This window comes from Anoxybacillus sp. FSL W8-0382 (assembly GCF_038003845.1).
Lineage (GTDB): Bacteria > Bacillota > Bacilli > Bacillales > Anoxybacillaceae > Anoxybacillus > Anoxybacillus flavithermus_G.
This window is the reverse complement of the sequence record NZ_JBBOPX010000001.1, coordinates 1141264-1198367: the sequence shown is the minus strand read 5'-3', so window position 1 is coordinate 1198367 and position 57104 is coordinate 1141264. Positions and strand designations below refer to the sequence as shown.

The window sequence follows — 57104 nt, the reverse complement described above, 5'->3', positions numbered from 1 at the left end:
TCGCTTCGCAACTTCTGCAATTTTACTCGCCAACGCTAAGTCGTATGGGGGATATTGAAATACAGAATACGGGTTGACCGTTACCTCATGATAGTAAATATTTGGATATATTTTGTTTAGTCGAAATGGAATGCTTGACGAAATAAAATGAATGTCATGCCCGCGTTCAGCAAGCATTTTTCCTAATTCTGTCGCAACCACTCCAGATCCGCCAACTGACGGATAGCAAACGATTCCTATTTTTAGTTTCATCTTTCTTCCCCTAACAAATCATGTGCAAGTATCACTGGTTTTTTTGATATAAATCCTTCTGCGAACGAAACACCGACTTCTTTTCCGAACAATCGCTCGCGGCTTTCAACGGTTTCAATATATCCGTTCGTCAACGGTGTGTCAACTGAGTCGCTCGTTCGTTCAAACTGGCTTTCATACGCGCGTAAACTCGCCAACTTTTTGTCGATTGTATCACTAATATCGACGACAAAATGAGGGCGATGAAAACCGTTGATCATATAAAAATAAACGGCATGTACGCGATGAGGAGGGAGTTCTCCATAACGGCGAATGGCGGCTGAAAATACCGCTTCTTCCACCAATCTCGCGCATTGCCCATGATCCGGATGGCGATCTTCCCAGTACGGTGCAAATACAATTTTCGGTCGATATGTCCGAATGACTGTCACGATCGGATCAATATGCTCTTTTTGTACGATAAGTCCACGATCAGGAAGTTTGAGCTGTATGCGTGTGCGAACACCGAGAATGTCAGCTGCCCGCTTCGCTTCTTGTTGTCGAGTATGTACCGTTCCGTTTGATGATAATTCTGCTAACGTCAAATCGCATATGCCGATGTCATACCCTTGTTGCGCGTATTTCGCAATCGTTCCGCCCATGCCAATTTCGACATCATCTGGATGAGCCCCAAATGCTAATATATGCATCATTCTTTTCCTCGCTTCACAATATTTCGCCATGCAAAATCGCCACGTTCTAAACCGTGTATAAGCACTTCTGCTGTTCCCATGTTTGTTGCCAATGGAATGGCATATACGTCACAAAGACGAATAAGGGCACTAACATCTGGCTCGTGTGGTTGAGCGGTTAATGGATCGCGGAAAAAAATGACCATATCCATATCGTTATTTGCAATCATCGCACCAATTTGTTGATCGCCTCCAAGTGGTCCAGATTGAAAACGGTGCACAGAAAGACCGGTCGCCTCTTGAATGCGCAACCCTGTCGTCCCTGTTGCATATAATTCGTGTTCAGCTAAAATATGTTGATAAGCTGTAACAAAGTGAACCATATCTTCCTTCTTTTTATCGTGTGCAATTAATGCAATTTTCAAGTTTATCGCCCCCTTATTCAATTAAATGTTCTAATCCGTATACGAGCGTTTCTAACTTCATCACCGTTTCAACAGAAAAGCGAACACCGGACATAAATGATGCACGGTTAAACGAATCGTGCCGAATCGTCAATGTTTGCCCATCGCCACCAAAAATGACTTCTTGATGCGCGACAAGCCCCGGCAGTCGAACGCTATGAATGCGCATGCCGTCATATAATGCTCCACGTGCCCCTTCCATCGTTTCTTTTTCAGCTTCATGCCCTTGGGTAAAAGAAGGGCGCACTTGTTGAATGAGCTGAGCTGTTTTTAACGCTGTACCAGACGGCGCATCAAGCTTTTGATCGTGATGAAGCTCAATGATTTCTACATGCGGAAAATATTTAGCCGCCATTTGCGCAAATTTCATCATTAAAATGGCACCAATCGCAAAGTTCGGTGCAATAATCGCACCAATTTTTCTCTCTTCCGCTATTTGTGTTAAACGCGCCAAATCGTCTTCTGTAAATCCTGTCGTACCAACGACCGGTCGAACACCGTATTGCAACGCAATCTCTGTATGATGTTTTCCAACTTCTGGCGTTGTTAAATCGATCAATACGTCCGCTTGGACTGTTTGCAAGCAACGCTCCAAATCTGTAAAAATTGGAGCTTCAATGGCTGGAAAACCATCGAGTTCCGCCAACGTTTTTCCTTCGTTCATCCGGTCTACAACCGCTACAAGCTCAAAATGTTTTGTTTGATGAACGAGAGAAACAGCTTCTCGTCCCATTCTCCCACGTGGTCCTGCAATGACAATTCGAATCATCGTTCCTCTTCCTTTCTCGTCCAACGATCACGATCTCGTGTTTGAAATTTATGCATGACTGCATCATGCGCTTCTTGTAAATCGATATGTAACGAATTCGCCATACATATAAGTACAAATAATAAATCGCCTAATTCTTCTTGAATCGTTTTTTCTTGTTCCGTTTTCTTTTTCGGTTTTTCACCATAATAATGATTTACTTCACGAGCAAGCTCACCTAATTCTTCTGTTAAACGGGCCAGCATGGCAAGCGGACTGAAATATCCTTCCTTAAACTGCCCGATGTATTCGTCGACTTCTTGTTGCAGTTGCCGCATCGTTTTTTCCATTGTTCTCACCTCTTACATTCATGTTAGCTAAAAGCGGGGCGTTTGACAAATGTTTTTGACGGGTATGATGACGTTCCTCTATAATAAAAAACGCAGTCATACTCAAGAGGTGAAGACGATGAAACTTAAAAATGTCGCATTTATTTTACTAGGATCGGCAATTTTTGCGTTTGGACTTGTCCATTTTAATATGGAAAATAAACTCGCAGAAGGCGGCTTTACAGGGATTACACTTCTTTTATACTTTTTGTTCGGTATCGATCCTTCCATTTCAAACTTAGTACTGAACATTCCGCTCTTTTTTATCGGCTGGAAGTTGCTCGGGCGGACGACGTTTGTTTATACGATTGTCGGAACGGTTAGTTTATCTATATTTCTTTGGATTTTTCAACGGTACGGGTTTCACATTCCGCTCAATAACGATCTTACGTTAGCTGCTTTGTTTGCCGGCGTTTTCATCGGGGTCGGCCTCGGTATTATTTTCCGTTACGGCGGAACGACGGGCGGTGTCGATATTATTGCGCGGCTTGTCTATAAATATAAAGGCATTAGTATGGGAAAAACGATGTTTCTTTTTGACTCATGCGTTATTGTTCTTTCGTTGTTGACGTATTTACCGTACCGTGAAGGGATGTATACACTCGTCGCCGTATTCGTCGGGGCACGCGTCATCGACTTTTTACAAGAAGGGGCATATGCAGCAAAAGGGGCAACCATTATTTCTGAAAAAAGCGATTTAATTTCCGAGAAAATTATGACGGAAATGGAACGTGGCGTTACGATTTTAAAAGGAATAGGGTCATATACGAAACGCGAACGAGATGTTTTATATTGCGTCGTTGCCAAAAACGAATTGTCACGTTTAAAATCAATCATCACGTCTGTTGATCCACATGCGTTTGTTGCGATTAGCGATGTACACGATGTGCATGGAGAAGGATTTACGTTAGATGAAAATAAACAACCGTTACATGAGTAAAAGCGTCCGACGATGGACGCTTTTATTGTTTATCCCTCACCATTTTCCCCTCTTTTTCCCCACGATATTTTCGCCATCCAACGTACGTTAACGTCATAATAATCATGCCACCAATGGACGTCATAACCCACCATAGCGACGGAAGCGTCGTCTCTTTTTTTCCGTCAGCAAACAACACTTGTAAATCTTCTTCCATTTGTCGCAACTCTTTCATCCGCTCTGTTGCATGCAATTGGCGAAAAGCAGGGGCTTCTAAAAGCGAAATATGGGCAGATACACGTTGCACTTGTTCACGATCAGCGTTAATTTTTACGCTCGGTTCAATAAGTTCATACCGTTGTAAAAATTGATGAAACGCCTGTTGAAACGATTGTTCGTCTTCTTGCTCCATCGCTTGTTTCATCTTGTCAAATGCAGACATGACAGCGTATTTCATTTCTTTCCAGAGCGGCTGATGTTTCGAATGAACGGCATCAACAGCGAGCCGAAATTGCGTCAATTGGTTAATTCGTTGTTCCGTTGGCACACTCGATGCTGTGACCGCTCTCAATGCTTCTTCGTGCGTAGCCGTTAATACATATATGACATCCATCGAATGAATATCTTCACGAAATAACGCGAATTGTTTTTCGAAATATTCCAATAGCTGTTTCGCTTCTTGCAAGCGATCATTTTTTGTTAACTGAAGCGCTTCGTCAGAAATTTGATCGAGTTTGTCCCACTCAAGTCCGTTTGCATATACTGTATACGGAAATAAACAAATCATGATAAACATCGCGATGAGTCGAATGCGCATCTCCTTGTCCCTCCTTACGATCTTACTATTGAATATATGATCGCAAAAAGAGACATAGACCTCGATTTATCGCCGACGTGAAAAAATGTACGCCACCGCAATCGAAGCAATGCTTAACCAAAATGTAAAATAGCCGATTTGTGGCGTATATTGCGCCAACATTCGATATTGTGGCATCATCCCAAACACATAATCAATAACATCGTTATGTAGCGTCCAAATGGCTGCCACAACAACATGAATGAAGGACATCCGATAATAAGAAGCATACAACAACGCTTGCACGGCCATCGCTCCGTGCGATACAACGAGCATCCATCCCGCCCAACCGAGTTCTCCTGTCACAATAAATACAAGCATGTTCATGACAACAGCCCAAATGCCGTATTTCACAAGCGTGACAACCGCCAACGCTTCCATTAGCGGCCAATGTGTATGACGAAGCCATGCAATTAAAACAAAAACAAAGAACAAACTCGCTGTTGGGCTGTCAGGCACAAACGGAAGAAAAATCGTTGGCGTTTCGGATAATTGCGGCCCATACCATATGTAACCATAAATTGTCCCAATGACATTGACGATCAATAATAGTATAAGAAAAGAGCGATGCATCAACCAATCACGTATGTGTAACATATATTGACCTCCCATATGTACAAAAAAGCTGACTGATGTTCAGTCAGCTTTTACAAATTATTCTGCTTTTAAACCTGCAACGAACTCTGCAAGTTTTTTCAACTCTTCATCTGTTCCTTTAAAAATGCCAGCAGGCATGCCACCTTTACCATTTTTCGCAATGTCGGCAATTTCTTCAGGAGATAACCCTGTACCAACAAGCGATGGTGCAGCTGGACCGCCTTGCAAGTTTTCACCGTGACATGTTAAACATGTGTTTGCTTCTAAAATTTTATATCCTTCTGCATTTTTGTCGATCTCTACTTCTGCGCGAATTTTTCCTTGCTCAGCCGCTGCTTCCCAGTCGTGCGTGACGACAGATTCCCATGTTAAGAAAATAATTGCAGCAAGCGTAAGCAACATCATACCGACAGCAACCGGACGCTTCGATGGGCGACGCTCCGGACCACGATCTAAAAACGGTGCAAGCAATAACGCTCCGAATGCAAGTCCAGGAATAATAATTGCCCCAACAACCGTATACGGACCAGATGCGTATGAGTACTTCAATAGCTGGTATAAGAATAAAAAGTACCAGTCTGGAAGCGGAATATAGCTTGTATCTGTCGGATCCGCAATCCGCTCAAGCGGCGACGGATGCGCAACAGTTAAACATAAAAAACCGATCAAAAAGACAGCACCGACCATCCATTCTTTTAATAAGAAGTTTGGCCAAAACGCCTCTGTTTTCCCCGGATATTCGGAATAGTCTTTCGGAATGTTCGGCTTGCGCGTAGCAGGCACGCGCGAGTCGCCGACAAATTTCATCCCTTTTCCGCGATGCATAGCATTCCCTCCCTTATACTAAATTTTACAGCGGACCAGAAATACCTTGTTTTCGAATCATTAAGAAATGGGCAGCCATTAATCCCAATAATGCTGCTGGCAAGAAAAATACGTGAATAGCAAAGAAGCGTGTTAACGTTTGAGCACCAACGATTTCATGATGACCTGCCAATAACGTTTTAATCGCCGGACCGATGACTGGCGTCGCTTCAGCAATTTGCAATCCTACTTTTGTCGCAAAGAGCGCTTTCATATCCCAAGGCAATAAATAGCCTGTAAAACCAAGACCCATCATTACCATAAAAATAAGCACACCAACGATCCAGTTTAATTCACGTGGCTTTTTATAAGCGCCTTGGAAAAATACGCGCAACGTATGTAAAAACATCATCACAATAACAAGGCTTGCCCCCCAGTGATGCATGCCGCGTACAATTTGTCCAAACGCTACTTCGTTTTGTAAGTAATAAACAGATTCCCAAGCGTTTTTAATGTCTGGTACGTAATACATCGTTAAAAACATACCAGATAAAATTTGGATGACTGTAACGAAAAACGTCAATCCACCAAAGCAGTAAACAAATGCTGAAAAGTGATGCGCAGGGTTTACGTGCTCAGGCACTTCATGATCTGCGATATCGCGCCACAAAGGCGTAATATCTAGCCGCTCGTCAACCCAATCGTAAATCTTGTTAAGCATGTATTACGCCTCCCCTCGTGGTTTCGCTTTACCTAAATACAACGTGCCATCTTTTACTTCATACTCATAACGGTCTAATGGAGCCGGTGGCGGCGTATTTGGTACGTTCGTTCCGTCCTTTTCGTATAACCCATAGTGACAAGGACAGAAGAAACGGTTTGGATTGTTTTTGTCGCCGTTCCAGTTCACCGTACAGCCAAGATGTTTACAGATTGGTGATAGCGCAACAATATCCCCATTTTCATCTTTAAACACCCAAGCTGATCTTGGCTCTTCCGACTCGTACCACGCATCTTTTACTTTTACTTTAAAGTCAAAGCGCTGTGGCTCTGTCGTAATGTCCTTCACTTGGGCTACAGCAACCATATCTTGCCCAGCTTCTTCTTTTAAAATCGGATCTAAGGCGAAGCGCACCATCGGTGATAAAATGCCCGCTGCCATAAATCCGCCTACACCTGTTAACGTGTAGTTTAAAAATTGCCGTCTTGACACGCGATGCTTTTTCTCGCTCATCGTTTTCCCCCCTCTATACGAAGTTAAGTCCATCCGGACGAATTGTTATAACACATATATAAAACTAGGACAACCTAATGATATATCATGTTTCCATCAAGGTCAATATAATGATAGTGTAAACGCTATCTAATTTTTTAACGTCCATTTTGCCACTAACGCATCCATCACTTGCTCGACTTGTTGGCGCACGACTTTTTGCTTATATGTGTCATCTGCATGTTCAAGTGGAAGCGCTGGCACATAAACAAACGTTTCATCTGCGATATCCGCATGGGAAGTGATGAAACATACGTGTTGAAATCCTGCTTGTTTCAACATGTTTGTCCATTCTTGCACACGCGCTTGTATTTGCTCTTGTACGAAGTATGTTAACGGCGGAAATAGCATCACCCTCCCTTTAAATTGCCGTTCCACTTCATTTGCAATAAGCGATACATGCTCGCTCATTTCAGCAAACGCTTTCATATTTGTGCTCCCTATCGGTATGCACGGAATAAGTGCAGTGTCCACGTACTCCTTTGTTTGTTCATACATATCTACATCTTTTGCTGTCCATTTCATTCAAATCACTCCTTATGTTTCCATCTTACACGAAACTTATATGTATTTTTTTGAACATTTTGTGACAAATATATACATCGTAAAAAGCGTTGCGAAACCACGGGGTTAACGCAACGCTTTTAATTGTTCGGTCAGCTCGCGAAATTTTTGTTCATCTTGCTGATCTAGCGCCTCATCAATTAACCGCATAATTTTTTGGCGTTGAAAATGTTGAATCGATTGATGAACGATTGTTTCAACGAGTTGTTCATCTTGCTTGTTCGTTCTTTTTGGCATATATGGATTTTCTTCGAGTACCGCCACATATTGTGGCGAATGGAAAGCACCGCGAAAATTCAGCTGAATGTAAATATCTTCATCACGATTTAAACGAATGTCGTGAAACGATTTTTCTGCATCTGTCGTAACGACGTTTTGCTTATAAAATCGAAATGGCACATCGTCGACACAATGTGTTGACATCATCATGCCGCGCGGACAATATTCTGCATGTTCAACAAAGTGCACTTTTTCCATAAGCGTATCATGACTAAGTAAGTAGTTTAAAATCCACACACATTCACGACGTTTTAATTGATAATTGTTTAAAAACCAACGAACAAACTCTTTCTTCTCCCGAACGGAAACCATTCCCTTCCCCCCTTGCATCCGAATGACAGCTTCATTCAAACTGCAACATCATATGGGCAACCTCTTCGTTTGTCGGATCGATACGCAATAGTTGTTCAAATATATCTTTTGCTTTCTCTCTTCTTCCCTCCTCAAATAAAAAATAGCCAAAATCATATAAAAAGTTTGGATCATCTTTAAAAAAAGTATATGCCTCTTCATAATGATTTAATGCCTGATCATACATTTCAAGCTTTTGCTTCGCCTTCGCAAGCTCCCACTCAAATTGTGGATCGTATTCGCCTTGTTCGATCGCTTGTTGAATGACATGTACAACGTCTTCGTACCGCTCCTCATGAAATAGTAAACTCGTCTGTATAAACAACGCTTCTAAATAACCTGGATCAATGTCAAGTGCTTTTTCAATGTACGTTAGCGCTTCCTCTCGTTTTCCGAGCTTTAATGCAATCTTTCCTGCATAGACGAGCAATTGTTTATTCCATTCATCAATCGTTAATCCTTCTTTTGCTATTTCGTAACTTTGTTGTATATCTCCTTCTTGTTCATACGATTTTGCTAAAAATAAATAAAGAGGTACATACTCACGATCGAGCGCCTTTAACTCGCTTAATTTTGCAATAGCTGTTTTATATGCTTCTGCTTGATACGCAGTAAATCCGTATTGAAATAACGTATGGGCATCGAAGCGTTCACTTAGCGCTTGTTCATAATAAGATAGCGCTTGTTCAAATTCACCAAGCAAGCTGTACGCTTCCGCTATGCGCTGGGCGATGACAGTACCTGCAATCGTTTTCGTTTTCGTGATGATTTGTTCATAATATAGCAAACTTTTTTCATATTGACCGTTCGTAAAATATAACTCCGCTAACGCAAATTGAACAAGCGGTTCGTTCGGCATTTTTTCATACGCTTTTAATAGTTTTTGTTCACTTACTTCTTCTAATCCTTGCATTTGATAAAGGTCGGCCATTAACAAACATGCGCGCACATAATATGGGTCATCTTCTTCTATATCCATCAACAATTCAAGCGCTTCTTCTTCTTTATCCATCTCTGTATATATTTCTGCTAAAAAGAGTTGTAGTTCACGTTCGTCTGGATAACGTGTAAGCAACATATGAATGAGCGATTCCGCTTCTTCTAACAATCCCCACGAAAATAGTTGGTCAGCTAACGTATATCGCTCTTCATCGCTTCCGTTTTGTTTTATTTGTTCCGCAAGCGCTAATGCGCGCTCCACATCTCCTTGTTCAACGAGTTGCACGATTTGATCTAATTTTCCCATCAATCTCACCCTCATCATTCGTATCGTCACGCTTTATCATACCATCGAACAAATAAGCATGCAAAAAAAGAAGCTGATCCGTCATGGAATCAGCTTTGTAACATGCGAAGATGATCAAAAAACGTCGGATATGATACTGCAATTGCTTCGGGATGCTGAAGGGTGACGCTTCCTTTTGTGATGCACGCTGCGATCGCTAACATCATGCCGATGCGATGATCACCGTAGCTATCGACAACCGTATTTTCTGCATAAAGCGGTGTTTTTCCATGAATAATCATTCCGTCTTCTGTCGCTTCGATATCGGCGCCAAGCTTCCGCAATTCGGACACAACTGTTGCGATGCGGTCCGTCTCTTTGACTTTCAATTCGCTTGCGTCTGTAATGATTGTTGTCCCTTCGGCTTGCGTCGCTAAAAGAGCAATAATCGGAATTTCATCAATTAATCGTGGGATGATATCGCCACCGATATGCGTTGCTTTCAGCGTCGAAGTGCGCACTGTTATGTCAGCTACTGGTTCGCTGTCTTCGTTGCGAACATGTTCGATAGAAATATCCGCCCCCATTTCAATCAACACATCAATAATACCTGTACGCGTCGGATTGATTCCGACATGTTTTAACGTAATTTCGCTGTTCGGGACGATCGCACCAGCGACTAAAAAGAAAGCAGCAGAAGAAATATCGCCCGGCACTTCTATATCAATCGCCTGAAGCGTTTGTCTCCCTGTAACAGAAACACTTAATCCATCAACGCGCACGTCTGCACCGAATGCCCGCAACATACGCTCGGTATGATCGCGCGATTGATGTGGTTCAATAACCGTTGTTGTCCCTTCCGCATGCAAACCAGCAAGCAAAATGGCTGATTTGACTTGCGCACTTGCAACAGGGGAATGATATGTGATTGGCTGGAGTTGTCCGCCTCGAATCGCTAACGGCGTGTAGCGTCCTTCCTCTCTCCCGTCAATGTGCGCCCCCATTTGTTTAAGCGGTTTTGTCACGCGATCCATTGGCCGTTTTGCGATCGAATCATCCCCGATTAAACAAGCATGAAACGGGCAAGCGGCTAAAATACCTAACAATAAACGGGTAGTCGTCCCCGAATTCCCGACGTTTAATATATGTGTCGGTTCTTTTAAACCTTCAATCCCTTTGCCTTCTACAATCACTTCATTGCCGTTTTGCGTAATAGTCACACCCATTTTGCGAAAACAATCAATTGTACTTAAACAGTCTTCACCTGTTAAAAAATTTGTTATTCGCGTCGTTCCGTTCGCTAATGCACCAAACATCACTGCGCGATGAGAAATCGATTTATCTCCCGGAACAGCAATTTCTCCTCGTAATGCGTGGATATTTGTTTTTAACTCCATTATTCCACCCTCTTTTACACAACGTACGTTTCATAATTCGTATTCGCTTCAATGCAACGTTTCGCTCGTTGACGGTCATCTTCTGTTTGAAAACTTAAACGAAGCACACCGTAAATATCTTCACGCGTTTCGATAATGCGAATATTTGTAATGCTAATGCGCTCTTTTGCTAAATAACCTGTAATTTCTGAAATAACCCCCGGGTAGTCTGGCACATCGACGTATAAATCGTAAAAGGAAGGGATCGCTCCTTTCGTTCGAACAGGCAACCCGTCACGAAACTGTTTTGCTTCATGAAAATAGTGATAAATGCGCTCACTATCCCCATCAGCAACATACGTACGAATTTTTTTCATTTCCTCGATCCAACGATCAAACAGTTGCAACAATTCCTCTTTATTATGTATAAAAATATCGCGCCACATTTCTGGATTGCTTGAAGCGATGCGCGTAATATCACGAAAGCCACCCGCGGCTAATCGGCTTACAAGTTCATCTTCTCGCTCATATTGTTGTGCCTGATGAACGAGGCTTGCAGCAATGATATGCGGAAAGTGGCTAATAACACCGGCGATGCGGTCGTGCTCCCTCGGCGTTAATGTAACAAAATGCGCTTTCGTTCCTTTAAGCCATTGTTTTAGTCGTATGACATCTTCTTCTTTCACATGTTCTGTTGGTGTTAAAATGTAAAAAGCATTTTCAAATAAATGGGCACGCGCAGCCGCCACACCGCTTTTATGCGAGCCAGCCATCGGATGTCCGCCGATAAACGCCACTCCTTTTTCTAATAACGGCAACGCTTGCTCGACAATGCGTTCTTTTGTACTTCCAACATCGGTTATAATGACGTGCGATCGTAACGGAAGATGAGCTAATTCTCGAAGCAATTGCTCTGTTTGAACGACAGGTACAGCAAGCACGATGACATCTGCTTCACGCGCAGCGTGAGCAAACGAAGGGACCGCTTCATCAATGACGCCAAGCGAACGAGCTAAACGTAGCGATTCGTTCGATACGTCATATCCAATCACTGTCGCGTCCTCATGCGCTCGCTTGATCGCAAGCGCAATCGAACCACCAATTAAGCCGAGACCGGCAATTAAAATGTTTCCTCGCAAAGATGCTCACTTCTTTCTTTCAACATGTTTGTTAACGCACGAATAACCGTTTCATTTTGTTCCGTCGATCCGACTGTAATGCGCACAGCTGTCGGAAAGCCGAGGGCGCATCCTGAACGAACGATGATCCCGCGCTGAAGCAAATACGTAAATACTTCGTCACCACTAAAGCCGAAATCAATTAAAATAAAATTCCCTTCCGACTTGTAATAGCGCAAACTATGCTCCTCACAAAATGAGTAAAATTGCTCTAAACCTTGTTTATTTTTTTGTGCACATTGTTGAATAAATGTTTGGTCTTTTAATGCAGCGAACGCAGCGGCTTGAGCAAGACGAGACGTATTGAACGGTTCACGCGCTGGTTCAATCGCTTGCAGAAGATGTTCATGTGCAATGCCATATCCGATACGAAGTGCGGCTAACCCGTACGCTTTAGAAAACGTGCGTAAAATCATCATATTTTCATATTGTTGAAGCAAAGAAACCGTATTCGGATAATCTTCCGCTTGCACGTACTCATAATACGCCTCATCGACAACAACGAGCACATGTTGTGGCACTTTGTTTAAAAAAGCGCGTAAAGATGCGTCATTCACATACGTCCCTGTCGGGTTGTTTGGACTGCAAATCCAAACGACGCGCGTATTATCATCGATCGCTTCAAGCATCGCTTCTAAATCATGATGTCCGTCTTGAAGCGGAATTTCTCGCACTTCCGCGCCTTCGATGATCGCATTATGACGATATTGTGGAAACGTCGGCGTAGCCATTACCGTGTTCGTTCCTTTTTGTAAAAATGCCCGACAAATGATTTGAACGACTTCATCGGAACCATTTCCGAAAATAAGTTGTTTTTCACTAATACCAATGTGCGCTGCGAGCGCCTCGCGCAACGTTCGGCTATATCCGTCGGGATATAACGCTAAATGGTCAAGCTCAGCAATAATCGCTTGTTGAACAAGCGGTGAACAACCGTACGGATTTTCATTTGACGCTAGCTTAATGACCGTTTCTAACCCGTATTCACGTTTCACTTCTTCAATCGGCTTGCCCGGTTGATACGGTTTTAGTTGTTTCAGTTGTTGTTTCACTTTCATTTTTCCTCACCCTTTTCAATGGTTCAATGAGCGAAGCGACATATTGGGAAAAAGCGATGAGCGCATGTTCGCGTGCATGCACGTCGTTTAATTCGTCTTGAAGCTGTTCAATTTTTTGCACAATAGCGCTACCGATAACGACACCATCACATATATGTTGAAGTCGCTCTACTTGTTCAGCCGTAGAAATACCAAATCCAACGACGATAGGAACACGGCTATATGATTTTACTTGTTGCAAAAATTCGTGCAATTCCGCTGGCAATGAATCCCGAATGCCCGTTACACCTAACGATGACACGCAATACAAAAACGATTGGGCTTGCGATGCAATCATCGCGATGCGCTCATGAGACGTTGGAGCGACAAGTGAAATATAAGGAATGTCATATGTGTCGCCTAATGTTCTCATATGCTCGCTTTCTTCAAACGGTAAATCTGGAATAAGCACGCCGCTCGCACCATTTTGTTGCGCTAAAGCAAAAAAGCGTTCTTCTCCTAATTGTAACACAGGATTGTAATACGTAAAGACAATAATCGGAATTTTTACACCTTTTTTTCTCATTCGCCCGATGAGTTCAAGCGCTCTTGTTAAGGTCATTCCATTTTTTAGAGCTCGACTCGCTGCCCGTTGAATAATCGGCCCATCTGCAAGCGGATCGGAGTACGGTACACCGAGTTCTAATATCGTTGCACCTGCCTGTTCAAGAGCAATAGCTAAATCGATCGTCACGTCTTCAGATGGATCGCCCGCCACGATAAATGGAATAAAATGTTTCATTTCCGTTCATCCCCTTCCAAATAGTTCATCACCGTTTGTACATCTTTATCGCCTCTTCCCGATAAACAAACGAGAATCGTTTCATGTTTTGAACGAAGGGGGGCGATTTGAAACGCTTTGGCGAGCGCATGCGCAGATTCGATTGCTGGAATGATTCCCTCTGTTTCTGCAGTCATTTGAAGTGCTGCAATCGCTTCCTCGTCCGTTACACTTTCATAACGAACGCGACCAATTTGTGCCAAATATGCATGCTCTGGTCCAACGCCTGGATAATCCAATCCCGCTGAAATGGAATACGGTTCAGTAATTTGCCCATGTTCGTCTTGCAATACGTATGTGAGGGAACCATGAATGACACCTTTTGTTCCTTTTGTTATCGTTGCGGCATGCTCCGTCGTATGCACACCTTTTCCGGCTGCCTCAACGCCAATACATTCAACATCATCCTCTAAAAATGGATGGAACATTCCGATCGCATTACTTCCACCGCCAACACAAGCAATGATTGTGTTCGGCAGTTTTCCTTCTGCTTTTAACATTTGTTCGCGCGCTTCTTCGCCGATAATACGTTGAAATTCACGCACCATCATTGGATATGGGTGCGGGCCAACGACGGAACCAATCATGTAAAAATGATCGTCACAATGCTCGACCCAATAACGAATCGCTTCATTTGTCGCATCTTTTAATGTACGATTGCCGCTTGTTACTGGAATGACTTGTGCACCAAGCAGTCTCATACGAAATACGTTTAATGATTGCCGTTTCACATCTTCTTCGCCCATAAATACTTTGCATTCCATCCCAAAACGAGCGGCGACGGTCGCTGCGGCTACGCCGTGCTGTCCTGCACCTGTTTCAGCGATAATTTTTCGTTTTCCCATTCGTTTTGCTAACAACGCTTGCCCGATCGCGTTGTTTATTTTATGGGCACCTGTATGGTTTAAGTCTTCACGTTTAAAGTACATTTTCGCCCCGCCTAATCGTTCTGTCAAGTTTTTTGCAAATGTTAAGGCGGTCGGACGACCTGAATATTCATACAAATGATGCATATATTCCGCATGGAACGAAGGATCGGTCAATGCTTCATGCAATTGGCGCTCTATATCAGCTAACGGACGCATTAATGTTTCTGGAACAAACTTTCCACCAAACATGCCAAAGCGACCACGTTCATTTGGCAATGTCAACATATTTTCACCTTCTGTTCAATTTGTTTTATTTTTTGTTCATTTTTTTGCTCGTTTTCTTCAATTCCGCTACTAATGTCTATACCAAACGGTTTATAGACTAACAATTGCTCAACATTGTTCGGCGTAATGCCTCCAGCAATGAAGCATGGAACACCTTGGCGAGTCGCTTCTTCCATGTAATACGGAACAACGCTCCAATCAAACGAGATGCCTGTTCCGCCCCACGCTCCTTTCCGACCGCTATCAATAACAAAGCCGTCCGCGATTCCTTTCCAAGCGCGCATATATGTCCACGCCTCTGGGGCATGATGAATCGCTTTCCAAACGGGGATGTGAAACGATTCTTTTAATTGTTTCACCGTCTGAACCGTCTCCATGCCGTGACATTGAATAACCGATAAAGGAACGTGTTCCAGAACAGAAGCGACAGAGCAAATCGTTGGGTGGACAAAGACGCCAACGATTTGTTTTGCACCAAGTTCAACGAAAGATAACCATTGTTTCACATCTTTCGGTTCGACCTTCCGTTTACTTTCAGCAAAAACGAACCCGATATAATCCGCCTTGCTGTGTGCAACAAGCTGTACGTCATGAAATGAGCGATTACCGCAATATTTTAAAACGGTCATACATACCGCTCCCCAAATAATTCATAAACGGCCACACCAACATCTCGTTTGCGCATAAGCGCTTCACCGACGAGCATCGCGTGAGCACCTGCTTGGCGAACAGTTTGTACGTCATCATATGTGTGAATGCCACTTTCGCTAACAATGATGCAATTCGGCAAAAGCGGAACAATTTGTTTTGTGACATGAAGCGATGTGTGAAACGTCGTTAAATCACGATTGTTAATACCAATCACTTTCGGTGTGAAACGTTTTAAAATCGCTTCAACTGTTTTTGGAGCGTGCACTTCTACTAAACATTGCAATCCCATTTCGTGCGCTTCTTCATATAGTTCATGCAAAAAACTCGGATCAAGCGCTTCACCAATGAGTAAAATCGCATCTGCCCCAATACGCACACTTTCGATAAGTTGTTTGCGATCAATAATAAAGTCTTTACGTAAAATTGGGATTTGCACGTGTCGTTTCACTTGCGTCACATACGAACGATGGCCAGCGAAATATCGTTCATCTGTTAAAACAGATACGGCATCCGCACCTGCCTGTTCGTATGAGCGGGCAATATCAACAACATTCACATGTTGTCGAATGATTCCTTTCGATGGTGATGCTTTTTTCACCTCTGCAATCAGTCCTAAAACACGATGCGGTTTTGCTAAAGCATCGTAAAACGAACGGCGTGGAAGTTGTTCGTACATTTCAGGCAATTGTAACGATGCCACTTCTTCTCTCTTTGTTTGCAAAATTGCCTCAAGCATACATCACACCTCGCAATCGTTGCAAATACGCATATGCACGCCCTGTTTCAATCGCCTGTTTCGCCATATTTACTCCATCGATTATATCGGTTGCCGCACCAGCAACGTATAAAGCAACGCCGGCATTTAGTAAAACGATATTTGTCGCACTTTCATTTGCACGTTGAGCAAATACACGTTCAATAAGGTTGGCGCTCTCGCTCACGCTACGAACGCATATGTCAGATAAACAGCCGCGCGGTAATCCTACGTCTTCTGGTGTGATGATGTGTTGAGTCATATGACCGTCTTTTAGTTCAATCAATTGCGTTTCTGCGGCGATGCTACATTCATCTAACCCATCACTGCTTGTGACAAACACCGTATGTTCTGTTCCGATTTGTTGTAGTGCTTCCGCCATGTTTCGTGCATCTTTTTCATTAGGTACGCCAATAATTTGCCTTTTTGGGAGAGCTGGGTTGACAAGCGGACCGAGCAAATTAAATACTGTGCGCATTTTTAAGCTTTGGCGAACAGGTGCAACATGTTTCATCGCCTCGTGATAAAAGGGAGCGAATAAAAAAACGAGCCGATGTGTACGCAATGCTTGCTTTGCTTCTTCTTCTGTCTTTGGCATCGGAATAAGGAAATGCTCGATCACATTGGCACTTCCGCTTGTCGATGAGACGGCACGATTGCCATGCTTCGCAACAGGGATATCGAGCGATGCGACAAGCAAGGCCACCGCTGTCGAAATATTGAACGTCCCTTTTCCGTCTCCACCTGTTCCACACGTATCAATGACCGGTTCGTCGAACGAAACCGTTCGCATTCGTTCACGCATCGCCCGAATAAAACCAACAAGCTCATCGACCGTTTCACCGCGAAAACGCAACAAAACTAAAAAAGCAGCTACTTGTTTTTCGTCCACTTCCCCGCTCATCATCGCATGCATCGCCTCATACGCTTCTTGTTCCGTTAACGTTTGTTGGGCGGCACATTTATGCAAAAATCGTTCAAACATGTTGTTCCCCTCCTTTAAATACGCGTTCTGCAAGCTGAATGGCATGAATTAAGGCGCTCGCCTTATTTCTCGTTTCTTTCCACTCCAGTGCAGGCGATGAATCGGCAACAACTCCAGCACCAGCCTGCACATATGCCACTTTATTTTTTAATACTGCTGTGCGAATTGCTATGCACGAATCAATGTTGCCATCGAAGCCGATATATGCAATCGTTCCCGCATATACGTTGCGGGCGGTCGGCTCTAACTCTTGAATAATTTGCATCGCCCGAATTTTTGGTGCTCCGCTCACCGTCCCGGCAGGAAAAGCCGCAAGGAGCGCGTCAAGCGGGTGAACGTCATCGCGAAGCGTTCCCGTTACTTTTGAAATTAAATGCATAACGTGCGAAAACTTCCCGATTTGCATCAATTGTGGGGTGCGCACCGTTCCATATTTGGCAACGCGACCGATGTCGTTGCGAGCTAAGTCGACAAGCATGTAATGTTCCGCTCGCTCTTTTGGGTCATGAAGTAACTCGTTCATAAGCGCCGCATCTTCGTGCTCATTTTTACCGCGACGCCGCGTCCCTGCAATTGGATCAATTTCAAGCTCTCTGTTTCGTACTTGGATCAGTTTTTCTGGGGAACTGCCAACAATAAGTTCTTCACTAAGTTTTAAATAAAATAAATATGGCGATGGATTTAATAGACGCAACAAGCGATATAGCTCGATTCCATCAATGGGCGTTTCGATCGCAAATCGTTGCGACAAAACGGCTTGAAAAATGTCTCCACTTGCAATGTACGTTTGAATGTTTTGAACCGCTTTATAAAACATTTGTTTGTCCATATTTGAATACACACGCTCAAACGAAACCGGTATATTCGGATCAACCATCATGTGCGCTTGCTCATCATAACCGTGAACGATTTTGCGTGCCAACTCATCTATTTTTCGACAAGCAGCCTCGTATTTTTCGGCTTGTTTTGCTTCATCATCCATTTCTGTTAAACGAACGTAATGAATGAGTAATAGCTCTTTTTTTACATGATCGAAGGCGAAAAGTGATTCACAAACGACAAAATGGACCATTTTCATTTGCAAATCGTTATACGCATGATATGGGACTTTCTCAATGGAAGAAATAAAATCGTAGCTAATATAACCGACAGCTCCTCCACGAAATGGGACGTCTAATGATAACAGTTGAACGTTTAAATGATGTTGCATCATTGCAAATGCTTCTTGTATTGTTGCTGTACACGCGAGCACTTGTTGATGTTCTTTCACAAAAAATTGTTTGCCGTCATCGCTTTCAATCGATACAAACGGGCGAATGCCGATGAATGAATAGCGCGACCAAGGGGACATATCGTCTTTGCTTTCAAGCAAAAACGCTGCCTCATCACGTAACGCCATCAATAGTTGAATCGGTTGAAGCGTATCTGCAAAAAAACGGCGTACAATCGGAATCGTTCGAAACTGGGAAGCTGTTTGTAAAAATGTAGCTATATCCATGATCGTTCTCCTTTCTTGGAGAATGAACATGAGGGGAAACGAAGAGGGAAACAAAAAGCCTAAAGACGGGCAGTCTTTAGGCGTACGTATCCTAATGATCCTCTGCTCCGCTCTCACTCATTCTCTACTCAACTCTTACTCTACTCAACTAGCTTATAAATCATCGTATTATATGTCTGACTTTTTTGTCAACTGTAGATCTGGCCGAAGCTGGACGGCATCACGTAAATATATGTGGTGAATATCTTGCTGTGAGCGCTTCGTATGTACAGTCATCATGACGCGAATACATTTCGGCAATGCATGAGGAACGTTAATTTCTCGCATACACATAACAGGAACATACGTCCAACCATCGAAATGACGCAATGCCTTAGCTGGAAACGTGGCGTTTAAATCATCTGTCATCGAAATAAGAATGGATACAACATCTTCTGCATGTACATCGTTTTGACGAATCATTTCTGTCAGCAATCGCTTCGTCTCGTCTATAATTTCTCGTTCATCGTTATCATTTACCGTCGTTGCCCCGCGAATCGCTCGAATCACACTTTCCTCTCCCTTCTTCGGCAAACGCGTATAACCATCGCAATAGTTGTTCATCGCTTATTTGTTCAACACATACGGTTCCGATCTCTTTCATTAGCACCATACGCACCGTTTGATCTTTCGCTTTTTTATCTTTTTTCATTTTGTCGAGCAAACGTTCAGGCGATACGTGTGACGGAAGGGATGTCGGAAAACCGTAACGATGGAATAACGTCCGAAATGACGAATAAAAAAGCGGTTGATTGTAAAAACGCTCGCTCACAAAAATAGCAAATAACATGCCGAGGGCAACCGCATCTCCATGCGTCATTACCCCATAGCCGAGTTCACTTTCTAAAGCATGACCGAGCGTATGACCAAAGTTTAAATAAGCGCGAACCCCTTGCTCTTTTTCATCTTTGGCGACAATAGCTGCTTTAATTTCAATCCCTCTTTGAATCGCATATTGCAAACGATCGCCACGTAAATCATCTAGCTGTTGCACGTTCGCTTGTAACCAGCCGAAAAAAGCGCGATCATAAATTAAGGAGTGTTTCATAATTTCTGCGAAACCTGACCTCATTTCTCGTTCAGGAAGCGTATGAAGTAAGGAAATATCGTAAAAAACGAGTTCAGGCTGGTAAAAAGCTCCGATCATATTTTTTCCAAGCGGATGATTGATAGCCGTTTTTCCTCCAACAGCACTATCGTGCGCAAGTAGCGTTGTCGGTACTTGAATGAAACGAATGCCGCGCATATATGTCGCTGCAACAAAACCGGCTAAATCTCCGACGACCCCTCCCCCGAGCGCAACAATTAACGAATGACGATCGAGATGATTTGTTAACGCTGCCGTATGGCATGCATAAAATTGTTCAAATGACTTCGCTTCTTCTCCACTCGGAATAATATGCGTGTATACACGGTCATATGTTTGACGAAGAACATGCTGCACATCAGCTAAATAAAGCGAAGCAACCGTTTCATCTGTAATAATGAGTACTGCTGTCACATTTGGACAGACGCGGTCAATCATGCGATCAAGCATAGGTAATAGTTCATTTCCAATAACGACTTCATATCGTTTCGACGGCGTAGCGATGTGAATGCGTTTCATCATTAAAACTCCTTTGCGTACCGGCGCATCGCTTCGACATTTTCGATGATCAAATCGATGCGATCTTGTCCAAATTGTTCGACAATAGCATTCGCAATTTCCCATGCTACAACGGCTTCGGCCACGACGCTTGCTGCTGGAACTGCACAACTATCAGAGCGTTCGATGCTTGCCGCAAACGGTTCTTTTGTTTCTATATCGACACTCATAAGCGGCTTATATAACGTTGGAATCGGCTTCATCACTCCGCGTACAACGATCGGCATACCCGTCGTCATCCCGCCTTCAAATCCGCCAAGTCGGTTCGTTTTGCGCGTATATCCCGTTTCTTCGCTCCATATAATTTCGTCGTGCACTTCGCTTCCAAAGCGACGTGCCGCTTCAAATCCGATACCGAACTCAACGCCTTTAAATGCGTTAATGCTCACGATCGCCGCAGCAATTTTTGCATCTAGCTTCCGATCATAATGCACATAGCTCCCGACACCAACTGGAACACCTTCAACAATGACTTCGACAATTCCACCAATCGAATCGCCTTTTTCTTTCGCTTCATCAATGGCCGCCATCATCTTTTTTTCCGCTTCTGCATCAAAACAGCGAACAGGAGATTGTTCTGTCACTTGTTGTAATTCCTCAAGCGATGTATATGCGGTATGTTCCGCCTTTACCCCACCAATTTCAACGACATGACTGGCGATACGAATACCTAATTCTGCTAAAATGCGCTTCGCTACCGCTCCTGCTGCCACCCGCACCGTTGTCTCACGTGCAGAAGAGCGCTCTAACACATTGCGCATATCACGATGACCATACTTTATTGCTCCATTTAAGTCCGCATGTCCCGGACGCGGACGTGTTACTTTTCGTTTCACTTCTTCTGTATCATCAGCAGGCGGTTCGATACCCATAATGTTCGTCCAATGTTTCCAATCGCGATTTTCAACAACGAGTGTAATCGGAGAACCGAGCGTTTTTCCATGACGGACACCGCTTAAAATTTTTACTTCGTCTTTTTCAATTTGCATGCGTCGCCCGCGACCATATCCTTTTTGTCGGCGCGCCAAATCTTCGTTAATATGCTCCGCTAAAAGCGTCAATCCTGCAGGGACGCCTTCAATAATGGTTGTTAATTGTGGACCATGTGATTCACCAGCTGTTAAGTACCGCAATTCTCTCTCTCCCTTCATCTCTTTAAAGCGATTATGTATGAATATAGCACATTTTTCCCGCAGACGTAACCCCTTAATTGCACAGAAAACGACCGAATTCGGCCGCAACTACATTTTTCGATAAAAAAACGTATCTTCTACTTCAAAACCGTATACCGTTGGATTAAAAATTTGTTCCGTGCTACCGACGAAAAAAATTCCCCCAGAGCGAAGAGCGCGATTAAACTTTAAGTACAATTCATGTTTTGCTTCTTCCGTAAAGTAAATAAGTACGTTTCGGCAAACGATTAAGTCAAAATTCGTATCGAATGGATCGGAAAGCAAATTATGTTTTTTAAACGTTACTGTTCGTTTAATGTCATCGATAATTTTATAGTGGGATCCTTCTTTGACAAAAAATTTTTTCTTCACGTCCTCTGGCACTTCTTGAAGGGAACGCTCCATATAAATACCAAGCTTCGCACGAGCCATAGCGTTATCATCAATGTCAGTAGCTAATACAGATACTTGCGATAATGGCATAAACTTAGATAAAATGATGGCCAATGTATACGGTTCTTCTCCAGTTGAGCAAGCAGCGCTCCATACTTTTAACCGTTTGTTTTTTTCAAGAAGTTTCGGAATAATTTTTTTCTCCAACACTTCCCATCGTTTTGCATTGCGGAAAAATTCAGATACGTTAATCGTCATGCGGTCTAAAAACTCATGATACAACGCTTGGTCATGATTCATCGCCCGAAAAAATTCATCAAAATTTTTAAATCCTTTCTTTTCATAGAGAGAAGTTAATCGCCGTTTCATTTGCGCTTCTTTGTATAGCGCTAAATCGATGCCTGTCTTTCGTTTCACGTTTGCAATAAATTGTTGATAATCACTCATACAAAAAACTCCTCTTCCTTTTCTTTCATACATACAGTATAACGAAAATGTGAAAAAACAGAAATAAAAAATAAAGATAGGCATGTGCCTACCTTTTTTAATATACCCACTCGTTCATTAGCTTGCTGTAGGAAACGAGTTCTTCCTCTTTGAAAAATAGTTGAATTTCGCGCGCCGCGCTCTCTTTCGAGTCAGAGCCGTGAATAATATTTTTTCCGACTGTTAAGCCGAAATCACCGCGAATTGTGCCTGGCAACGCTTCTTGCGGGTTCGTTTTCCCCATCATTTGACGAGCTGTTGCGATAACATTTTCGCCTTCCCATACCATCGCAAATACTGGACCGGACGTAATAAATTCAACGAGCTCACCGAAAAACGGACGCTCTTTATGCTCCGCATAATGTTGTTCAGCAAGTTCACGCGATACTTGCATCAACTTTGCACCAACAAGCTGAAAACCTTTGCGCTCAAAACGAGCAACGATGTCACCGATAACACCGCGTTGTACCCCATCTGGTTTGACCATTAGAAATGTTCTTTCCATGACGAATTCTCCACCCCTGATACGTTATGTATTGGAACTGACTCCCTTGCAATTATATCATTTCGTACGCAAATTAGCAATATTCGCCATGAAAACGATTTAATTTTTTAATATTTTCGCTTACCAATATACTTTGCAATGTTATAAAGCGCGGTCCAAGCACGGTTGCGTGGCAGTTTTTGTAACGTATCGAGTGCTTTTTGCAAATAGCGATCCCCAAGCTCATACGATTTTTCAATCGCATTTGTTCGCTTAATCCCATCAATGACATCCGCCATTTCACGATTTGTCGTATGTTCGTTTACTTTCATAATTTGTTCTTTTACCGTCCGCTCTTTCATTGCATATAAAACAGGGAGCGTCACATGCCCTTGTGATAAGTCGCTTCCTGCCGGTTTGCCGAGTTGTTTTTCTGTTCCAATGAAATCAAGAATGTCGTCTGTAATTTGAAACGACATACCGACGTAATAACCAAACCAATACAATGTTTTATGCACAGCTTCTGGCGCTCCTGCTACGACCGCGCCAAGTTGGCAACTTGCCGCAATGAGCAACGCCGTTTTTCTTTTAATTCGTTGCAAATAGCGACGTAAATTTTGATCGAATCGATATTTATCACTAATTTGCTCAATTTCTCCTCGACATACTTCCACAATGGTGTTAGCTAAAATGCGGTGGGCAACTGGATCATCAATTTCGCACATTTGCTCAAGCGCCCGAGCGAACAAATAGTCGCCAACATACATCGCGAACCGATCGCCCCATTTCGCTTGAATCGTCTCTTTTCCGCGTCGTAACATCGCCCCATCAATCACATCGTCATGGACAAGAGATGCCATATGAATGAGCTCGAGCGCGACAGCTACTCGCTTCATCTTCTCAAAATGATATGTACCAAATTGTCCACCGAGCAAAACAAACACCGGTCGAATGCGCTTTCCACCCGCCTCAAGCAAATGTAACGATGCTTCATTAACGAGCGGATCAGACGTTTGCACGGTCAGTTTTAATTGTTCTTCAATTTTGTTTAAATCCCCGTTCAAAAACGAATACATCGCTTTTAGCTTCATTATAATTCACCTTAACATCCATCAGGTTTATGTCCGAGATGCATCGCTGCCACTCCAAACGTATACGGTTTCACTTGTACGTTTACAAAACCAGCCTGCCGAAACATATCCGCTAGCTCGTCCATTCCTGGAAATTCACGTGCTGACTCTTGCAACCACGAGTATTCTTCGTAACTTTTCGCAAAAATTTTCCCGAAAAAAGGCATGATATAACGAAAATACGCATAGTACAGCTGTCGAAAACCGATAAGCGTCGGTTGTGATGTTTCTAAACAAACAACTTTTCCGCCTGGTTTTGCGACGCGATACATTTCTTTTAATACTGTCATATAATCAGGTACGTTTCGCAATCCGAAACCGATTGTGACATAATCGAACGTGTTATCAGGAAACGGCAAGCTCATCGCATTGCCATGTACGAGTGTCACGTGCTGAAAACCGCGTTCTTTTACTTTTTCCTCCCCAACCTTTAGCATATTACGACTAAAATCGAGTCCATACACTTCACCGTTAGGTCCAACGGCTTCGGCTAACGCGATCGTCCAATCTGCCGTTCCACAACATACATCGAGCGCTTTCGTTCCTTTTTGTACGTTCATTCGTTTCATCGTATCTTTCCGCCATGCGACATGACGTTTAAAGCTAATAACAGAATTCATCCGATCGTAATGATCAGAAATTTTTTCGAACACGCGATGCACACGTTCTTCCTTCGATTGTTGCATAAAATCCCCTTCTTTCAACTGAAATCAAACGAGGAGATGAGAGAATTGCTCTTTTATTTCTTCATGTACATGAAACGGGAGAAGATCTTGTAATTTTCGCTTGCAGTGATCGATGTAATTGATCGAGGTTTCTGACTCCGTTTTCTCGCGATAAACACGTTTTAGCGCAAATAAGTAATACGCTACTTCCCCCCACTCATGGGCATGCACGTGTTCTGCAAGCTGCCGAAGCAATGCAGATTCAATGACAGCGATGCAATGAAAACGCTCAAGATCATTTGACGACAATTGCTGCAAGTGAATTTTTTTTATATTGATCTCTTTAATCGCTTCGGCAAAACGACGAATGAGTGAAATGTCATGTCGTCGCGCTAAAAAGTCGTAGTACAATCCGCTATATAAATCTCCCGCAAGTACAGTCAACTGCTTTTGTTGTGAAATTTGTTGCTCATCTACTTCATCATGGGTGTCAAGGGCGAGTTGAATTAACATCATAGCAAACACATAATCGAGTGCGATGTTTTCTTCCACTCGAGCCGAACGTAACATAGAAAGAGCAAACGATATGCGATCCTCATCGATCATGCGTGGTTGTATATAGCGATCTACATACGAATGGGCGATTGCCCGTTGAATGCGCGTTCGTACTTGTTCGATTTGCTGTTGCATATCCATGACTCATCACCCTTGCTTCCCAAAAACTCAAACTTTATTATATCATAAACCTTCTTCACGTTAACGATGATTTTTCGCATCAGATTGGATTTCGCCATGTTGCGTTTGAATAAGTGCTTTTCCGCGCACTTTAATCGCTGATGTATGCTCTGTAAATTGAGCAATAAGCACTTCCCCTTGATCAAGCTTTTCAGAATGATGAAAGCGCGTATCTGAGCCACGCGTTAGCCCGATGACATTCACTCCGTCTTCTAACGCTTTAATCACCACATAATCACCTTGCATCATACAATCCCTCCTATTTAATCAGCGCTAATATTTCGGAACGAGCTTTGTCATCTGTTGCAAGCGTTCCACGTACCGCAGTTGTAACTGTTTTCGCTCCTGGCTTTTTCACACCACGCATCGTCATACACATATGTTCAGCCTCCACAACAACCATCACCCCATGCGGTTCGAGCGTCTCCATAATGGCATCGGCTACCGTTGCTGTAATTCGTTCTTGTAATTGCGGTCGTCGCGCAACAGTTTCGACCGTTCGTGCTAGTTTGCTCAATCCCGTCACTTTTCCGCCACGTGGAATGTATGCGACGTGGGCCTCACCAAAAAACGGAACAAGATGATGTTCACACATTGAATAAAACGGAATGTCTTTGACGAGGACAAGTTCTTCATGGTCTTCACTAAATACCGTTTGCAAGTGCACTTTCGGATCTTCGGTTAAACCAGAAAACACTTCCGCATACATTTTTGCTACCCGCTTCGGTGTATCGAGCAACCCTTCACGATTTGGATCTTCGCCAATCGCTTCTAAAATTAAGCGAACCGCTTGTTCAATTTGTTGTACATTCATTTGTTGCATCCTCCTACCATTCAACTTCACGTAATCCGATTCTAGCATATAAAGATGAAAAAAGGCAAAAAAGAAGAGGCAGCTCGCAACCGGCTACCTCTTTTGGCTGTATGTAATTTCTTACTTTACAGCATCTTTTAACGCTTTCCCAGGTTTGAAAGCAGGAACTTTGCTTGCAGCAATCTCGATTTCTTCTCCTGTTTGCGGGTTGCGTCCTTTGCGCGCCGCACGCTCACGTACTTCGAAGTTACCAAAACCGATTAATTGCACTTTATCACCGTTTTTAAGCGCTTCTGTAATTGCGTCAAAAACAGCATCAACCGCTTTAGATGCATCTTTTTTAGAAAGGCCACTTGCTTCAGCTACCGCGTTGATTAATTCCGTTTTGTTCATGCCACTCACCTCCTCCCAAAGCATATGTATCATACATTACTTTCAGTTGTTTACACTTTCTATTGTTTCTATACATTAACATGCCTTATATTAACTGATTCTTGCTCATAATTCAACATTTTTCGAGTAAAATCATGCAATTTGCCTACTATTCTCCAACGAACCTAACATTTTCTGAATAAAGATTATCATATCGCGCTTTTTTACTGCAAGAGAAAATTTTTGTTTCAAAGTAAAAAAGACCCCAAACGGAGTCTTTTTATAAAATGATCGCGATTAGTCCACCGGAGCCTTCGTTAATGATGCGCTCTAACGTTTCTTTTAATTTATAGCGGGCATTTTCAGGCATAAGTGCTAGTTTCGCTTGAATGCCCTCGCGAACAATGGAGCTGAGCGAACGACCAAAAATATCAGAGTTCCAAATGGAAAGCGGATCGTCCTCAAAATCTTGCATTAAGTAACGGACGAGCTCTTCGCTTTGTTTTTCTGTTCCGATAATCGGTGCAAATTCCGATTCCACATCCACTTTAATCATATGAATGGACGGTGCCACAGCTTTTAGTCGCACGCCAAAGCGAGATCCTTGACGAATAATTTCCGGTTCATCTAAGCTCATATCAGAAAGCGACGGAGCAGCAATGCCATAACCTGTTTGTTTCACCATGCGAAGCGCATCGGCAATTTGATCGTATTCCGCTTTCGCATAAGCAAAATCTTGCATTAATTGCAACAAATGATCTTTCCCACGAATTTCAACGCCGACAACTTCTTTTAAAATTTGATCGTACAACTCATCTGGAGCATATAAATCAATTTCTGCAATACCTTGCCCCATTTCAATGCCAGCTAAACGTGCTTCGTCAATGAAGTCATATTCGCTAAATTGCTGCACAACGCGGTCGACATCGCGCAATCGCTTAATATCTTTCACAGTATCACGCACCGCATCTTGATAGCTCTCGCGCAACCAATGGTTTTCGCGCAATACCATAACCCAGTTCGGTAAATTGACGTTCACCTCTAATACTGGAAATTCATATAATGCTTCACGAAGCACTTGATACACATCGGCTTCCCGCATCCCTTCCACACTCAAGGCTAGCACCGGGATGTCGTATTTTTCGCTTAATTGCCGCTTCAACGTTTCTGTTTCTGGATGTTGTGGACGTACTGTATTAATAATCATAATAAACGGCTTGCCAACTTCTTTTAATTCGTTGACGACACGTTCTTCCGCTTCGACATAATTTTCGCGCGGAATTTCTCCAATTGAGCCATCGGTTGTAATGACGACACCAATCGTCGAATGTTCTTGAATAACTTTTCGTGTACCGATTTCTGCCGCTTCTTGAAACGGAATTGGTTCTTCATACCATGGTGTATGAATCATGCGCGGCCCGTTTTCATCTTCAAACCCTTTTGCGCCTTGTACAGTATAACCGACACAATCGACAAGACGAATGTTCACTTCAAGTCCATCGTCTACTTTTACTTTTACCGCTTGGTTTGGGACAAATTTCGGTTCTGTCGTCATAATCGTTTTTCCTGCTGCACTTTGTGGCAGTTCGTCTTGCGCACGAGCTTTATCTGCTTCGTTTTGAATATTCGGAATTACAACAAGTTCCATAAACTTTTTAATAAATGTCGATTTGCCCGTTCGAACGGCTCCGACCACTCCTAAATAAATATCTCCGCCTGTTCGTTCAGCAATATCTTTAAAAAGATCGACCTTTTCCAACTGCCTTCCCTCCCTTATATTTAAAACATATGAGGACATTATATGCATATGTTGTTGTCCTATTTGTTTATGACTAAAAAATCCCTTCTCTAAAATGTATTTATTTAGGGAAGGGATCATGACTTATTTCACAAGAAAAATTGGCTCTTTTTTCTTTTCATCAATCGTATAAGGAAGTGAATATGCAGGTACGAAAAGCGAATGTTTGACAAGCAGATCGCGAATATCGTCCCCGTATCGATAGTTATGAGGCTCTGTTTGCAGTTTTTCGTACAAATCCATGCGATAGTCGATATAAATTTCTCCTTTGCCGTCAATAATGAGCGGAAGATTTTTGCCTGAATATGGGCTGACAACATGAGGAGGTGCGTCTAAACGAAGTTTCTTATAATCGAGCGTAAATACCCCTTTCGCCAACATTTCTTTAAATGGCGGGTAACCATGCGCATCTTGATACATACGAATGCGCAATTTTAAATCGCGAATCGCTTCTGCCGCTCGCAAATCTAGCAATTTCACTGTCGGATTTGTTTCTACATCAACGAGAACATATTGATACACCCCACCGCTTTCAAATGCGTTTCCTGGCGGCTCAGCCATATATCGCGGCACAAGCAAATTGAAATCAATCGGATATTTTTGATAAATTGGTGTAGACATATCACGTGTTTTAATTGGTAGTAACCCACCTGTCGCTTGTCGATACTCATTTACAGCTTGTTGCACACGATCGACTTGTTCTTTATACGGAATTTTGTTTTGTGCTAATCGCTCTTGCGGATATAAACATCCAGATAATAAGACTGATAAAATAGCAATCATTATAGAATATAGCCACTTTTTCATCTTTCATCCATCCTTTTATTCTTGAACCGGCCCGCTAAATACGACAAATACGATAATGAGGCCAGCGATGATCATACTTATGTATGCAATCGTCGCTAAAATGATTTTGATAATCTTGTTTTTTACCTTATATCGACTAAAATAAATCGAAAATACGGCAACAAACATTAAACCGATTCCTGTTAATGAAATCCACATTTTTAAAAGACCTGGTGACATCGCTCTCCCTCGCTTTCTTTTATCCCGTCGTCACATAAAAAAGCTGAAGTAAAGCGGGGCGTCTTTACTTCAGACGATGACTAAACATGCACCATCCATTCGAGTCTGAGAATGTTTTTATAGCATTGTATGCAATATCTATAACAAAGCGCTCTTCACATGCCTATTTCAAAGAAAATTATAGCGAAATGTTTGCCAAATCTTCAAGTTCCGATGTTTTTCCACGCGCCATCAACGAATCTACTGCACTTTTTACATCTTTTCCGTTAAACAACACATCGTAAAGCGCATTTGTAATTGGCATATCGACGTTCATTTTTTTCGCTAACTGATAGGCAGCTTTAGTCGTTCGCACACCTTCGACAACCATTCCCATATTTGCTAGCACGTCATCAAGCGCATATCCTTTGCCAAGCAAATTGCCCGCACGCCAGTTGCGCGAATGAACGCTTGTACACGTCACAATTAAATCACCGATCCCTGTCAATCCTGCAAATGTTAGCGGATTGGCACCGAGACGGCTACCAAGACGAGCCATTTCCGCAAGCCCTCGCGTCATAAGCGCCGCTTTGGCATTATCCCCATAACCAAGCCCATCCGTAATGCCAGCAGCTAGCGCAATAATGTTTTTTAACGCCCCACCAATTTCCACTCCGATTAAATCTGGGTTTGTATATACGCGAAAATATTGATGATTCATAAATAAATCTTGAATGCGCTCGGCTGCTTCCATATTTTTCGATGATACTGTTACCGTTGTCGGATGGCGTAAGCTCACTTCTTCCGCATGGCTCGGTCCTGATAAAACGACGACGTCTTGTAACAAATGGGCTGGCATTTCTTCTTCAATAATTTCTGAAATACGTTTATGTGTATCCGGTTCGATTCCTTTGCTAACCGAAACGATCGTAATCGGCTGTTTCACGCATGTGCGAACGCGCTGTAATACATCGCGAATCGCTTTCGTTGGAACAGCTAATACGACCGTTTCAACCCCTTCAAGCGCTTTGGCAAGATCTACATAGCCAACAATCGCTTCAGGAAGATGAATATTCGGCAAATATTTTTCATTCATATGTTTTTCATTAATTTCATCGATTTGTTCTTGACGCTGTCCCCAAAGACGAACGTCATGTCCATTATCTGCAAGGACGATCGCCAAAGCTGTGCCCCAACTACCAGCACCTAATACTGCAACCATCTGATCACCCCTTTAATTTCGCGGACGTGCAATGATTTTAATCGGTGTTCCTTCAAATCCGAACGTATCGCGAATACGGTTTTCTAAAAAGCGTTCATACGAAAAATGCATGAGTTCAGGATCGTTGACAAACACAACGAACGTTGGTGGTTTCACTGCAACTTGCGTCATATAGTAAATTTTTAATCGTTGGCCATTATGTGTCGGTGTCGGATTCATCGCAATCGCATCCATAAGCACTTCATTCAATACATTTGTTTGGACACGCATCGCATGATTTTCGCTTACCATTTGAATAACAGGAAGCAACTTATGCAACCGTTGTTTCGTTTTTGCGGATACGAATACGATCGGTGCATAGTCGAGAAATTGAAAGTGATCGCGAATTTTTTTCTCGAACTCGTTCATCGTCTTCTCATCTTTTTCAATTGCATCCCATTTGTTTACAACGATGACGACACCTCGACCCGCTTCATGCGCATACCCAGCAATTTTTTTATCTTGCTCAATAATCCCTTCTTCAGCGTTAATGACGACAAGCACCACATCGGAGCGCTCGATCGCTTTTAGCGCTCGCAATACACTATATTTTTCGGTGCTTTCATACACTTTTCCTCTTTTGCGCATCCCTGCTGTATCAATAATGACATATTCTTGTCCATCTCTCTTGAACGTTGTATCGATCGCATCGCGCGTCGTTCCTGCGATATCGCTCACAATGACCCGTTCTTCCCCTAAAATAGCGTTAACAAGTGATGATTTTCCAACGTTCGGACGACCAATTAAACAAAACTTTATAACATCCGCATCGTATTCTTTCGTTTCACGCTTAGGAAAATGAGCAACGACCGCATCGAGCAAATCTCCGATGCCTAGTCCGTGCGTGCCAGAAATCGGAATCGGCTCTCCGAATCCGAGCGTATAAAAGTCATAAATGTTTTCACGCATGTCTGGATTGTCAATTTTGTTTACGGCTAGAACGACCGGTTTGTTAGAACGATATAAAATTTTCGCTACTTCTTCGTCTGCTGCTGTGACGCCATCTCGACCGTTTGTCATAAAAATGATGACGTCCGCTTCGTCGATCGCAATTTCTGCCTGTTGACGAATTTGTGTTAATAACGGCTCATCGCCAATATCAATCCCACCTGTATCAATAATGTTAAATGTTGTATTTAACCACTCCGCACTACTATAAATTCGATCGCGCGTTACTCCTGGTACATCTTCTACAATAGAAATACGTTCTCCGACAATGCGATTAAAAATCGTTGACTTCCCGACATTTGGGCGACCAACGATCGCTACAACCGGTTTCGACATATTCTCACACTCCTTCACTAAAATTCGAAACCCGAACAAAAAAGAAGCCCTTCCACTGAAGGGGCTAGCTTTCCCATTTTATCAAAAAAATCAATGTTTCACAATAATGAGCAAATCATCGCTTAATGCATGAGCAATGCCATCTAAAATCGCCTCTAAATTGGCTGCGATGCGCTGCATTTCTTCATCGGTTTCACAAACGAACGTCACCCCGCCCGCCACTTTATGTGGTGACGTCGTAATGACAGCTAAAATCATTTTTTCTACGGTCATTTTAACACCTTCCCTGCTTGATTCGTTTCAGACTTCGTCGGCATGCGAATTGCATTTTCTAACGTCGGTACATTACGAATGATCGCTTTTGCTTTTTCGATATCTTTTTCTTGCGGTAAAATAAAAATGCCAACTCGACCATCATCTAAATCACGCTTCGCAAGCGGCACAAGCGCTGGCGTGCCCGAGTCGCGATATACGCCTAATGCTGTTGAAATATCATGTAAAATTGCTTGGCGTTGACCAAGATTTGCGATCGTAGAGCGAGCGTTAAAGTTTTTCGGCTTTAAAATAAAGCCCATGCCATACCGTAAAATTTCTTCGCGACGTGCTTCTAACCCGATATTCATGATGTAAATATTATCAACATACAACCCCGCCCCTTTAAAATGTGGTTTTACATATTCCACTTCGACAATATCACCAAGCCGACTGCCGGACATGAATTTGCGAGCAAGGATAAACGAAATGGCAGTCGCAACAATTCCAAGCCATATATTCCAAACTAAATAAGCAAACGTGCTTAAAAATGACGCAAAAATAACCAAATAGTTTCTCCCTTCAAAAACAATCGCAATCCCTTCAATGTACGTCTTGCCGCGCGGAACAAGCTCATATTGGTCAAGCTCATTTAACGTATTCCGTTCCATGTTGCGCACGTCACGAAACTGCGAAGCAGCTAATGCTAAAAATGTGATAGCTGCAAACTCTTTCTCCATAATGGCGGGCACCGCAATCGTTCCAAGTCCAGCTGCAATAAAACCAAGTGCAATATGAATAATTTTCCCATGCAAATACGTTGGATATTGACGGTAGTCCGTCTTTAATAAATATAGACGCGTTAACACACCGACCGTTACGCCAAATAAAATCGGGTACGTATATTCGTTCACGTCTTAACCTCCCTTGCTCGTTTTTGAAATCGTGTATCGATGTACATCGGTAACTGTTCAAGCCATTGCCATCCAAATAAACAGGCGCTCGCTAACACCCATCCATCCAAAAAAGAAAGAGAACCGATCAAATGGGGAAAGGAAAATTGCTTTAACACAAATGCGTATAAGAAATCACCTTGACAACAACCGACCGTTAACACAAGTAAACGATCATAAAATGAGCGATATAGTACAAACGATGTAAACAAAAGGACGAGCGCAAGCAACCATGTCGCTTCAGCAAACACCCAAACCGGATCAAATAACAATAAAAAATGAAATGCGGCATACAACATAGTCAAACTGGCACTAGCAAACGCAAAATAAACGAACGCTTTTCCCCTTTGCCTCATTACAAAAAAATAACTAACGATGAGCATGAGAATGTAAGCAAGTGAAACAGAGAATGAATACACCGTTATCTCATGAATAGATAGCGTAATTAACAATAAAACATATAGACAGATCAATAGACGAATGCGGTTTTTCGGAGCAAAAAACGTGTAAACAATCCATAAAAACCAAGAAAGCCAATAAAAATAACTTCCTTCCACCATAACACCTCCACTTTCCAGTATGTCTTTTTTTAAAAAATTTAATCTTCACATGTGAAAAAAGAGAATGGGCAAAATAAAAACTAAGTCCTGCGGTAATATGTCAAGGTGAAAAATCATCGAAATTGGAAATTCGATTGTCCGATGACCCGAAAAAAGGCAATACTTAAGAAGCCCAGTCTTGTCTTATGTCATTAACTGGGTTTTAATGCAAAATCAGTTAGATCGATACCCCTATCGATCTTCCCCCTTTCTTGGCGTGTAGATTTGACCGTTGCGTAGCAGCGCATCGATCACACGCACGAGTTTTCGAGCGGTGAGGACGAGGGCTCGTTTGTGTTGGTGCTTTGGTACTTCCTCATACTTCTTCCGGTAATAGGTGCGAAACGACGCATCATGCCGTTGTACCGAGTTGGCAGCCTCCACTAGGTAGTAACGGAGATAGCGATTGCCGGAACGAATGAGGGAAGTCTCCTCGGCTTGGAACCGACCGGACTGGTGCTTAGACCAAGTCAAACCTGCATACTTTGCTAAGGCGGCTTGGTTGTCAAAGCGCTCGATTTGTCCAATTTCGGCTAAGATGCCAGCGGCGTAGACCGGACCAATGCCGGGAATCGTTTGTAACGTATTTGGGATGCCTTCCAAATGGCGAGTAATCGCTTTATCTAGCTCTTTAATTTGCGCTTGAAGGCTACGGATGGATTGAATCGATAGCCCTAAAAGCAAGTCGATGGAATCCTCGACACATTTGGAAAGCCGATACGACGAACGAGCCGCCTTTTGAATGGACTTGGCGATGCATTCCGGATCGGCAAAGCGATTGCGTCCTTTTTGGCGCAAGAAGTCAGCGAGCTGTTGCACGTCCATCTGACTGATTTCGTCTAAGCTAAACGACTCGAGAAGAAGCTCTAAGATGGCATGTCCGAACACGGAGCTGTCCACCTCTTGGGTAAAGGAACTGCACTTGTAAAACAAGTGTTGGAGGAAGTACTGCTTTTCCCGAGTCAGCTGATGGACGAGATGATAGCGCATGCGCGTGAGCCGTTGAAGGGCGATAAACTGTTCTTGCATGACAGCTGTCACTTTCAAACGGCCAAAGCGAAGCCGATCGGCGATGATCCACGCATCGATGCCGTCCGTTTTATCCAAGTCAGTGTACGCTTCTTTAAATTTGCGAATGAGCTTTGGATTGATGGTAAACACCTTGACATTCCAAGACTTCAGCTCCTCCTGTTGGTGGAAAAACATCGCTGGATGCCAGCTGTAGACCGAAGTGGCTTCCATCCCGATGAGAATTTCGGATGGTTGGAGCTTGTTGGCCCACAGGAGGATTTGATCGCGAAGGAAGGTCGCGCCAAGGAGATGATTGTCCACCTTGAATTGGGCGCACGTGTTTCCTTCTTGATCCATGATACACGTGTATAAGTCCGTTGAGCTCACGTCAATCCCGACGTAGAGTTTCATGAGATCACCTCCAATCGTAGTAGGATCGTGGGGTTGGGACTCTTCGGGATGCCCCCGGACCGCGCCTGTTGACCAGTCACCCTCGCATATGAGAACTCACGTTGGGCCATGGGCTGCCTGGAAGCTGCTCCTTCCAGCATGGGAAACCAACGGGAACAGCCTGCGGGTTAGAAGTCCGAACAGGAGCCGGGGAGACAGACTTTCTAAGTAGTCAAAGCTACAGGAGAGAGAAGAGTGTCCCCGATGATCCTAAGACCATTATCCAAGAACATCGCGAAAAGTCCAACCCCGATGTAGTGCCATCCACGGGGGAGGGGCGCGCCCCTCCCCCGTGGGCAAATCACTTACACATATGCGATTGTCAAGGAGCATATCCAACTGGAAATTCGATTTAAAAATCTTTCTAAACATACTATACGAGGAGGGATAAAGATGGGGAAAGATCGCCAAGAGAGAAAGTTAAAGCAATCGCGACGCGTGGAGTCTGATCGCGATCCTGCGAAAAATTTTAAAGGAAGCACAAAAACAGAAAAATAAGCTTCTACAAACATCAAAAAGGTGCCCCATTTTTTGGGACACCTTTTTCGTTATCGTTGGCTATAACGCGTTGTTTCAATACCTCGCTCGCGCAACCAATGATGCGTTTTTCCGGTAATGACGAGGGGAGCTTTTTGTAAGTCAAAAATCGTTCGAGTACCTAGTGCGGTCATGATGACCGTTAAATCTTCGTGCAACTGATTGATGTCTGCCATAAGTGCGTCCACTCCTTTTTCAATCAAGAGACGCAACATATAGCCCGCCATGCCTACCGCAGAAGCACCAAGAGCAATACATTTGGCCACATCGAGTGCATGTTGTACTCCTCCGCTTCCGATAATGCTTATACGCTGGACTTCGGACGCCACTTCCGCAATCGATGCTGTCGTTGTTATTCCCCATTCGTTAAAGTAATCAAGTTGGTTTTCACGCCGCTTATTTTCAATTTGCGCAAAATTTGTCCCCCCAAATCCACCGACATCAACGGCACACACACCAATATCTTCTAACTTTCGTGCTGTTTCTTTGCTCATTCCAAATCCGACTTCTTTTACGATCACAGGCACATCAACAGCAGAGACAATTTGTTCAATGCGTGAAAGCGCCCCGCAAAAATTGCGATCTCCTTCAGGCATCACTAACTCTTGAACGACATTTAAATGAATTTGAAGCGCATTCGCCTCGATCATATCGATTGCACGTTTCGCCTCGTCAACCGTTGCCTCGCTACCTAAATTGGCGAATACAATACCATGCTTATTGACTTGACGAATAATGGTAAACGACTGTTGCTCTCTCTCATCTTTTAAAGCGACCATCTGCGAACCAACGGCCATGGCTAAGCCATATTCATTTGCGACGTAAGCAAGCTGTTCATTAATTTTTGTCGTCTCCGCACCTCCACCACCCGTCATCGCATTAATAAAAATCGGCGAACGTAAAGAAAGTTCGCCGATTTTTGTTTGTAAATCGATACGGGCAGTGGATATATTCGGCAAGCTATTGTGCACAAATGTAACATCTTCAAATCCGTGCAAGCGGTGCTGTCCTATTGTAAGAGCATATTCAATATGTTGTAATTTTCGTTTTGCACGATCCACTGCAATCACCATTTATTTTAATTTTTTCAGCTGTTCTCCAATCACTTCACCAATTTGAAATCCCGTCGTCGTCTCTGTTGCGGTTGTATATTCACGATAGTCTTCTTGTACGTCATCTTCAAGCAACTCACGAATGCTTAACGACAAACGTTTCTCTTGTTCGTTTACGGCAAGCACTTTAACTTTTACGACATCGCCTTCTTTTAACACTTCGTGCGGCGTTCCGATATGTTTCGTTGAAATTTGCGAAATATGAACAAGCCCTTCTACGCCTGGTAATACTTCGACAAATGCTCCAAATGGCGCCAAACGTTTCACAGTGCCTTCTAACACGTCGCCTTCTTTTATTTTTTGTTCAATGTCATCCCACGGAGCTGGCAATGCCGCTTTCATCGATAAAGAAACGCGACCGCTCTCCTCATCAATGGCAATCACTTTGACTTTCACGACATCGCCTTCTTTTACGACATCTGACGGATGATCTACACGTGCATGAGCAAGCTGAGAAATATGTACAAGACCATCGACATCACCGATATTGACGAATACGCCAAAGTTTGTGATACGCGCAACCGTTCCTTCAAGCACTTGACCAACTTGAAGCGACTGTAATGCGGCTTTCTTTTTCGATGACTCTTCTTCTTCAATAACAGCTCGATGTGATAAGACAACGCGATTTTTTTCGCGGTCAAGCTCAACGACTTTTACCGTTAATGTACGTCCTTTGTAGTCTGTGAAGTCTTCAACAAAATCTTTTTCAACAAGCGAAGCTGGAATAAATGCACGGACACCAACATCCGCTACAAGTCCACCTTTTACAATATCTTTCACGACTACGTTAAACGTGTCGCCATTTGCGAGTTTTCTCTCTAACTCTTCCCATGCTTTTTCGGCATCTGCAGCTTTTTTCGATAAAATAAGTGCTTCATCTTCTACTTTTTTCACTTTTGCAACAACTGCATCTCCGACGGATAGGACATCGCTTGCTTTCTCGATATGAAGGCTTGATAGCTCACTAATTGGAATAATACCAACTCGCTTGCTTCCTTCGACATCGACAAGCACTTGCTTGTCTTCTACTTTCGTCACTTGTCCTTTTACTGTGTCGCCTACTTCGTAGACACGCACATCGACTTGATTCATCTCTTCCATAGTGAATACCTCCTTACACTCCACACCTGCTCAACGACAGAAATATATGTTCAATGGGCGAACACCAATGTGTTCGTCCATTCGACACAAAGAAAAAAATTCCTTTTTCACTAATCTGTATTAAAACGCTCATTTTGTCAAGTCATAACTATTGATGTTCGTTTAAAAGTTGTTGAATATGTTCCATAATAACTGCCGTTACTTCATCGGCGCTCGCTCTTCTTTCCCGCCACGGCGTGAAATCAACGGGCGCACCGTATATGACTTTCAACTTTTTTCCAATACGATAAGGACCGATAATGGCACACGGTACAACAACCGCTTCGCTACGCAACGCAAAAAAACCTGCCCCTGCCAATCCTTTTTTTAATTTTCCATCTTTACTTCGCGTTCCTTCAGGAAATAATCCAAGTACTTTTCCCTCTTTCAGTAAAGCTAAACCCGTTCTTAGTGCTTCACGATCCCCCATTCCACGACGAACAGGAAACGCATGTAAGCGTGAAACGAGTTGTTTTACAACCGGTGTGCGAAACAGTTCTTCTTTTGCCATAAAATGAACAGGGCGCGGACATGTGATACCAACGATCGGTGGATCTAGGTTGCTAATGTGGTTGGCGCAAATAATGACAGCACCTTCTTTTGGAATATGTTCCACTCCGCTTACTTCAATTCGGTAAAGCGGAGTCAGCACTTGTTTTACAACTGTGCGGGCAAACGTGTAAAAACTCACTACCCCTCCACCCTTTCTTGAACGATGCACATAATGCGATCGACCACTTCATCGATCGATAACGATGTTGTATCGATTTCAATCGCGTCTTCTGCTTTTCTTAAGGGAGCAACTGCGCGCTCAGAATCGATTTGATCACGCCGAGCAATTTCTTCTTTTAGCTGCTCGAAGTCAGATGGAATGCCTCTTAAAACGTTTTCTTCATGACGACGTTTCGCGCGTTCTTCAACAGAGGCAAGTAAAAAAATTTTCACTTCAGCATGTGGCAACACGTGCGTACCGATATCGCGGCCGTCCATGACGACACCGCCATGCTGCCCTAGCTCCCGCTGGCGTTTTACCATTTCTTCGCGCACAGCTGGATGTTTTGCTACATACGATACGTTGTTTGTAACATCATTTGTTCGAATAGCTTCGGTAACATTCTCACCATTTGCAAATACAAGTTGTCCACTCGGCGACGGCTTTAATTCAATATATGTATCATGAAGTACATTCATTAATTGTTTTTCGTTATGAACGTCTACACCGCGCTGAAGCGCGCAATATGTTAAGGCGCGATACATCGCCCCTGTATCAATATAGACATAAGATAAAGCTTCTGCTAATCGTTTCGCGACCGTGCTTTTTCCAGCAGCTGCCGGTCCGTCAATCGCGATCGAAATTTTCTTTTCCATAATGCCTCCCGTAAATCATTTTGTTTTCAACAAAAAAGCAGGAATGCTCCTGCTTCTTATATTGTACCATACCGCTTATCGTTGGTCGAATGTTTCAATCGTTTTTGTTTCGGAATTTTTCATGACACCTTCATAATGAACGACTTTTACAATATAAGGAGCCAACGATGAATGAGAAACAATAAATTGAGCAAGGAGTAAAAAAATAAACTGAATGATTGCTAATTTCCATAACATACGTTCAACGTTCTTCACTTCTTTCCCTCCGCACCATTTTATTCTTATTATGGGAGAAGGAGTGCACGTTTATGCGTCAAGTTGCTCCTTTTTTCTTAGTTCAAGTTGTTTTTCAAAACTGTAACGAATTAATGTGAGACGATCAACATCGTTCACTTCCAAAAACTCCAAGGATGCTTTTACGACGTTTTCCTCAAATATACGTACAACACGGGCAGGAAAATGTAAATAATGATAATCTCCTGAACGCATATGTAGCACAAGCCAAATTTCAATGGTCATCCCGTGTTTTATCCCTGTTTCGTGATGAGGTAATACAATTGCTGCCCCACCTGCACTTATGTCGCTTGTGACGGTCGTAAATGGGACAAACTCATTTTGTAACGGATGAATCGCTACATCAACAATCGCATCGACACGCACGAACTGACGACGTTGAATACGAAGAAGTTGATTGTCTCCAGGATATGATAAAATGAGCAACGGAATGTTTCGTTTTGTGCGACCTAGCACTTCCGCTTCAAACGCATACACTGCTTCATCTTCTCCGACAAAACTGACCTTTAGCTGCGTTCCGTCTAACAAAAATGCTGTACGGTTTGTGCTCATATCAATTGGATAATCAATGTAAATTTTCCCGTCTTCTATTTCAGCCACTTTACACTTATACTTTTCCATATGTTCGCTATATTTTAGTTCAAGCGTTAACGGCACCCCAATTTTAACCAATGTGTAAATCCCCCTCACTAAAACATTTCCGTTATACGAAAAATACACCTCATAGCATTTTCAATTTGACAATAACATGATACCATCAAAATGAAAAGAAAAGAATTGGGAACGAGGAAGAAATTATGTGGGCTATTATTTCTGCGGGGATTGCCCCCGGATTAGCGTTGCTCAGTTATTTTTATTTGAAGGACGAATACGAAACCGAACCGTTATCACTTGTTTTACGCATGTTTTTATACGGTGCATTTTTAGTTTTTCCACTTATGTTTATTCAACACGTTTTAAAAGTTGAGCATATGTTGCCCAACCATTTTGTTGAAGCGTTTTTATCAACGGGTTTATTGGAAGAATTTTTTAAATGGTTTGTGTTTTACTATGCCATTTACGATCATCGGGAATTTAATGAACCGTATGATGGCATTGTGTATGGAGTAAGTGTATCGCTCGGGTTTGCTACGCTTGAAAACATTTTATATTTATTTGCCAACGGCGTTGAATTTGCAGTAACCCGCGCGCTTTTACCTGTATCGAGCCATGCGCTATTCGGCGTCATTATGGGTTTTTATTTAGGAAGAGCAAAATTTAGTTTGCCGAAGAAAGAAAAAAATTATATATGGTTGTCTTTCCTTCTCCCATTTTTATTTCACGGCATATACGACTACATTTTATTGACACAAGAACGCTGGATTTATTACATGCTTCCATTTATGATTTTTTTATGGTGGCTCGCTCTACGCAAAGTAAAGCTTGCGAGAGGAATGACAATCGATATGACTCAATCATCAAGCCAAGCGTAACGCTTGGTTTTTTTATGTATAAAAACGTCATTGTGACAAAAAATAGCGTCAAAAGGTATTGTTTACACACCAAGGGAGGAGTCACAATGCGCAAATGGTTCATTTGTTTATTTTTGATCTTTTCGTTCAGCTATACATCGGAGGCTTACGCGTTTTCAAACCAAGTCATTCAACGCGGAGCTGTAGGTGATGATGTTATTGAATTGCAAGCAAGGTTGCAATATCTCGGTTTTTACAGAGGAAAAATTGATGGAGTGTTCGGTTGGCGAACGTATTGGGCGTTACGGAACTTTCAATCCAAATTTAAATTGCCTGTCAATGGTTTGGCAGGAGAAAAAACAAAACGAAAACTTGTACGTGCTTCAAAATATTACAAATCGTTTGTTCATAACAATTTGCGAAAAGGAAACGCCTTTACTCATTACGGTGGCGTTCCGTTAAGCAAACAAGTAAAAGTCCGGCAAACGAAAGCCAAAAATCAAACAACTGCGAAAAAAACGACAAATACACGTAGCAACTCTAAACAAAGAGCCGTAAAACGTGTCAAAGCAGCTGCGGTAAATGTGCCAAACGGGTTTTCCCAAAATGATATACAATTGATGGCCAATGCTGTACACGGGGAAGCACGCGGTGAACCATATATCGGCCAAGTGGCTGTTGCAGCAGTCATTTTAAATCGTATCAATAGCCCTTCGTTTCCAAAAACAGTAGCTGGCGTCATTTTTGAACCCGGAGCGTTTACAGCTGTATCAGACGGACAAATTTGGCTTACTCCGAACGAAACAGCTCGCAGAGCTGTGCTTGATGCGCTAAACGGATGGGATCCATCAGGTGGCGCACTATATTATTTTAATCCAGATACAGCGACAAGCGCTTGGATTTGGAGCCGTCCGCAAATTAAACGAATTGGAAAACACATTTTCTGTAAATAGGAGGGGAGTTTTTTGCTACGAATTTTACTCATTGCAGCACTATCGATTGGCGTTGCTGGAACAGCCTATTGGGGATATCAGGAGCATCAACAAAAAAATGCCATTTTGATTCATGCGGAAAACAATTACCAACGTGCCTTTCATGATTTAACGTATCAAATCGACTTACTTCACGATCAAATTGGGACAACACTTGCAATGAACTCACGTCAATCGTTGTCGCCAGCGCTTGCAGAAGTATGGCGCCTTGCTTCTGAAGCACACGCAACCGTTGGACAGCTCCCACTTTCTCTTTTGCCGTTCAATAAAACAGAAGAATTTTTATCGAATATTGGTTCTTTCAGCTATCGTGTAGCCATTCGCGATTTAGATAAACAGCCGTTAAATGCAGAGGAATATAAAACATTGCAACAACTATACAAAAAATCTGCTGATATTCAACAAGAGTTACGAAACGTACAACATCTTGTATTAGAAAACAACTTGCGCTGGATGGATGTCGAGTTAGCACTTGCGACAAACAATCATCCAAACGACAACACCATTATAAATGGATTTAAGACGGTTGAGAAAAACGTACAATCTTATAATGAAACTGATTTCGGTCCTTCATTTACAAGCGTAGAAAAAAGAGAAAAAGGATTTGAACATATTTCTGGGAAAAAGATTACAAAAGAAGAAGCGAAACAAATTGCAAAAACGTTTCTCGGTTTAAAAGGGAATGAAAAAATCGAAGTCGTTCATAGCGGAGAAGGTGCAAGTGATGCATTTTATAGTGTGACGATTAAAAATCCGAAAACGAAGAGTGAAACGTATATGGATATTACCGAAAAAGGAGGATATCCGATTTGGGTCATTGAAAATCGTCCTGTTAATAAACAAAACATCAGTTTAAACGAAGCGACGATGCGCGGGCTTCAGTTTTTAAAGCAACATAAATTTAACAACTTTGAATTGTACGAAAGCACTCAATATGATCATGTTGCTGTACTCACATTCGTTACGTCGCAAAATGGAGTTCGTATTTACCCCGAGTCGATTAAAATGAAAATCGCGTTAGATGACGGAAACATTATCGGCTTTTCCGCTCGCGATTACTTATCGTCAAAACGTGAACGAACGATTCCAAAACCAGCAATTTCAATTGAGCAAGCGCGCAAAAAAATGAATCCGAATGTTACCATTATGGAAGAAAGAAAGGCGATTATCATGAACAACATGAATGAAGAAGTGCTTTGCTACGAATTTTTAGGAACGCTCGGAGACGACACATATCGCATTTTCATTAATGCACAAAATGGAATCGAAGAAAAAGTAGAAAAACTTCAAAACCCTGAACCGATTTATGGTGAAATATAGGGGGGCTAAACATCCCCCCCTTTTTTTCGTGCTAATAAAAGCGTCCGAACGTTTACTCGGACACTTTTTTCTCTCTTTCGGCGATGCATGCGGCAATGAGGTCACCGTGAAAACGACCGTTTTCAATAAAAATTTCATTGGCGTTATTTCCAGCCGCAATGACGCCTGCAATAAAAATACCTTCCACATTTGTTTCCATCGTTTCTGGATTGTACGTTGGCCGGCCTGTTTCAGCGTCAATATAAACGCCCATTTTCTTTAAAAAATCATGGTCAGGATGATATCCTGTCATCGCAAACACGAAATCGTTTTTTATTTTCTTTTCTTCGCCATTTACTGTATAAATGACCGCGTCTTCTGTAATTTCTTTCACATGTGCATTGAATTCCATCGTGATGACCTCTTGGCGCACAAGGGAGTCAAATTCAGGCAAAATCCATGGTTTAATGCTTGAAGAATATTGGGAACCGCGATATAAAACGGTGACGCGCGCCCCCGCTTTTACAAGTTCTAACGCTGCATCAACGCTTGAATTTTTCCCGCCAATGACGACACAGTCTGTATTGTAGTACGGATGGGCTTCCTTAAAATAATGCGTCACTTTCGGCAAATGCTCCCCAGGTACATTCATATAATTTGGGTTGTCGTAATATCCCGTCGCAATAATGACGTATGTTGCTTCATACGTACCTTTGCTCGTTTCAACAATAAACGAGCCATTCGCTTGCTTCGTTACGCGTTCGACTTTTTCAAATGCATGAACGCGAATGTTTTTTCGAGTGACAACTTCCCGGTAATAAACGAGCGCTTGATTGCGCTTCGGCTTTCGGTTTTCCGTAATAAACGGCACACCGCCAATTTCCAAGCGGTCGCTCGAGCTAAAAAATGTTTGATGTGTCGGATAATGATATAGTGAATTGACGATGTTTCCTTTTTCAATGACAAGCGGGGAAAAGTTTGCGTTTTGTAAAGCAATCGCAGCTGCTAGCCCACATGGTCCTCCACCGACAATAATAATTTGTTCTTTTTTCACTTGACGCTCACCCCAATTAAAAATCTCCTATCATACAATGATAGGAGATTTTTTGCATTCATGCAAATATTAAATCCAACCACGGAAACGGCATGCTTCCGCCATCTTACGTACACCGACCATATATGCCGCTAAGCGCATATCGACGCGACGCGTTTGTGAAGTTTCATATACGTTATTAAACGCTTTCACCATCACTTTTTCCAGCTTTTCTTCCACTTCTTCTTCTGTCCAGTAGTATCCTTGATTGTTTTGCACCCACTCGAAGTAAGAAACTGTTACCCCACCAGCGCTTGCTAAAACATCAGGAACGATTAAAATGCCGCGCTCCGTTAAAATTTCTGTCGCTTCTAACGTCGTCGGACCGTTTGCCGCTTCGACGACGATTTTCGCTTTAATGTTGTGGGCATTTTCTTCTGTAATTTGGTTCTCGATCGCAGCTGGCACTAAAATGTCGCACTCTAGTTCAAGCAACTCTTTGTTTGTAATTGTATTTTTAAACAACTTTGTTACCGTACCAAAGCTGTCGCGACGATCTAATAAGTAATCAATGTCAAGACCGTTCGGATCGTACAAACCGCCGTATGCATCAGAAATGCCGATCACTTTCGCTCCCGCATCGTGCATAAATTTTGCTAAATAGCTTCCTGCGTTACCGAATCCTTGCACAACAACACGCGCGCCTTTTAAGTCGATGCCGCGCTTTTTCGCCGCTTCACGAATGCAAATAGTAACCCCTTTCGCTGTTGCCGTTTCACGACCGTGTGAACCACCAAGTACAAGAGGTTTTCCTGTAATGAATCCCGGCGAGTTAAATTCGTCAATTCGGCTATATTCATCCATCATCCACGCCATAATTTGTGAATTTGTAAACACATCAGGCGCAGGAATATCTTTCGTTGGGCCGACGATTTGGCTAATGGCGCGAACGTAACCGCGACTTAATCGCTCTAATTCACGGAATGACATGGTACGCGGATCGCATACAATTCCACCTTTTCCACCGCCATACGGTAAATCAACAATCCCACATTTTAAACTCATCCAAATAGAAAGTGCTTTCACTTCACGCTCCGTGACGTTCGGGTGAAAGCGAATACCCCCTTTAGTTGGACCGACCGCATCATTATGCTGTGCACGGTAGCCAGTAAACACTTTTACTGAGCCATCGTCCATGCGCACCGGAATTTTCACCGTTAACATGCGCAAAGGCTCTTTTAACAGCTCATACACCTCTTCAGGATATCCGAGCTTTTCAAGCGCTCTATGTATGACGATTTGTGTTGCTCGTAGGACATCATGTTTTTCTTCATTGGTATGCTTTTCGGCTACCATTTGTAAACCTCCCATGACCGTTTGTAAAATATTGTCCGCCTTTCATGTCATAGTATACACTTTCTATGCGTATATGCAAAGAAGTTTTTAGCGATTTTTTGTAATCGTTTTCAAAAAAAAAACGATCATTCACATCGCGATACGAAAGCGATATAATGAACGTACGGTAGAAAGGGGCGAAAAAGATGAAAAAGCGAATTTTATTTTGTTTTGCACATCCTGATGATGAGACGTTTACGGTCGGAGGATTGCTTGCTTCATTAGCGAAGCGTGAGGATGTCGAAACGATCGTATATAGCGCAACGCTTGGCGATGCCGGAAAGTGTGGAAATCCTCCGGTTTGTACGAAAGAAGAGCTCCCACACGTACGTAAAAAGGAATTGGAGCAAGCAGCGGCTGTTTTAGGTGTTGATCATGTCATTACCGATACATATCCCGATGGAAAGCTACCCGAACATGAAGAACAGCTCGTCGATTCCATTCGTCATATTATTGAACAATATAAGCCGACCGTTGTCGTGACATTCCCACCGCATGGTATTTCGGGACATCGAGATCATCAAGCGATTCAACGAGCCACGTATCAAGCAGTAACGTCGATGGATCATATTGTAGAGCAGTTGTATTATGTAACTGTCGTTGGTCGCCCGGATCGTTACGGTGACCCAATCGAAAACATCGATATCGTCTTCACATTCACAGATGAAGAAGCAAAAAAAGTGCGCAAAGCTTTACTTGCCCATCGTACACAACATTTATCCGTTGAACGTGTGTTTCCAGCTGTCCATCATGACTCATTTCATAAATTTCAAAATAAGGAATACTTTATACGTGCATGGGCAAAAGAAGATGAACCACCTTACCCATTTTAAAAAATAACCTTCGCAATAAGCGAAGGTTATTTTTTTACAAAGTATTTATATATTTGGTCAATCGCTTCGTTGGCGATCAATTTTTTGCCGTACTCTTCGACACGATAAATCGTCAATGTCGATGGGCTTCCATATTCAGCTAAAATAGCAACAAAATCATCTGTTGGAATGACAGATTCTGCAAAATGTAAATAAAAGCGTCCTTCATAACTGTAAAGCGAGCCGCCATGACAACCGAGCGAATAAAGACGCGTCGCTAATTGAATGACATCTTCAAACGTTTGAAATTCGAAAAATATATCATCGCTTTCATCTAGCGTGACTTGCATTTCAATATAATCGTCGCTAAACTCGTCTTCCTCATCTGTCATCTCACCTTCGCTCGTTACGATCACGACCATGCCCTGTGCCGGTAAAGAGTACACTTCAACAGCGACCGACCCATTAATTTCAAAGCCGAGCTCCTCACTTGCTTCCTCAATCATATCACGAAATAGTTCATGCACTTTGAACGTATCTTTCCATAAATCTTCTTTCGTTAAACCGCGCTCGACTAAATCGTCAAATGTGAGGAATATTTTAATTTTATTGTAGTTTAAGCGTTCAAGCCGCATAAACATCCCTCCTTACCTACACAGACTCTACTGTTAGCATATGACGAACATGTAGAAATGTTCGTCATATTACTAATGAGTTTACATCGTTTTCTCCCTTTTAGACAAGTATTTTTCATTCGATTTTAACCACTCGTCCCATTGCTCTTTTGACTGCCCGAGAAGATGATCGCCATATTTACTTTTCATTTGTTCATCGACTTCATCAAACGCTCGTCCCCCAATTCCAATACGAACCGCTGGGTATGTTTGTTTCAATTGATCGACGAGTTTTAGCGTCGCTTGTACGTTTTGTTGTAACGTGCACGATAAAAAAATATAACATGGTTTCACTTCATTAATGACAATCAGTAAATCATGATGGTCAATAGTTGCACCTAAATAAATAGTCTCGTATCCTTTTCTGCGCAAATATAACGTAAAAATAAGTAACCCAAGTTCATGCCATTCATTTGGTCCGCAAACGGAAATCGTTTTTGGAAGCAAGCGATTTACAGGAATCATAGAAAACGCCATGCCAAGTCGTGAACGTAAAAAGGCAGAAGCGAAATGTTCATGCGCGCTCGTAATTTTTCCGTTTCCCCATAAATCTCCGATCCGTACAAGAAGCGGGCTTAACAAGTCAAGCGCGACTTTGTCAACCGTATATAAACTAAACGCCTCATTGAGCAATTCATGTGCTTTCCATTCTTCAAACGATAAAAGCGCCTGCAACAACCGTTCGCGAAGCGTAGTAATGTGATCTTCTGCTTGCATGCGCACCTCTGACGGTCGCTGTTCTAACAGTGAAATAGCTTGACTAATCGTGAATCCTTGATTCACTTTATCAACGAGCCATTTCAATATTTGCACTTGTTCCTCTGTATATAGACGATGTCCCGCCTCATTGCGCGGTGGGGCGATAATTTGATAACGGCGCTCCCACGCTCGCAACGTCCCAGGCTGAATACCTAACATGTTTGACACTGCTTTCACATTATATTTTCCTTCTTGCGCTGACATATAAAATCCTCCATCTTTCGCATCATTCTGTCAACATTATAGCGAACATGACGGAGGTGTGTAAATTTTGTATAAGTTTTGCTTAACTTTTCTTATGTTTTAACTCAATCAGATGCGTTTCCGCACGTGCACCGAAACGAAATGGAAGTGTCGTTGTCCCGTATCCGTTGCTCACAAGTAGCATCGTCCCATTTATATTTCGCAAACATCCTTTTTCATATAGCCCAAACGGTCCGAGACGAATTTGTCCGCCATGCGTATGTCCGCTTAAAACGAGCGCAATTTCATGTTGTGGCTTAATTTTTTCAATGATGCGCGGATCGTGGCTAACAAGGATGCGAAAAGTTGTCTGTTCGGCATCGCTTAACGCAAGCTCGAGCCGATCTCGCCTTTTGTTCATATCATCGACACCGAGCAAAGCGATGCGATCACCTTGCTCACTTTCAAACGTAACTGCCGTATTGTCTAATATTTTCACGCCATTTTCAAGCAATAGTGCATCTAACTCATGGTAATCTACTTCGTAATCGTTATTTCCCCAAACAAAATAAACGGGACCGAGCTTTTTCAACAACGCAATATTTCGTTTAACACGCGAAAACGGAACCCCTTTTTCAGTTAAATCGCCGCCGATAATAACAAGATCGACTTTTCCTTTTAATGAGCCAATTAACGTTTTCGATACACGTCGACGATGAATATCTGAAATAAAAAAAATACGAAAGCGAGAAAAGCTTTCTGGAAACGTTGAAAATGGCAATGAATGAAAAATAACACGATTCCGATGCGCTTCGATCCACATGTATACGATAAATGCTACAAATGCTACTACAATATACACCATTTCAACTTTCCCTCTCTTTGTACACACTCATGGACATCATACCATATACGAAAGAAAAGAGGAAAAAAATTGCCGTTTTTTTCACATCAATCATCGCTAATATAAAAAACGTCAGTAATACGCTATACGAAAGAAATTGCTCTTTTCGATTCGTCGGTTCCTTTCGCCATGCTTGTAACGTATGCCAAGTCGCTGCGCGAATGAGGATCGCATTGGAAATGAAACCGATAAAGAAACTAACAAGCGCAAAAAATGTTTTCATTGGATCAAAAATCATATCCGTTAAAAATGTAACTAATACGAACGGCTCGACCGCTGGCGTCCAAGCGATCATAAAATAGCCACATAACAATCCAACAATAAAAAGAAACCACATGTTGCCCCCTCCCTTCTTCAACATATGAAGCGAGAGAGTGTGTGGTCACTTATTTTCATGATAAAGCGTGATATCATATGTTTCTTTCATCCACTCGTAAAGAACATGCCTTTTTTCCCACGTTCGTTTTTCAAGTAATTCGCTACTTTTTTGAATGAACTCACAGCGGAGTGCATGGAAATCTTGCTCCGCTTTATCACTTTTCTTTTTACAAAATGAAACAAACCAACCAAGCGATCCAACGAATGCAGTAAACCAAAGAATGCGTTCATCATCAATCGCTGCTACAATCATTCGTTCTGTAGACGAATGATTTGGAATAACAACCGTTTGGTATATATACAATCCAAATAAAGCGAGTGAAAACAAAAACAAAATGAACGACCACTTCATTCTTTTTTTCATGTCTTCCCATTCTCTTTTATGCGTTATCATTCGTTGTAAAATCGCCTTTGTCACTTCATCTAATTCAATTGGGAAAATCATAGCCACCCCTGCCGATCGTGTTTTACTACGATTGTATGTCCATCGACAAAGTGGTATACCTTATTTTCCATTCATATTTGGAATTTTTAACACTTGTCCTTTTTGTAGTTTCATGCTCGTTAAATGATTCCATTCTTTAATGAGGTCCATTCCTTTTTCATTTCCGTAATATTTCATCGCAATGCTATATAACGTTTCATTTTCTTGTACGGTATGATAAATAAAAGATGATTCTGTTTCATTCGATTCTTGTTCCTCTTCTTTTGCTTCGTTTTCAAGCGGTTTTTGTTGTGGCTTATGCCCTTTTTGTTGATCGACATCAATAGTCTCATAGCTTTCATCATCAATCGTCACGACTTGGACGGGACGCTTCTCAACTAAGTGATATATGCTGTAAATGGAAATCGGCAATAAAACGAAAAAGAGCGCAAGAATGCGAACGAGTGGATGTTTAACTTTCCATTTCGTTTTTTTCTTTTTATGCACTTCGCTGCGCGGTGGCAACTGAAGCTCATCTTCTTGTTGCTCACTTATATTCTCCATTTTTTTACGTAAATTTTCTGCTTGATCTTCACGCATCGTTTGTCACCTCCTTTGTACGATACCGGATGTGTAACGCTAAAATAAAATCAATGAGAAAGTGGGCAAAAATCGTGACCCATAAATTGCTTGTCCATTCATAGATAAGTCCAATCCAAAAGCTTAAACTAACGACAGCCAGAAGAAGGAGCCATTTTCGCCAATAACGAATATGCAATAGAGAGAAAATGATGCTTGCGAAAAATAGGCCGACATGCGTCTGAATGACACCACGAAACAATAGCTCTTCACAAAATGCAATGACCATAGTCATGATAAAAATGTGCGGTACCGAACGTGAACGAAATAATTTTTCATTGATTCCACCATCATCATACCATTGTTCAGGTGCATACTGAATAAGTAAAAAATCTACAAAAAGAACGAGCGCCGCACAACCGCTACCGTACAATAGTATTTCCCGTATATCCCACTGCCACATCGAAAAGAAGGTCGCAGGCGTAAATAAAAATACACTTAAAATGAGCGCAATAAGAAAAATAAGCGCTTGTGTTACATATAGATGATAAACGATTTCTTCATCGTTCATTTGACTAGCTATCTCCATTTGTTTTTTAATCATTTGTCCTCACCTTTATTGCAAACATGGAACAGAGCTCTTCCTGCCACGGGCGCAAATGTATTTGTTGAATATGTTTTACAGGAGCGTTTACGTATATATCAGCGCCACACCGGTCACAACAACGCTCATTCAGAAGTGGTTGTTGCTCAAAATATGAAAGCATCGTACGCCGACGACAAGTTTGTTCGTTTATCCATCGTTGCATAAATACCCATTTTTTTATTTTTTCTTGTTTTCTTTGTTCTATATGGGCGTATAGTTGATTAGCTAAAGTGTGTATATCTTCTTGCATATTCATTTGTTCTAGCCAATACAATAAAAGACGTTGTTGTACGTCTGTTAACCCCATTTCCTTCCGCCCGTGGCGTAGAACGTCCAATGCATAGACAATTTGTTCTTTTGTTGGAAATTCCATATCGATCATCAATTGTCCCATTTGTTCATCGCCTGAGGCATGCAATAATATGGCAATACTTTCGTTTCCATCGCGCCCAGCGCGCCCAACTTCTTGCCAATATGCTTCTGGTTGTGTCGGCAAGTGAAAATGGATAACAAAGCGAACGTTCGATTTATCAACACCCATTCCAAACGCATTTGTACAACAAATGACGTCTAACTGATCATAAACGAACTGTTGTTGAATAAGAAGTCGCTGTTCACCATCCATCCCTCCATGATAATAGCTTACGCGATGATCCTCACGAAGCACTTCTGCTAATGTTTCTGCCCATTGTCGACTAGCTACATACACAATTCCCGGTTTAGGTAACGTGGCGACAAGCTGTTTTAACGCCTTGATTTTTTCTTCTACCGTTTGAACATATTGCACGTATAAACAAATATTTGGGCGATCGAGCGGGTATATATGTTGCTTCGCGTCGTCGAGTTTAAGCGTCGTTACAATATCAGCGATAACTTGACGTGTAGCTGTAGCCGTTAACGCTAAACATGGCGGATTGCCGAGCGTTTGGCGAAGAAGACCGAGCTTTAAAAAGTCAGGGCGAAAATCATGTCCCCATTGTGAAATACAATGTGCTTCATCTACGACAAACAACGAAATGTTTATGCGTGTTAACGCTTCGATAAGTAAAGGGGATTGTAAAATTTCAGGCGAAGCATAAATAAAACGATACGATGCTAACTCACGCAACACATCTCGTTTTTCGCGATAAGACAGAAAACGATTGAGCGCTACAACACGTTTTTCACCACGATTTCTAAGCTGCTGTACTTGATCTTCCATAAGCGAAATGAGTGGGGAAGTAATTAACACACTGCCGTTTAATATATAACCCGGGAGCTGATAACAAAGCGACTTTCCACCACCGGTCGGAAGCATAGCAACACAATTTCGTCCATTCAGCACATCTTCAATAATTTCTCTTTGCCCCATGCGAAACGAATCGTAACCAAATCGTTCCTTTAATATGTTAAGCATCTTCCCCCTCCCACCTTGCCAACGCAAGCCGAATTTCAAAATAAGAAACGTCTTGTAACACTTCTTTTATCGCCCGTAATTTTTTCGTTTGTAATTTTTGTGCTTGTTGAATAATGCGCTCGCGTTTATTCTCCTCTAAAAACGGCGTCGTCACAAACGTTGGAATATATGTAGCGATTTCGACAATATGATCTTCAATCGTTCCTTTTTTCAATCCACGCAACTCGACAATTTGTTCAAGTGAATATCCTTCCTTTAGCAATTCCCATGTTTTTTGAGCGGAATTCGTTAATTGGACACGTTTCTGTTCCCGCAGTGAAAAAAGAAGCGGAAATTTTTCCTTTTCTTTTTCCGTCATGTCAAGCATAAAATGAAGAACATTTTGAAACGATAACAAAACCGCCACATCTTCTTCCTTTATGGCATAGGCAATTTGTTCGTTCGTCCATCCGATACGCTCATGACTTGTCAACCGCCAAACGAAAATATTAGCATCTTTCTCCTCTACACAACGAAGTAGCTCGTACATTTCTTCATATAATAAACGAGCGAGCGCTTGTATATGTTTGTGTTGCAACAACCATCGCTTCACAAACGATTGAATGTGTTCATCGCGATGTACAGGCTCAAATGATGTACGATGAATGATATTTGCAATCGTTTGAATAAGTAAAGACAACCTTTTCCAAAACAAAGAAGATTCATTCATATACTTCCATCCATCAATGTAAGGAGGAAGGATAAAGCGCCGAAGTTTCTCTTTTCCACTTGCGGTTGTGCAATATATGTGTTCGTCCACTTGGGAAATCAGTCCATCCATCTCTAATGCTCGTGTGACGTCAAATAAACGAGTACGGTCAATTGGTACCGTCCCAAATAGACGACTAACATCATACCATTTACTATCTTGTAACGTTTGTGCTGTTTTTTTGCCATTCAGTAAATGATCGATCGCAGCGAGCGACCGTTCTCCCCGAAATCGGTCGATACAAAATAAAACGATGTGTTGTAACATGCGACATTCACTCCATTTTCCCTTTCATTTTACCAGATTAAGCGAAGCAATGTGAGGGAAAACTGTGTACTGATAAGCATTTTCATTGGAGTTTTTTATTGAAAAGTTACCGCAACACATTTATTATAAAAGTGTGAGGAATACGTTTCCAACGTTTCATATGAAACGATTGGTTCCATATAATTAAGGAGGGTCATTGTATGCCGAAGTACACGATTGTTGACAAAGAAACATGTATTGCCTGTGGTGCATGTGGAGCAGCTGCACCTGATATTTACGATTACGATGATGAAGGTATCGCTTACGTAACATTAGACGACAACCAAGGCATTGTCGAAGTACCAGACGTATTAATTGACGATATGATGGATGCGTTTGAAGGCTGTCCAACAGACTCGATCAAAGTCGCGGACGAGCCATTTGATGGCGATCCAAACAAATTTGAATAAAAACGTCTAAGGGCAAACTTCACGTGAAGCTTGCCCTTTTCTTTCGTGTATGAGTAAAATGTTTGTGGGAGAAAAAAAGACAGGTTCCTGATTTGGTATAATAAGGAACCTGTCAGATATGTAAGCAAAATAGATGAAAAACGGGCTCTCCTCCTGGTAAGGTAGTAAGTGTGAAAAAAAAATACAACCAAAGAAAGGAGTGGAGCCCATGCAGGATTATATCACAAACGGCTTGACATTAAAAGAGATCGAACAGTCTTTATTTAGACATATGCAAAAACAATATGGTCATCTCCTTCAACAGGTGTTGGAGGAGATCGACCGCACATTGGCAGAACAGCGGGACAAGAAACGATATGCGCTCAAAGATAAGCGGACGATCCGACTCCAAACGCTATTTGGAGAGGTGGAAGTGAAGCGAAACTACTACTTTGACCGTGAAAAAAAGGTGTATACGTCTTTACTCGATGTCTTTCTCCAGTTCGATGGGGCGCATGGAGTGAGTCCGCTATTAGAGGAGACAGCGATTCATCTCGCCGTGACGGGTTCTTCGTATCGACAGGCTGCGCAGTCGCTTGAAAAGCTGGTGGGGTATGCATGTATGAGTCACGAAACGATTCGCCAGTCCATCATCGAGGCAGAGGTGGAAGGGCACCGTGCGATGGAGAAAAAAGGGCGCGTGTTTTTTATCGAAGCAGACGGGTTGTACGTGAAACGTCAACGAAGCCGCATCAAAGGAAAAGAAGAAAAGATCATCACGATTCACCAAGGATGGGAGAAAAACGGGAAACGCGTATCCTTAGTGAATCGACGGTATATGGTTCATCAAACGAATGAACCGATTTGGGAAGCTGTAGAGAATTTTCTGATGAAGGAATACAGCTATGATCCGTTTGAGGATTGGGTGGTCATCAATGGAGATGGAGCCCCATGGATTACAGCGTGTCGAGAATATTTCGGGGACAGGGGGTACTTTCAGCTTGATCGGTTCCATGTGGCAAGAGAGATTCGTCAATTGTTCCGAGGTCATGCGAGATATCGGGTGATTCGAAAGAAGTTAGCATCATGGGATGAAGAAGGTGTGTTACGAGAACTCACAAGTGCCATCGGTACGTTAGAACATGAGGAGAAGGAAAAGCAACTCGAGGCGCTTGTTCGTCGAATCGAGGAGATGCCAGGATGTTTACGTGACTATCGCGTATGGTTGAAGGAAAAAGGGATTGACACGACAAACATGAGGGCGATGGGGAGTGCGGAAGGAACGATGCATGTGTTTGCGAAACGAAGTAAAAACGGTCGAAGTTGGAGGGATGCAGGGATTGAAGCGATGTTGCGAGCGATCGTCGCGATAAAAGATACGTTACTCATTCGGACACGCGATGGAGTGATGTATGGCGTGGAAGAACGAGAAGAAACGAAACGAGAAACGATCGTGAAAAAGGCACTGAAGCGCGTGCAAACGCAAATGACAGAAGTGGTACGAGATAACATCCCATACCTTCGCCAATCTTCAGGGACACCGATTTACGAGGCATTGCAAGCATTGAAAGGTTTTTAAAACGAGAGAAAACGCACATACCTACAGGATGAGAGTAAGTAAAAGCGCTTACATATAACGATTTTATAAAACCATATATAACCAAAAAAATCGGTCGAGAAAAAAATCTCCCACAAAGTCTTGACTCAAACTTCTTTCGTTCAGTCATTGTCACCACTTGTCCAATCGACTATAATAAAAAAGTATACATAACAAAAAGGAGGAATTTGGCATGGCGTTTGAAAACAAAATTGTTGAAGCATTTATTGAAATTCCAACAGGTAGCCAAAACAAATATGAATATGACAAAGAGCGCGGCATATTTAAACTTGATCGCGTCTTATATTCGCCAATGTTTTATCCTGCAGAATATGGCTATTTAGAAAATACACTTGCATTAGATGGCGACCCGCTCGATATTTTAGTTATCGTGACAAATCCGACATTCCCTGGCTGCGTTATTGAAACGCGTGTCCTTGGCTACTTAAACATGGTAGACGGTGGCGAAGAAGATGCAAAATTAATCGGTGTACCTGTTGACGATCCTCGCTTTGCTGATGTGCGTAGCCTTGAAGATCTTCCACAACATAAATTAAAAGAAATCGCTCATTTCTTTGAACGTTATAAAGACTTAGAAGGAAAGAAAACAGAAATCGGTACGTGGGAAGGCCCAGAAGCGGCTGCAAAACTCATTGACGAATGCATCGCTCGTTACAATGAACAAAAATAAATACATTCCGTGTTTTAAGCTGGCTTTTGTCCAGCTTTTTGTCTTTTTTCCGAACATTCATATATAAAAACGCTTTCATTTGTATGACCTTTCCGAAAGTTATTGACACGTGCATACGGGTATGTTAAATTATCAGAAATTTAAAAACTTATTAATTGAAAGGAGCGAATGTTTGTGATTCGCATTTTAGTAGCTGATGCAATGAGCGAAGAAGGACTTGCCCCACTTCTTGCTGATCCAACGATCGAAGTCGTGCAAAAAAAGGTAAGCGAGGTGGAGGGCGAACTTGATCAGTTCGATGCGCTGCTCGTCCGTAGCGCGACAAAAGTGACTGAACAATTACTGCAAAAAATGACGAATTTAAAAATTGTAGGACGCGCTGGCGTCGGGGTGGACAATATTGATGTCGATGCAGCTACACGATACGGTGTCGTCGTCATTAACGCTCCAAACGGCAATACAATTTCGACAGCGGAACATACATTTGCGATGATGGCTTCATTAGTGCGCCGTATTCCACAAGCGCACATTTCAGTCAAATCACGTGAATGGAATCGTTCCGCTTTCGTCGGTGTCGAGTTAT

Annotated in this window: 69 protein-coding genes (2 of these 69 only partly in view); 10 read left to right on the top strand and 59 right to left on the bottom strand. The window is 42.4% G+C overall.

Annotated elements, in window-relative coordinates:
- The 5 genes in view from bshA to NSS60_RS06365 are tightly spaced (at most 13 nt apart) and all read right to left on the bottom strand, a layout consistent with a single transcriptional unit that may run on beyond the window.
- A protein-coding gene (bshA, locus tag NSS60_RS06385) for an N-acetyl-alpha-D-glucosaminyl L-malate synthase BshA (RefSeq protein ID WP_004889912.1) crosses the window boundary here: on the bottom strand, positions 1-252 show its start. 882 nt of this gene lie to the left of the window's left edge; the window shows 252 of its 1134 coding nt (coding positions 1-252); it begins with the start codon at positions 250-252; its stop codon lies beyond the left edge, outside the window.
- Positions 249-941, bottom strand: a complete 693-nt coding sequence (gene bshB1, locus NSS60_RS06380) for a bacillithiol biosynthesis deacetylase BshB1 (protein ID WP_004889906.1) — start codon at positions 939-941, stop codon at positions 249-251. The genes bshA and bshB1 overlap by 4 nt, the downstream gene beginning before the upstream one ends.
- Positions 941-1348, bottom strand: coding sequence for a methylglyoxal synthase (gene mgsA / locus NSS60_RS06375; RefSeq protein WP_004889902.1), 408 nt, complete (start codon positions 1346-1348; stop codon positions 941-943). The genes bshB1 and mgsA overlap by 1 nt, the downstream gene beginning before the upstream one ends.
- Positions 1349-1361: 13 nt before the next feature.
- Complete coding sequence (dapB, locus tag NSS60_RS06370) at positions 1362-2156, bottom strand: 4-hydroxy-tetrahydrodipicolinate reductase (protein ID WP_004889901.1); 795 nt, start codon at positions 2154-2156, stop codon at positions 1362-1364.
- On the bottom strand, positions 2153-2485 hold the full coding sequence (locus NSS60_RS06365; protein WP_026011653.1) for a nucleotide pyrophosphohydrolase: 333 nt from the start codon (positions 2483-2485) through the stop codon (positions 2153-2155). The genes dapB and NSS60_RS06365 overlap by 4 nt, the downstream gene beginning before the upstream one ends.
- Positions 2486-2603: 118 nt before the next feature.
- Here NSS60_RS06365 and NSS60_RS06360 point away from each other — a divergent pair, with 118 nt between their 5' ends.
- A complete protein-coding gene (locus tag NSS60_RS06360) occupies positions 2604-3464 on the top strand; it encodes a YitT family protein (protein ID WP_035018584.1) in 861 nt (286 codons plus the stop codon).
- Between the two features lie 22 nt (positions 3465-3486).
- Here NSS60_RS06360 and ypjB read toward each other — a convergent pair whose 3' ends face one another.
- The 37 genes from ypjB to NSS60_RS06175 form a co-directional block, all read right to left on the bottom strand.
- Entirely contained in the window at positions 3487-4260 is a 774-nt protein-coding gene (gene ypjB / locus NSS60_RS06355) for a sporulation protein YpjB (RefSeq protein ID WP_004889894.1), read from the bottom strand.
- Positions 4261-4326: 66 nt separating this feature from the next.
- Positions 4327-4896, bottom strand: a complete 570-nt coding sequence (locus NSS60_RS06350; protein WP_004889892.1) for a DUF1405 domain-containing protein — start codon at positions 4894-4896, stop codon at positions 4327-4329.
- A gap of 57 nt (positions 4897-4953) precedes the next feature.
- Entirely contained in the window at positions 4954-5721 is a 768-nt protein-coding gene (locus NSS60_RS06345) for a menaquinol-cytochrome c reductase cytochrome b/c subunit (RefSeq protein ID WP_004889891.1), read from the bottom strand.
- A 25-nt stretch (positions 5722-5746) separates the two neighbouring features.
- Positions 5747-6421: a menaquinol-cytochrome c reductase cytochrome b subunit gene (gene qcrB / locus NSS60_RS06340; RefSeq protein WP_003394570.1), complete on the bottom strand. Its 675-nt coding sequence runs from the start codon at positions 6419-6421 to the stop codon at positions 5747-5749.
- A gap of 3 nt (positions 6422-6424) precedes the next feature.
- On the bottom strand, positions 6425-6934 hold the full coding sequence (locus tag NSS60_RS06335; protein ID WP_004889888.1) for a ubiquinol-cytochrome c reductase iron-sulfur subunit: 510 nt from the start codon (positions 6932-6934) through the stop codon (positions 6425-6427).
- A gap of 129 nt (positions 6935-7063) precedes the next feature.
- On the bottom strand, positions 7064-7498 hold the full coding sequence (locus NSS60_RS06330) for a YpiF family protein (RefSeq protein WP_004889887.1): 435 nt from the start codon (positions 7496-7498) through the stop codon (positions 7064-7066).
- A 105-nt stretch (positions 7499-7603) separates the two neighbouring features.
- Positions 7604-8128 (bottom strand): ReoY family proteolytic degradation factor, encoded by a 525-nt coding sequence (locus NSS60_RS06325; protein ID WP_004889884.1) that lies wholly within the window; start codon positions 8126-8128, stop codon positions 7604-7606.
- 31 nt (positions 8129-8159) lie between these two features.
- Entirely contained in the window at positions 8160-9413 is a 1254-nt protein-coding gene (locus NSS60_RS06320) for a tetratricopeptide repeat protein (RefSeq protein ID WP_004889881.1), read from the bottom strand.
- 89 nt (positions 9414-9502) lie between these two features.
- Entirely contained in the window at positions 9503-10789 is a 1287-nt protein-coding gene (gene aroA, locus NSS60_RS06315) for a 3-phosphoshikimate 1-carboxyvinyltransferase (RefSeq protein ID WP_004889877.1), read from the bottom strand.
- 14 nt (positions 10790-10803) lie between these two features.
- On the bottom strand, positions 10804-11907 hold the full coding sequence (locus tag NSS60_RS06310; RefSeq protein ID WP_004889876.1) for a prephenate dehydrogenase: 1104 nt from the start codon (positions 11905-11907) through the stop codon (positions 10804-10806).
- Positions 11889-13004: a histidinol-phosphate transaminase gene (gene hisC / locus NSS60_RS06305; protein ID WP_064221158.1), complete on the bottom strand. Its 1116-nt coding sequence runs from the start codon at positions 13002-13004 to the stop codon at positions 11889-11891. Before hisC ends, NSS60_RS06310 begins: the two co-directional genes overlap by 19 nt.
- Positions 12946-13785, bottom strand: a complete 840-nt coding sequence (trpA, locus tag NSS60_RS06300; RefSeq protein ID WP_004889870.1) for a tryptophan synthase subunit alpha — start codon at positions 13783-13785, stop codon at positions 12946-12948. Before trpA ends, hisC begins: the two co-directional genes overlap by 59 nt.
- Complete coding sequence (gene trpB / locus NSS60_RS06295) at positions 13782-14978, bottom strand: tryptophan synthase subunit beta (protein ID WP_004889865.1); 1197 nt, start codon at positions 14976-14978, stop codon at positions 13782-13784. Before trpB ends, trpA begins: the two co-directional genes overlap by 4 nt.
- Entirely contained in the window at positions 14972-15607 is a 636-nt protein-coding gene (locus tag NSS60_RS06290) for a phosphoribosylanthranilate isomerase (RefSeq protein WP_004889863.1), read from the bottom strand. Before NSS60_RS06290 ends, trpB begins: the two co-directional genes overlap by 7 nt.
- A complete protein-coding gene (gene trpC, locus NSS60_RS06285; protein ID WP_004889861.1) occupies positions 15604-16365 on the bottom strand; it encodes an indole-3-glycerol phosphate synthase TrpC in 762 nt (253 codons plus the stop codon). The genes NSS60_RS06290 and trpC overlap by 4 nt, the downstream gene beginning before the upstream one ends.
- Positions 16358-17368, bottom strand: coding sequence for an anthranilate phosphoribosyltransferase (gene trpD, locus NSS60_RS06280; RefSeq protein WP_004889858.1), 1011 nt, complete (start codon positions 17366-17368; stop codon positions 16358-16360). Before trpD ends, trpC begins: the two co-directional genes overlap by 8 nt.
- Positions 17361-18866 (bottom strand): anthranilate synthase component I, encoded by a 1506-nt coding sequence (trpE, locus tag NSS60_RS06275; protein WP_004889855.1) that lies wholly within the window; start codon positions 18864-18866, stop codon positions 17361-17363. The genes trpD and trpE overlap by 8 nt, the downstream gene beginning before the upstream one ends.
- 168 nt (positions 18867-19034) lie before the next feature.
- A complete protein-coding gene (aroH, locus tag NSS60_RS06270) occupies positions 19035-19415 on the bottom strand; it encodes a chorismate mutase (RefSeq protein ID WP_004889854.1) in 381 nt (126 codons plus the stop codon).
- Complete coding sequence (gene aroB / locus NSS60_RS06265; RefSeq protein ID WP_004889853.1) at positions 19378-20514, bottom strand: 3-dehydroquinate synthase; 1137 nt, start codon at positions 20512-20514, stop codon at positions 19378-19380. The genes aroH and aroB overlap by 38 nt, the downstream gene beginning before the upstream one ends.
- Positions 20514-21683: a chorismate synthase gene (aroC, locus tag NSS60_RS06260; protein WP_004889851.1), complete on the bottom strand. Its 1170-nt coding sequence runs from the start codon at positions 21681-21683 to the stop codon at positions 20514-20516. The genes aroB and aroC overlap by 1 nt, the downstream gene beginning before the upstream one ends.
- A 108-nt stretch (positions 21684-21791) precedes the next feature.
- Complete coding sequence (locus tag NSS60_RS06255) at positions 21792-22562, bottom strand: CheR family methyltransferase (RefSeq protein ID WP_004889849.1); 771 nt, start codon at positions 22560-22562, stop codon at positions 21792-21794.
- Positions 22563-22659: 97 nt separating this feature from the next.
- Positions 22660-23106 carry a nucleoside-diphosphate kinase gene (ndk, locus tag NSS60_RS06250; RefSeq protein WP_004889845.1) on the bottom strand — a complete coding sequence of 149 codons (447 nt, stop codon included), beginning with the start codon at positions 23104-23106 and terminating at the stop codon, positions 22660-22662.
- A gap of 107 nt (positions 23107-23213) precedes the next feature.
- Positions 23214-24176: a heptaprenyl diphosphate synthase component II gene (hepT, locus tag NSS60_RS06245; RefSeq protein WP_004889843.1), complete on the bottom strand. Its 963-nt coding sequence runs from the start codon at positions 24174-24176 to the stop codon at positions 23214-23216.
- Positions 24177-24187: 11 nt separating this feature from the next.
- Positions 24188-24901, bottom strand: a complete 714-nt coding sequence (locus NSS60_RS06240) for a demethylmenaquinone methyltransferase (protein WP_004889842.1) — start codon at positions 24899-24901, stop codon at positions 24188-24190.
- A gap of 24 nt (positions 24902-24925) precedes the next feature.
- Positions 24926-25576 carry a heptaprenyl diphosphate synthase component 1 gene (locus NSS60_RS06235; RefSeq protein ID WP_004889840.1) on the bottom strand — a complete coding sequence of 217 codons (651 nt, stop codon included), beginning with the start codon at positions 25574-25576 and terminating at the stop codon, positions 24926-24928.
- A gap of 60 nt (positions 25577-25636) precedes the next feature.
- A complete protein-coding gene (gene mtrB / locus NSS60_RS06230; protein WP_004889838.1) occupies positions 25637-25864 on the bottom strand; it encodes a trp RNA-binding attenuation protein MtrB in 228 nt (75 codons plus the stop codon).
- A 10-nt stretch (positions 25865-25874) separates the two neighbouring features.
- Positions 25875-26438 carry a GTP cyclohydrolase I FolE gene (folE, locus tag NSS60_RS06225; protein ID WP_004889836.1) on the bottom strand — a complete coding sequence of 188 codons (564 nt, stop codon included), beginning with the start codon at positions 26436-26438 and terminating at the stop codon, positions 25875-25877.
- A gap of 111 nt (positions 26439-26549) precedes the next feature.
- Positions 26550-26822 (bottom strand): HU family DNA-binding protein, encoded by a 273-nt coding sequence (locus NSS60_RS06220; protein ID WP_003394524.1) that lies wholly within the window; start codon positions 26820-26822, stop codon positions 26550-26552.
- A 259-nt stretch (positions 26823-27081) separates the two neighbouring features.
- Positions 27082-28560 carry a stage IV sporulation protein A gene (gene spoIVA / locus NSS60_RS06215; protein WP_004889832.1) on the bottom strand — a complete coding sequence of 493 codons (1479 nt, stop codon included), beginning with the start codon at positions 28558-28560 and terminating at the stop codon, positions 27082-27084.
- Between the two features lie 123 nt (positions 28561-28683).
- Complete coding sequence (locus NSS60_RS06210) at positions 28684-29406, bottom strand: hypothetical protein (RefSeq protein WP_004889823.1); 723 nt, start codon at positions 29404-29406, stop codon at positions 28684-28686.
- 15 nt (positions 29407-29421) lie between these two features.
- Positions 29422-29625 (bottom strand): DUF2768 domain-containing protein, encoded by a 204-nt coding sequence (locus NSS60_RS06205; RefSeq protein WP_004889822.1) that lies wholly within the window; start codon positions 29623-29625, stop codon positions 29422-29424.
- Between the two features lie 178 nt (positions 29626-29803).
- Positions 29804-30826 carry an NAD(P)H-dependent glycerol-3-phosphate dehydrogenase gene (locus NSS60_RS06200; RefSeq protein WP_004889821.1) on the bottom strand — a complete coding sequence of 341 codons (1023 nt, stop codon included), beginning with the start codon at positions 30824-30826 and terminating at the stop codon, positions 29804-29806.
- A 12-nt stretch (positions 30827-30838) separates the two neighbouring features.
- Positions 30839-32149 (bottom strand): ribosome biogenesis GTPase Der, encoded by a 1311-nt coding sequence (gene der / locus NSS60_RS06195; protein WP_004889820.1) that lies wholly within the window; start codon positions 32147-32149, stop codon positions 30839-30841.
- Positions 32150-32239: 90 nt separating this feature from the next.
- Positions 32240-32422 carry a capping complex subunit for YIEGIA gene (locus NSS60_RS06190; RefSeq protein ID WP_004889819.1) on the bottom strand — a complete coding sequence of 61 codons (183 nt, stop codon included), beginning with the start codon at positions 32420-32422 and terminating at the stop codon, positions 32240-32242.
- Complete coding sequence (locus tag NSS60_RS06185) at positions 32419-33315, bottom strand: YIEGIA family protein (protein WP_064214419.1); 897 nt, start codon at positions 33313-33315, stop codon at positions 32419-32421. Before NSS60_RS06185 ends, NSS60_RS06190 begins: the two co-directional genes overlap by 4 nt.
- Entirely contained in the window at positions 33312-33914 is a 603-nt protein-coding gene (locus NSS60_RS06180; RefSeq protein ID WP_194947719.1) for a YphA family membrane protein, read from the bottom strand. The genes NSS60_RS06185 and NSS60_RS06180 overlap by 4 nt, the downstream gene beginning before the upstream one ends.
- Before the next feature lie 231 nt (positions 33915-34145).
- The gene (locus tag NSS60_RS06175) at positions 34146-35375 is read right to left on the bottom strand and encodes an IS110 family transposase (RefSeq protein ID WP_064214420.1); all 1230 of its coding nucleotides are present in this window, start codon (positions 35373-35375) and stop codon (positions 34146-34148) included.
- 432 nt (positions 35376-35807) lie between these two features.
- On the opposite strand from NSS60_RS06175, the gene NSS60_RS06170 reads away from it, so the two are divergent.
- The gene (locus tag NSS60_RS06170; RefSeq protein WP_088223253.1) at positions 35808-35912 is read left to right on the top strand and encodes a YpzI family protein; all 105 of its coding nucleotides are present in this window, start codon (positions 35808-35810) and stop codon (positions 35910-35912) included.
- Between the two features lie 50 nt (positions 35913-35962).
- Here the strand turns inward: NSS60_RS06170 and fni are convergent, their stop codons facing one another.
- The 6 genes from fni to NSS60_RS06140 all read right to left on the bottom strand — a co-directional run bounded on the left by fni (position 35963) and on the right by NSS60_RS06140 (position 40537).
- Entirely contained in the window at positions 35963-37012 is a 1050-nt protein-coding gene (gene fni / locus NSS60_RS06165) for a type 2 isopentenyl-diphosphate Delta-isomerase (protein ID WP_064214476.1), read from the bottom strand.
- 12 nt (positions 37013-37024) lie between these two features.
- Positions 37025-38164: a 30S ribosomal protein S1 gene (rpsA, locus tag NSS60_RS06160; RefSeq protein ID WP_064214468.1), complete on the bottom strand. Its 1140-nt coding sequence runs from the start codon at positions 38162-38164 to the stop codon at positions 37025-37027.
- A 148-nt stretch (positions 38165-38312) separates the two neighbouring features.
- Positions 38313-38894, bottom strand: coding sequence for a lysophospholipid acyltransferase family protein (locus tag NSS60_RS06155; RefSeq protein WP_004889813.1), 582 nt, complete (start codon positions 38892-38894; stop codon positions 38313-38315).
- Positions 38894-39571: a (d)CMP kinase gene (gene cmk, locus NSS60_RS06150; protein WP_064214469.1), complete on the bottom strand. Its 678-nt coding sequence runs from the start codon at positions 39569-39571 to the stop codon at positions 38894-38896. Before cmk ends, NSS60_RS06155 begins: the two co-directional genes overlap by 1 nt.
- Positions 39572-39646: 75 nt before the next feature.
- Positions 39647-39826: a YpfB family protein gene (locus NSS60_RS06145; protein ID WP_035018578.1), complete on the bottom strand. Its 180-nt coding sequence runs from the start codon at positions 39824-39826 to the stop codon at positions 39647-39649.
- 51 nt (positions 39827-39877) lie between these two features.
- Positions 39878-40537 carry a flagellar brake protein gene (locus NSS60_RS06140; protein WP_004889809.1) on the bottom strand — a complete coding sequence of 220 codons (660 nt, stop codon included), beginning with the start codon at positions 40535-40537 and terminating at the stop codon, positions 39878-39880.
- 125 nt (positions 40538-40662) lie between these two features.
- Between NSS60_RS06140 and prsW the strand changes: the two genes are divergently transcribed.
- The 3 genes from prsW (at position 40663) to ypeB (ending at position 43628) form a co-directional block, all read left to right on the top strand.
- Positions 40663-41337 carry a glutamic-type intramembrane protease PrsW gene (gene prsW / locus NSS60_RS06135; RefSeq protein WP_340720733.1) on the top strand — a complete coding sequence of 225 codons (675 nt, stop codon included), beginning with the start codon at positions 40663-40665 and terminating at the stop codon, positions 41335-41337.
- Between the two features lie 86 nt (positions 41338-41423).
- Complete coding sequence (gene sleB, locus NSS60_RS06130; RefSeq protein WP_340720732.1) at positions 41424-42269, top strand: spore cortex-lytic enzyme; 846 nt, start codon at positions 41424-41426, stop codon at positions 42267-42269.
- 12 nt (positions 42270-42281) lie between these two features.
- Positions 42282-43628, top strand: coding sequence for a germination protein YpeB (gene ypeB / locus NSS60_RS06125; protein WP_340720731.1), 1347 nt, complete (start codon positions 42282-42284; stop codon positions 43626-43628).
- Positions 43629-43680: 52 nt separating this feature from the next.
- On the opposite strand, the gene NSS60_RS06120 is transcribed toward ypeB, so the two are convergent.
- Positions 43681-44661: a YpdA family putative bacillithiol disulfide reductase gene (locus NSS60_RS06120; protein ID WP_340720730.1), complete on the bottom strand. Its 981-nt coding sequence runs from the start codon at positions 44659-44661 to the stop codon at positions 43681-43683.
- Between the two features lie 69 nt (positions 44662-44730).
- Positions 44731-45996: a Glu/Leu/Phe/Val family dehydrogenase gene (locus NSS60_RS06115; RefSeq protein ID WP_077428632.1), complete on the bottom strand. Its 1266-nt coding sequence runs from the start codon at positions 45994-45996 to the stop codon at positions 44731-44733.
- A gap of 185 nt (positions 45997-46181) precedes the next feature.
- Between NSS60_RS06115 and NSS60_RS06110 the strand changes: the two genes are divergently transcribed.
- Positions 46182-46868 (top strand): PIG-L deacetylase family protein, encoded by a 687-nt coding sequence (locus NSS60_RS06110; protein ID WP_340720729.1) that lies wholly within the window; start codon positions 46182-46184, stop codon positions 46866-46868.
- A 26-nt stretch (positions 46869-46894) separates the two neighbouring features.
- Here NSS60_RS06110 and NSS60_RS06105 read toward each other — a convergent pair whose 3' ends face one another.
- From NSS60_RS06105 to NSS60_RS06065, 9 genes are all read right to left on the bottom strand, one after another.
- Positions 46895-47482, bottom strand: a complete 588-nt coding sequence (locus NSS60_RS06105; protein ID WP_339173786.1) for a genetic competence negative regulator — start codon at positions 47480-47482, stop codon at positions 46895-46897.
- Between the two features lie 81 nt (positions 47483-47563).
- Positions 47564-48484, bottom strand: a complete 921-nt coding sequence (locus tag NSS60_RS06100) for a MerR family transcriptional regulator (protein WP_340720728.1) — start codon at positions 48482-48484, stop codon at positions 47564-47566.
- A gap of 82 nt (positions 48485-48566) precedes the next feature.
- Positions 48567-49328, bottom strand: a complete 762-nt coding sequence (locus NSS60_RS06095) for a metallophosphoesterase (protein ID WP_340720727.1) — start codon at positions 49326-49328, stop codon at positions 48567-48569.
- A 1-nt stretch (position 49329) separates the two neighbouring features.
- Positions 49330-49704, bottom strand: a complete 375-nt coding sequence (locus tag NSS60_RS06090) for a hypothetical protein (RefSeq protein ID WP_340720726.1) — start codon at positions 49702-49704, stop codon at positions 49330-49332.
- A gap of 45 nt (positions 49705-49749) precedes the next feature.
- Positions 49750-50190: a YpbF family protein gene (locus NSS60_RS06085; protein ID WP_004889791.1), complete on the bottom strand. Its 441-nt coding sequence runs from the start codon at positions 50188-50190 to the stop codon at positions 49750-49752.
- A 60-nt stretch (positions 50191-50250) separates the two neighbouring features.
- Complete coding sequence (locus NSS60_RS06080) at positions 50251-50769, bottom strand: LysM peptidoglycan-binding domain-containing protein (protein ID WP_004889790.1); 519 nt, start codon at positions 50767-50769, stop codon at positions 50251-50253.
- Positions 50762-51352, bottom strand: a complete 591-nt coding sequence (locus NSS60_RS06075; protein WP_004889789.1) for a CPBP family intramembrane glutamic endopeptidase — start codon at positions 51350-51352, stop codon at positions 50762-50764. The genes NSS60_RS06080 and NSS60_RS06075 overlap by 8 nt, the downstream gene beginning before the upstream one ends.
- Positions 51345-52790, bottom strand: coding sequence for a RecQ family ATP-dependent DNA helicase (locus NSS60_RS06070; RefSeq protein ID WP_340720725.1), 1446 nt, complete (start codon positions 52788-52790; stop codon positions 51345-51347). The genes NSS60_RS06075 and NSS60_RS06070 overlap by 8 nt, the downstream gene beginning before the upstream one ends.
- Entirely contained in the window at positions 52783-53805 is a 1023-nt protein-coding gene (locus tag NSS60_RS06065; RefSeq protein ID WP_004889786.1) for a helix-turn-helix domain-containing protein, read from the bottom strand. The genes NSS60_RS06070 and NSS60_RS06065 overlap by 8 nt, the downstream gene beginning before the upstream one ends.
- 200 nt (positions 53806-54005) lie before the next feature.
- On the opposite strand from NSS60_RS06065, the gene NSS60_RS06060 reads away from it, so the two are divergent.
- The 4 genes from NSS60_RS06060 to serA form a co-directional block, all read left to right on the top strand.
- Positions 54006-54254 (top strand): ferredoxin, encoded by a 249-nt coding sequence (locus tag NSS60_RS06060; RefSeq protein WP_003394452.1) that lies wholly within the window; start codon positions 54006-54008, stop codon positions 54252-54254.
- 208 nt (positions 54255-54462) lie between these two features.
- Positions 54463-55812: an ISLre2 family transposase gene (locus NSS60_RS06055; protein WP_088223306.1), complete on the top strand. Its 1350-nt coding sequence runs from the start codon at positions 54463-54465 to the stop codon at positions 55810-55812.
- Positions 55813-56023: 211 nt separating this feature from the next.
- The gene (locus tag NSS60_RS06050) at positions 56024-56521 is read left to right on the top strand and encodes an inorganic diphosphatase (protein WP_004889784.1); all 498 of its coding nucleotides are present in this window, start codon (positions 56024-56026) and stop codon (positions 56519-56521) included.
- A gap of 174 nt (positions 56522-56695) precedes the next feature.
- A protein-coding gene (serA, locus tag NSS60_RS06045; RefSeq protein WP_004889782.1) for a phosphoglycerate dehydrogenase crosses the window boundary here: on the top strand, positions 56696-57104 show its start. The gene runs 1166 nt beyond the window's last position; 409 of the gene's 1575 nt are visible here — the first part of the coding sequence; it begins with the start codon at positions 56696-56698; its stop codon lies beyond the right edge, outside the window.

Excerpts from the sequence above, each read along its gene's own strand:
- der (WP_004889820.1), bottom strand. The coding sequence starts at position 32,149 with ATGTCGAAACCGGTTGTAGCGATCGTTGGTCGCCCAAATGTCGGGAAG.
- trpD (WP_004889858.1), bottom strand. The coding sequence starts at position 17,368 with ATGTTTGAACGATTTTTGCATAAATGTGCCGCCCAACAAACGTTAACG.
- prsW (WP_340720733.1), top strand. The coding sequence starts at position 40,663 with ATGTGGGCTATTATTTCTGCGGGGATTGCCCCCGGATTAGCGTTGCTC.
- NSS60_RS06205 (WP_004889822.1), bottom strand. The coding sequence starts at position 29,625 with ATGTCACCAGGTCTTTTAAAAATGTGGATTTCATTAACAGGAATCGGT.
- aroA (WP_004889877.1), bottom strand. The coding sequence starts at position 10,789 with ATGGAGTTAAAAACAAATATCCACGCATTACGAGGAGAAATTGCTGTT.
- qcrB (WP_003394570.1), bottom strand. The coding sequence starts at position 6,421 with ATGCTTAACAAGATTTACGATTGGGTTGACGAGCGGCTAGATATTACG.
- NSS60_RS06290 (WP_004889863.1), bottom strand. The coding sequence starts at position 15,607 with ATGACCGTTTTAAAATATTGCGGTAATCGCTCATTTCATGACGTACAG.
- folE (WP_004889836.1), bottom strand. The coding sequence starts at position 26,438 with ATGCAACAAATGAATGTACAACAAATTGAACAAGCGGTTCGCTTAATT.
- NSS60_RS06110 (WP_340720729.1), top strand. The coding sequence starts at position 46,182 with ATGAAAAAGCGAATTTTATTTTGTTTTGCACATCCTGATGATGAGACG.
- NSS60_RS06345 (WP_004889891.1), bottom strand. The coding sequence starts at position 5,721 with ATGCATCGCGGAAAAGGGATGAAATTTGTCGGCGACTCGCGCGTGCCT.
- NSS60_RS06095 (WP_340720727.1), bottom strand. The coding sequence starts at position 49,328 with ATGGTGTATATTGTAGTAGCATTTGTAGCATTTATCGTATACATGTGG.
- trpC (WP_004889861.1), bottom strand. The coding sequence starts at position 16,365 with ATGCTTGAGGCAATTTTGCAAACAAAGAGAGAAGAAGTGGCATCGTTA.
- NSS60_RS06220 (WP_003394524.1), bottom strand. The coding sequence starts at position 26,822 with ATGAACAAAACGGAATTAATCAACGCGGTAGCTGAAGCAAGTGGCCTT.
- hepT (WP_004889843.1), bottom strand. The coding sequence starts at position 24,176 with ATGAAGCTAAAAGCGATGTATTCGTTTTTGAACGGGGATTTAAACAAA.
- NSS60_RS06050 (WP_004889784.1), top strand. The coding sequence starts at position 56,024 with ATGGCGTTTGAAAACAAAATTGTTGAAGCATTTATTGAAATTCCAACA.
- NSS60_RS06105 (WP_339173786.1), bottom strand. The coding sequence starts at position 47,482 with ATGCGGCTTGAACGCTTAAACTACAATAAAATTAAAATATTCCTCACA.
- NSS60_RS06085 (WP_004889791.1), bottom strand. The coding sequence starts at position 50,190 with ATGATTTTCCCAATTGAATTAGATGAAGTGACAAAGGCGATTTTACAA.
- NSS60_RS06325 (WP_004889884.1), bottom strand. The coding sequence starts at position 8,128 with ATGGTTTCCGTTCGGGAGAAGAAAGAGTTTGTTCGTTGGTTTTTAAAC.
- NSS60_RS06365 (WP_026011653.1), bottom strand. The coding sequence starts at position 2,485 with ATGGAAAAAACGATGCGGCAACTGCAACAAGAAGTCGACGAATACATC.
- ndk (WP_004889845.1), bottom strand. The coding sequence starts at position 23,106 with ATGGAAAGAACATTTCTAATGGTCAAACCAGATGGGGTACAACGCGGT.
- NSS60_RS06350 (WP_004889892.1), bottom strand. The coding sequence starts at position 4,896 with ATGTTACACATACGTGATTGGTTGATGCATCGCTCTTTTCTTATACTA.
- NSS60_RS06170 (WP_088223253.1), top strand. The coding sequence starts at position 35,808 with ATGGGGAAAGATCGCCAAGAGAGAAAGTTAAAGCAATCGCGACGCGTG.
- bshB1 (WP_004889906.1), bottom strand. The coding sequence starts at position 941 with ATGCATATATTAGCATTTGGGGCTCATCCAGATGATGTCGAAATTGGC.
- NSS60_RS06080 (WP_004889790.1), bottom strand. The coding sequence starts at position 50,769 with ATGCGTGAAGATCAAGCAGAAAATTTACGTAAAAAAATGGAGAATATA.
- trpE (WP_004889855.1), bottom strand. The coding sequence starts at position 18,866 with ATGGATATAGCTACATTTTTACAAACAGCTTCCCAGTTTCGAACGATT.
- NSS60_RS06235 (WP_004889840.1), bottom strand. The coding sequence starts at position 25,576 with ATGGATATGCAACAGCAAATCGAACAAGTACGAACGCGCATTCAACGG.
- hisC (WP_064221158.1), bottom strand. The coding sequence starts at position 13,004 with ATGAAAGTGAAACAACAACTGAAACAACTAAAACCGTATCAACCGGGC.
- NSS60_RS06190 (WP_004889819.1), bottom strand. The coding sequence starts at position 32,422 with ATGACCGTAGAAAAAATGATTTTAGCTGTCATTACGACGTCACCACAT.
- NSS60_RS06075 (WP_004889789.1), bottom strand. The coding sequence starts at position 51,352 with ATGATTAAAAAACAAATGGAGATAGCTAGTCAAATGAACGATGAAGAA.
- NSS60_RS06240 (WP_004889842.1), bottom strand. The coding sequence starts at position 24,901 with ATGCAACAATCGAAGGAAGAACGTGTGCATCGCGTGTTCGAAAAAATT.
- NSS60_RS06320 (WP_004889881.1), bottom strand. The coding sequence starts at position 9,413 with ATGGGAAAATTAGATCAAATCGTGCAACTCGTTGAACAAGGAGATGTG.
- NSS60_RS06060 (WP_003394452.1), top strand. The coding sequence starts at position 54,006 with ATGCCGAAGTACACGATTGTTGACAAAGAAACATGTATTGCCTGTGGT.
- NSS60_RS06090 (WP_340720726.1), bottom strand. The coding sequence starts at position 49,704 with ATGTGGTTTCTTTTTATTGTTGGATTGTTATGTGGCTATTTTATGATC.
- NSS60_RS06100 (WP_340720728.1), bottom strand. The coding sequence starts at position 48,484 with ATGTCAGCGCAAGAAGGAAAATATAATGTGAAAGCAGTGTCAAACATG.
- NSS60_RS06115 (WP_077428632.1), bottom strand. The coding sequence starts at position 45,996 with ATGGTAGCCGAAAAGCATACCAATGAAGAAAAACATGATGTCCTACGA.
- NSS60_RS06335 (WP_004889888.1), bottom strand. The coding sequence starts at position 6,934 with ATGAGCGAGAAAAAGCATCGCGTGTCAAGACGGCAATTTTTAAACTAC.
- NSS60_RS06070 (WP_340720725.1), bottom strand. The coding sequence starts at position 52,790 with ATGCTTAACATATTAAAGGAACGATTTGGTTACGATTCGTTTCGCATG.
- NSS60_RS06175 (WP_064214420.1), bottom strand. The coding sequence starts at position 35,375 with ATGAAACTCTACGTCGGGATTGACGTGAGCTCAACGGACTTATACACG.
- ypjB (WP_004889894.1), bottom strand. The coding sequence starts at position 4,260 with ATGCGCATTCGACTCATCGCGATGTTTATCATGATTTGTTTATTTCCG.
- NSS60_RS06360 (WP_035018584.1), top strand. The coding sequence starts at position 2,604 with ATGAAACTTAAAAATGTCGCATTTATTTTACTAGGATCGGCAATTTTT.
- sleB (WP_340720732.1), top strand. The coding sequence starts at position 41,424 with ATGCGCAAATGGTTCATTTGTTTATTTTTGATCTTTTCGTTCAGCTAT.
- mtrB (WP_004889838.1), bottom strand. The coding sequence starts at position 25,864 with ATGATGCAAGGTGATTATGTGGTGATTAAAGCGTTAGAAGACGGAGTG.
- trpB (WP_004889865.1), bottom strand. The coding sequence starts at position 14,978 with ATGTTGACATTGCCAAATGAACGTGGTCGCTTTGGCATGTTTGGTGGA.
- NSS60_RS06180 (WP_194947719.1), bottom strand. The coding sequence starts at position 33,914 with ATGGTGGAAGGAAGTTATTTTTATTGGCTTTCTTGGTTTTTATGGATT.
- NSS60_RS06065 (WP_004889786.1), bottom strand. The coding sequence starts at position 53,805 with ATGTTACAACACATCGTTTTATTTTGTATCGACCGATTTCGGGGAGAA.
- NSS60_RS06255 (WP_004889849.1), bottom strand. The coding sequence starts at position 22,562 with ATGAGTGATTATCAACAATTTATTGCAAACGTGAAACGAAAGACAGGC.
- rpsA (WP_064214468.1), bottom strand. The coding sequence starts at position 38,164 with ATGGAAGAGATGAATCAAGTCGATGTGCGTGTCTACGAAGTAGGCGAC.
- aroB (WP_004889853.1), bottom strand. The coding sequence starts at position 20,514 with ATGATGAAACGCATTCACATCGCTACGCCGTCGAAACGATATGAAGTC.
- cmk (WP_064214469.1), bottom strand. The coding sequence starts at position 39,571 with ATGGAAAAGAAAATTTCGATCGCGATTGACGGACCGGCAGCTGCTGGA.
- NSS60_RS06210 (WP_004889823.1), bottom strand. The coding sequence starts at position 29,406 with ATGAAAAAGTGGCTATATTCTATAATGATTGCTATTTTATCAGTCTTA.
- NSS60_RS06200 (WP_004889821.1), bottom strand. The coding sequence starts at position 30,826 with ATGGTTGCAGTATTAGGTGCTGGTAGTTGGGGCACAGCTTTGGCGATC.
- dapB (WP_004889901.1), bottom strand. The coding sequence starts at position 2,156 with ATGATTCGAATTGTCATTGCAGGACCACGTGGGAGAATGGGACGAGAA.
- NSS60_RS06055 (WP_088223306.1), top strand. The coding sequence starts at position 54,463 with ATGCAGGATTATATCACAAACGGCTTGACATTAAAAGAGATCGAACAG.
- trpA (WP_004889870.1), bottom strand. The coding sequence starts at position 13,785 with ATGAAACATTTTATTCCATTTATCGTGGCGGGCGATCCATCTGAAGAC.
- NSS60_RS06330 (WP_004889887.1), bottom strand. The coding sequence starts at position 7,498 with ATGAAATGGACAGCAAAAGATGTAGATATGTATGAACAAACAAAGGAG.